Annotated in this window: 52 protein-coding genes (2 of these 52 cut by a window edge); 10 read left to right on the top strand and 42 right to left on the bottom strand. The window is 46.4% G+C overall.

Annotation, left to right across the window (positions count from 1 at the left end; genetic code table 11):
* The 15 genes from UJ203_RS14470 to UJ203_RS14400 all read right to left on the bottom strand — a co-directional run.
* Positions 1-1,116 carry the 5' portion of a nicotinate phosphoribosyltransferase gene (locus UJ203_RS14470; protein ID WP_024122686.1) on the bottom strand. It extends 354 nt beyond the left edge of the window, so the window shows 1,116 of its 1,470 coding nt (coding positions 1-1,116); the start codon lies at positions 1,114-1,116; its stop codon lies off the left edge, out of view.
* 15 nt (positions 1,117-1,131) lie between these two features.
* Positions 1,132-1,683 (bottom strand): isochorismatase family cysteine hydrolase, encoded by a 552-nt coding sequence (locus UJ203_RS14465; protein ID WP_322011789.1) that lies wholly within the window; start codon positions 1,681-1,683, stop codon positions 1,132-1,134.
* A gap of 96 nt (positions 1,684-1,779) precedes the next feature.
* A complete protein-coding gene (locus UJ203_RS14460) occupies positions 1,780-2,178 on the bottom strand; it encodes a YueI family protein (protein WP_105955479.1) in 399 nt (132 codons plus the stop codon).
* A 70-nt stretch (positions 2,179-2,248) separates the two neighbouring features.
* The gene (locus tag UJ203_RS14455; protein WP_024122689.1) at positions 2,249-2,497 is read right to left on the bottom strand and encodes a YueH family protein; all 249 of its coding nucleotides are present in this window, start codon (positions 2,495-2,497) and stop codon (positions 2,249-2,251) included.
* Between the two features lie 73 nt (positions 2,498-2,570).
* Positions 2,571-2,792, bottom strand: coding sequence for a spore germination protein (locus tag UJ203_RS14450; RefSeq protein ID WP_044158952.1), 222 nt, complete (start codon positions 2,790-2,792; stop codon positions 2,571-2,573).
* Positions 2,793-2,851: 59 nt separating this feature from the next.
* Positions 2,852-3,961 carry an AI-2E family transporter gene (locus tag UJ203_RS14445; RefSeq protein ID WP_024122690.1) on the bottom strand — a complete coding sequence of 370 codons (1,110 nt, stop codon included), beginning with the start codon at positions 3,959-3,961 and terminating at the stop codon, positions 2,852-2,854.
* Between the two features lie 414 nt (positions 3,962-4,375).
* Entirely contained in the window at positions 4,376-4,612 is a 237-nt protein-coding gene (locus UJ203_RS14440; RefSeq protein WP_010331703.1) for a YuzF family protein, read from the bottom strand.
* Positions 4,613-4,797: 185 nt separating this feature from the next.
* Positions 4,798-5,328 (bottom strand): HD domain-containing protein, encoded by a 531-nt coding sequence (locus tag UJ203_RS14435; RefSeq protein WP_105991645.1) that lies wholly within the window; start codon positions 5,326-5,328, stop codon positions 4,798-4,800.
* A gap of 198 nt (positions 5,329-5,526) precedes the next feature.
* Entirely contained in the window at positions 5,527-6,258 is a 732-nt protein-coding gene (locus UJ203_RS14430) for a (S)-benzoin forming benzil reductase (RefSeq protein ID WP_322011784.1), read from the bottom strand.
* Between the two features lie 63 nt (positions 6,259-6,321).
* A complete protein-coding gene (essA, locus tag UJ203_RS14425) occupies positions 6,322-6,774 on the bottom strand; it encodes a type VII secretion protein EssA (protein WP_082687825.1) in 453 nt (150 codons plus the stop codon).
* Between the two features lie 31 nt (positions 6,775-6,805).
* On the bottom strand, positions 6,806-9,994 hold the full coding sequence (gene esaA / locus UJ203_RS14420; protein ID WP_322011782.1) for a type VII secretion protein EsaA: 3,189 nt from the start codon (positions 9,992-9,994) through the stop codon (positions 6,806-6,808).
* On the bottom strand, positions 9,991-14,478 hold the full coding sequence (gene essC / locus UJ203_RS14415) for a type VII secretion protein EssC (RefSeq protein WP_322011779.1): 4,488 nt from the start codon (positions 14,476-14,478) through the stop codon (positions 9,991-9,993). Before essC ends, esaA begins: the two co-directional genes overlap by 4 nt.
* Before the next feature lie 60 nt (positions 14,479-14,538).
* Positions 14,539-15,894, bottom strand: a complete 1,356-nt coding sequence (essB, locus tag UJ203_RS14410) for a type VII secretion protein EssB (protein ID WP_322011777.1) — start codon at positions 15,892-15,894, stop codon at positions 14,539-14,541.
* Between the two features lie 14 nt (positions 15,895-15,908).
* On the bottom strand, positions 15,909-16,148 hold the full coding sequence (gene yukD / locus UJ203_RS14405) for an ESX secretion system protein YukD (protein ID WP_322011774.1): 240 nt from the start codon (positions 16,146-16,148) through the stop codon (positions 15,909-15,911).
* A 69-nt stretch (positions 16,149-16,217) separates the two neighbouring features.
* Positions 16,218-16,511 carry a WXG100 family type VII secretion target gene (locus UJ203_RS14400; RefSeq protein ID WP_003220661.1) on the bottom strand — a complete coding sequence of 98 codons (294 nt, stop codon included), beginning with the start codon at positions 16,509-16,511 and terminating at the stop codon, positions 16,218-16,220.
* Positions 16,512-17,027: 516 nt separating this feature from the next.
* On the opposite strand from UJ203_RS14400, the gene UJ203_RS14395 reads away from it, so the two are divergent.
* From UJ203_RS14395 to UJ203_RS14385, 3 genes are all read left to right on the top strand, one after another.
* Positions 17,028-18,251: a PucR family transcriptional regulator gene (locus UJ203_RS14395; RefSeq protein WP_322011900.1), complete on the top strand. Its 1,224-nt coding sequence runs from the start codon at positions 17,028-17,030 to the stop codon at positions 18,249-18,251.
* A 101-nt stretch (positions 18,252-18,352) separates the two neighbouring features.
* Positions 18,353-19,486 (top strand): alanine dehydrogenase, encoded by a 1,134-nt coding sequence (gene ald / locus UJ203_RS14390; protein ID WP_322011768.1) that lies wholly within the window; start codon positions 18,353-18,355, stop codon positions 19,484-19,486.
* 113 nt (positions 19,487-19,599) lie between these two features.
* The gene (locus UJ203_RS14385; RefSeq protein ID WP_202852992.1) at positions 19,600-20,277 is read left to right on the top strand and encodes a YukJ family protein; all 678 of its coding nucleotides are present in this window, start codon (positions 19,600-19,602) and stop codon (positions 20,275-20,277) included.
* Positions 20,278-20,328: 51 nt separating this feature from the next.
* On the opposite strand, the gene UJ203_RS14380 is transcribed toward UJ203_RS14385, so the two are convergent.
* The 8 genes from UJ203_RS14380 to UJ203_RS14345 all read right to left on the bottom strand — a co-directional run bounded on the left by UJ203_RS14380 (position 20,329) and on the right by UJ203_RS14345 (position 34,192).
* Positions 20,329-20,538, bottom strand: a complete 210-nt coding sequence (locus tag UJ203_RS14380; RefSeq protein WP_044158967.1) for an MbtH family protein — start codon at positions 20,536-20,538, stop codon at positions 20,329-20,331.
* A gap of 13 nt (positions 20,539-20,551) precedes the next feature.
* On the bottom strand, positions 20,552-27,691 hold the full coding sequence (locus UJ203_RS14375) for a non-ribosomal peptide synthetase (protein ID WP_322011765.1): 7,140 nt from the start codon (positions 27,689-27,691) through the stop codon (positions 20,552-20,554).
* Positions 27,692-27,709: 18 nt separating this feature from the next.
* Positions 27,710-28,645 (bottom strand): isochorismatase, encoded by a 936-nt coding sequence (locus UJ203_RS14370; RefSeq protein ID WP_322011763.1) that lies wholly within the window; start codon positions 28,643-28,645, stop codon positions 27,710-27,712.
* Between the two features lie 25 nt (positions 28,646-28,670).
* Entirely contained in the window at positions 28,671-30,290 is a 1,620-nt protein-coding gene (locus tag UJ203_RS14365) for a (2,3-dihydroxybenzoyl)adenylate synthase (RefSeq protein WP_322011761.1), read from the bottom strand.
* A gap of 28 nt (positions 30,291-30,318) precedes the next feature.
* On the bottom strand, positions 30,319-31,515 hold the full coding sequence (dhbC, locus tag UJ203_RS14360) for an isochorismate synthase DhbC (protein ID WP_322011759.1): 1,197 nt from the start codon (positions 31,513-31,515) through the stop codon (positions 30,319-30,321).
* A gap of 25 nt (positions 31,516-31,540) precedes the next feature.
* Positions 31,541-32,326: a 2,3-dihydro-2,3-dihydroxybenzoate dehydrogenase gene (locus tag UJ203_RS14355; RefSeq protein ID WP_322011757.1), complete on the bottom strand. Its 786-nt coding sequence runs from the start codon at positions 32,324-32,326 to the stop codon at positions 31,541-31,543.
* Between the two features lie 187 nt (positions 32,327-32,513).
* Positions 32,514-33,383, bottom strand: coding sequence for a ferri-bacillibactin esterase BesA (gene besA, locus UJ203_RS14350; RefSeq protein ID WP_322011755.1), 870 nt, complete (start codon positions 33,381-33,383; stop codon positions 32,514-32,516).
* Positions 33,384-33,595: 212 nt separating this feature from the next.
* Positions 33,596-34,192, bottom strand: a complete 597-nt coding sequence (locus UJ203_RS14345) for a sulfite oxidase-like oxidoreductase (protein WP_105955493.1) — start codon at positions 34,190-34,192, stop codon at positions 33,596-33,598.
* Between the two features lie 100 nt (positions 34,193-34,292).
* Between UJ203_RS14345 and UJ203_RS14340 the strand changes: the two genes are divergently transcribed.
* A complete protein-coding gene (locus tag UJ203_RS14340; protein ID WP_305934753.1) occupies positions 34,293-34,895 on the top strand; it encodes a biotin transporter BioY in 603 nt (200 codons plus the stop codon).
* Positions 34,896-34,966: 71 nt separating this feature from the next.
* On the opposite strand, the gene UJ203_RS14335 is transcribed toward UJ203_RS14340, so the two are convergent.
* Positions 34,967-36,295, bottom strand: coding sequence for a Na+/H+ antiporter family protein (locus tag UJ203_RS14335; protein WP_105955495.1), 1,329 nt, complete (start codon positions 36,293-36,295; stop codon positions 34,967-34,969).
* 145 nt (positions 36,296-36,440) lie between these two features.
* On the bottom strand, positions 36,441-37,943 hold the full coding sequence (locus UJ203_RS14330; protein ID WP_322011751.1) for a leucyl aminopeptidase: 1,503 nt from the start codon (positions 37,941-37,943) through the stop codon (positions 36,441-36,443).
* 155 nt (positions 37,944-38,098) lie between these two features.
* Here UJ203_RS14330 and UJ203_RS14325 point away from each other — a divergent pair, with 155 nt between their 5' ends.
* Positions 38,099-38,575 carry a divergent PAP2 family protein gene (locus UJ203_RS14325; protein WP_044158979.1) on the top strand — a complete coding sequence of 159 codons (477 nt, stop codon included), beginning with the start codon at positions 38,099-38,101 and terminating at the stop codon, positions 38,573-38,575.
* A gap of 32 nt (positions 38,576-38,607) precedes the next feature.
* Here the strand turns inward: UJ203_RS14325 and UJ203_RS14320 are convergent, their stop codons facing one another.
* The 4 genes from UJ203_RS14320 to UJ203_RS14305 form a co-directional block, all read right to left on the bottom strand.
* Complete coding sequence (locus tag UJ203_RS14320; RefSeq protein WP_322011898.1) at positions 38,608-39,267, bottom strand: 3D domain-containing protein; 660 nt, start codon at positions 39,265-39,267, stop codon at positions 38,608-38,610.
* A 103-nt stretch (positions 39,268-39,370) separates the two neighbouring features.
* Positions 39,371-39,691, bottom strand: a complete 321-nt coding sequence (locus UJ203_RS14315; protein ID WP_010331727.1) for a YuiB family protein — start codon at positions 39,689-39,691, stop codon at positions 39,371-39,373.
* Between the two features lie 50 nt (positions 39,692-39,741).
* Positions 39,742-39,885 (bottom strand): YuiA family protein, encoded by a 144-nt coding sequence (locus tag UJ203_RS14310; protein WP_024122716.1) that lies wholly within the window; start codon positions 39,883-39,885, stop codon positions 39,742-39,744.
* A 175-nt stretch (positions 39,886-40,060) separates the two neighbouring features.
* Entirely contained in the window at positions 40,061-41,281 is a 1,221-nt protein-coding gene (locus tag UJ203_RS14305) for an NAD(P)/FAD-dependent oxidoreductase (protein ID WP_029441137.1), read from the bottom strand.
* Positions 41,282-41,611: 330 nt separating this feature from the next.
* Between UJ203_RS14305 and yumC the strand changes: the two genes are divergently transcribed.
* Positions 41,612-42,610: a ferredoxin--NADP reductase 2 gene (gene yumC / locus UJ203_RS14300; protein WP_024122718.1), complete on the top strand. Its 999-nt coding sequence runs from the start codon at positions 41,612-41,614 to the stop codon at positions 42,608-42,610.
* A gap of 40 nt (positions 42,611-42,650) precedes the next feature.
* Here yumC and UJ203_RS14295 read toward each other — a convergent pair whose 3' ends face one another.
* Entirely contained in the window at positions 42,651-42,791 is a 141-nt protein-coding gene (locus UJ203_RS14295; protein WP_024122719.1) for a hypothetical protein, read from the bottom strand.
* A 279-nt stretch (positions 42,792-43,070) separates the two neighbouring features.
* Between UJ203_RS14295 and guaC the strand changes: the two genes are divergently transcribed.
* The gene (guaC, locus tag UJ203_RS14290) at positions 43,071-44,051 is read left to right on the top strand and encodes a GMP reductase (protein WP_322011746.1); all 981 of its coding nucleotides are present in this window, start codon (positions 43,071-43,073) and stop codon (positions 44,049-44,051) included.
* A gap of 53 nt (positions 44,052-44,104) precedes the next feature.
* On the opposite strand, the gene UJ203_RS14285 is transcribed toward guaC, so the two are convergent.
* The 4 genes from UJ203_RS14285 to UJ203_RS14270 form a co-directional block, all read right to left on the bottom strand.
* Complete coding sequence (locus UJ203_RS14285; RefSeq protein WP_010331733.1) at positions 44,105-44,467, bottom strand: HesB/IscA family protein; 363 nt, start codon at positions 44,465-44,467, stop codon at positions 44,105-44,107.
* Positions 44,468-44,545: 78 nt separating this feature from the next.
* On the bottom strand, positions 44,546-45,400 hold the full coding sequence (dapF, locus tag UJ203_RS14280) for a diaminopimelate epimerase (protein ID WP_322011745.1): 855 nt from the start codon (positions 45,398-45,400) through the stop codon (positions 44,546-44,548).
* A 122-nt stretch (positions 45,401-45,522) separates the two neighbouring features.
* Positions 45,523-46,737, bottom strand: a complete 1,215-nt coding sequence (locus UJ203_RS14275) for a NupC/NupG family nucleoside CNT transporter (protein WP_322011744.1) — start codon at positions 46,735-46,737, stop codon at positions 45,523-45,525.
* Between the two features lie 136 nt (positions 46,738-46,873).
* On the bottom strand, positions 46,874-47,110 hold the full coding sequence (locus UJ203_RS14270) for a YuzB family protein (protein ID WP_010331736.1): 237 nt from the start codon (positions 47,108-47,110) through the stop codon (positions 46,874-46,876).
* A 263-nt stretch (positions 47,111-47,373) separates the two neighbouring features.
* Here UJ203_RS14270 and UJ203_RS14265 point away from each other — a divergent pair, with 263 nt between their 5' ends.
* Entirely contained in the window at positions 47,374-48,441 is a 1,068-nt protein-coding gene (locus UJ203_RS14265; protein ID WP_024122723.1) for an NAD(P)/FAD-dependent oxidoreductase, read from the top strand.
* Positions 48,442-48,461: 20 nt separating this feature from the next.
* On the opposite strand, the gene UJ203_RS14260 is transcribed toward UJ203_RS14265, so the two are convergent.
* The gene (locus UJ203_RS14260) at positions 48,462-48,788 is read right to left on the bottom strand and encodes a YuzD family protein (protein ID WP_322011743.1); all 327 of its coding nucleotides are present in this window, start codon (positions 48,786-48,788) and stop codon (positions 48,462-48,464) included.
* A gap of 102 nt (positions 48,789-48,890) precedes the next feature.
* On the opposite strand from UJ203_RS14260, the gene UJ203_RS14255 reads away from it, so the two are divergent.
* Positions 48,891-49,226 carry a NifU family protein gene (locus UJ203_RS14255; protein ID WP_174754433.1) on the top strand — a complete coding sequence of 112 codons (336 nt, stop codon included), beginning with the start codon at positions 48,891-48,893 and terminating at the stop codon, positions 49,224-49,226.
* Between the two features lie 39 nt (positions 49,227-49,265).
* Here UJ203_RS14255 and UJ203_RS14250 read toward each other — a convergent pair whose 3' ends face one another.
* The 5 genes from UJ203_RS14250 to yutH form a co-directional block, all read right to left on the bottom strand.
* Positions 49,266-51,242, bottom strand: a complete 1,977-nt coding sequence (locus UJ203_RS14250; protein WP_322011741.1) for a S9 family peptidase — start codon at positions 51,240-51,242, stop codon at positions 49,266-49,268.
* Between the two features lie 108 nt (positions 51,243-51,350).
* Positions 51,351-52,280 carry a homoserine kinase gene (gene thrB, locus UJ203_RS14245; RefSeq protein WP_101860004.1) on the bottom strand — a complete coding sequence of 310 codons (930 nt, stop codon included), beginning with the start codon at positions 52,278-52,280 and terminating at the stop codon, positions 51,351-51,353.
* Positions 52,277-53,335 (bottom strand): threonine synthase, encoded by a 1,059-nt coding sequence (thrC, locus tag UJ203_RS14240; RefSeq protein ID WP_322011896.1) that lies wholly within the window; start codon positions 53,333-53,335, stop codon positions 52,277-52,279. The genes thrB and thrC overlap by 4 nt, the downstream gene beginning before the upstream one ends.
* Positions 53,335-54,636: a homoserine dehydrogenase gene (locus UJ203_RS14235; RefSeq protein ID WP_101864117.1), complete on the bottom strand. Its 1,302-nt coding sequence runs from the start codon at positions 54,634-54,636 to the stop codon at positions 53,335-53,337. The genes thrC and UJ203_RS14235 overlap by 1 nt, the downstream gene beginning before the upstream one ends.
* A gap of 204 nt (positions 54,637-54,840) precedes the next feature.
* Positions 54,841-55,854 carry a spore coat putative kinase YutH gene (gene yutH, locus UJ203_RS14230; RefSeq protein WP_059292705.1) on the bottom strand — a complete coding sequence of 338 codons (1,014 nt, stop codon included), beginning with the start codon at positions 55,852-55,854 and terminating at the stop codon, positions 54,841-54,843.
* Between the two features lie 153 nt (positions 55,855-56,007).
* Between yutH and UJ203_RS14225 the strand changes: the two genes are divergently transcribed.
* Positions 56,008-56,508 carry a phosphatidylglycerophosphatase A gene (locus tag UJ203_RS14225; protein ID WP_024122730.1) on the top strand — a complete coding sequence of 167 codons (501 nt, stop codon included), beginning with the start codon at positions 56,008-56,010 and terminating at the stop codon, positions 56,506-56,508.
* 26 nt (positions 56,509-56,534) lie between these two features.
* On the opposite strand, the gene nucF is transcribed toward UJ203_RS14225, so the two are convergent.
* Positions 56,535-57,305 carry a 5' nucleotidase NucF gene (gene nucF, locus UJ203_RS14220; RefSeq protein WP_322011737.1) on the bottom strand — a complete coding sequence of 257 codons (771 nt, stop codon included), beginning with the start codon at positions 57,303-57,305 and terminating at the stop codon, positions 56,535-56,537.
* Positions 57,306-57,333: 28 nt separating this feature from the next.
* Positions 57,334-57,671, bottom strand: the 3' portion of a protein-coding gene (locus UJ203_RS14215; protein ID WP_322011736.1) for a DUF86 domain-containing protein. The gene runs 97 nt beyond the window's last position; 338 of the gene's 435 nt are visible here — the last part of the coding sequence; its start codon lies beyond the right edge, outside the window; it ends in the stop codon at positions 57,334-57,336.

The raw sequence follows: 57,671 nt of genomic DNA, 5'->3' as shown, positions 1-57,671 counted from the left end.
TAACTGATTAATAATCCGGTACACTTTCTTTCTGCCAGGTGTCGTCACTTTGTCAGGGTTGGATGAAATTTTGATCGTGTCGACCATTTCTCCATTTTCTTCGATGGAGACGAGCTTATAAACCGCGCCGAGAGCCGGCTGGTCATAGGCTGTAATCAACTTCGTGCCGACACCCCAGACATCTATGCGCGCTCCCTGAGCCTTTAAATTCATAATTGTATGCTCATCCAGGTCGCTTGACGCAATGACTTTCGCGTCTGTAAAACCTGCTTCATCAAGCATTTTCCGGGCTTTTTTTGACAGGTAAGCCAAATCGCCGCTATCCAGGCGGATGCCAATGAAGTTGATGCGGTCTCCGAATTCCTTGGCAACTTTAATCGCATTCGGCATGCCTGAACGAAGCGTATCATACGTGTCGACTAAGAAGACGCAATCCTTATGCGTTTCCGCGTATTTTTTGAATGCTGTATATTCATCGCGGTAGGCCTGCACAAGCGCATGGGCATGTGTGCCTGATACCGGGATATTAAAGCGCTTTCCGGCTCTTACATTGCTTGTCGCGCTGAAGCCGCCGATTAACGCTGCTCTCGCTCCCCACATAGCCGCATCCATTTCATGCGCCCGTCTTGTTCCGAATTCAAGTGCAATTTCGTCACCAATGACGCCCTTGATGCGCGCTGCTTTTGTCGCGATTAATGTTTGGTAATTCACAATGTTAAGCAAAGCTGTTTCAATAAGCTGCGCTTCTACAAGGGGAGCTTCCACCCTCATAATCGGCTCATTGTTAAAAACCAGCTCTCCTTCTTTCATGGAATAAAGAGAACCTGTAAAAGATAAACCGCTCAAATAATCAATAAAATCTTCATGGTAGCCAAGCTCATCTCGTAAATAAGTCAGGTCACTATCGGTAAACTTGAAGTTCTCCAGATATTCAATGGCTTTTTCCAAGCCCGCAAAAACCGCATAGCCATTCTCAAACGGAAGCTTTCTGAAAAAAAGCTCAAAAATCGCTTTCTTTTCATGAATGCCGTCTCTCCAGTAAGTTTCCGCCATATTGATTTGATAAAGGTCTGTATGTAATGACAGGCTGTCATCTTTAAAACCGTACTCTAACACTGTTTTTCCCCTTCCTTACTCTGCCACTTGCGCTCCGATGCTGTTTGCAAAATGGGAAAGAGCCCACGTATGCCCCTCCTGATTAAAGCTGGCAACAGCCTGTTTATGCACAACAATCCGGAAACCTTTGTTGTATGCATCAACCGCTGTATGCAAGACACAGATATCTGTGCAGACGCCGGCTAAATGCAGCTCGTCAATCTGCCGCTCTCTGAGTTTCAGTTCTAAGTCAGTACCCGCAAAAGCAGAATATCTCGTTTTTTCCATGTAATATACATTATGATCATGTGCATGTTTCTGATATAGAGGCAAAAGCTTTCCGTACAGGTCTTTTCCTTCCGTACCCTTGATATTATGCGGCGGGAACAGACGGGTTTCAGGGTGATACTGATCCCCTTCATTGTGAGAATCTACTGCAAATACGACGTAATCACCGTTTGTAATAAAGTGTTCTGTCAAATTGACGATCGCCTCTTCAATCATTCTGCCGGACTCCCCGCAGGTCAATTTTCCATCACTCGCCACAAAATCATTCGTATAATCAATACAAATAAGTGCTTTTTTCATAGCCGGCCTCCCCGCCATCAGTATGAGAACATTATATCTTATCTCCCGTTGTAAGGGAATTGCCATGAATAAAAAGACAAACGGTCCGTTTGTCTCTTAAGATTTCAGCACCGACCGGTTAAAAATGTCGTCCTGAATATATATAGATTCATGATTTACCGCACTGTCCGCCGCAATGACAAGGCCTAAAGGCGTATGAAACTGAAGATCAGATACGACTTTAAAAGGCACTCCGTTTCGGTTCGCCATTTTTACATAAGGTGAATAAGACTGATACTGAAGCTCTCCATTGATAAGAAGAGATATATTTTTATTGCGTTTAAACGCTTGCTCCGCTTCGTCATACGGTTTGCTTCTGAGCACCTGCCCTTTCGTCAGTGCCAAAAGCACTCTTTCCCGCAATGAGCCTAAAAACAAATGGCGCTCATCTGGTTTTGTTTCCAGCGGCCCGTACATTCCTTGCTGTAAATAGAGATCCAGCGTTTCATCACTCAAAAGCTCGTCCTCCCGTCTTGTTTGTCTTCATTATCGCCTGATCCTGCGGGGGCTAAACTTTCAAGGGCTGTTACATTTCCGTTACCCAGTGAATGATTTTTTTTGCCAGCTCACCAGCAGGCTCGTCCTCTGTATGCCGGCGCAAAGAAGCCTCCAGCCGTTCAGGCAGCGATGATTTTTCTTCCTCGTATGAAATAATCGTGCTCCACTCCAGCTGCGGAACGGCTACTAGCGTATGCAGCTCTTTTCTGTTTTCATGCAGATATACATCAGTGATCATTCCTGTTTGTGTGCTGATATTTGCTTTTCTGATTTTCATAACATGACCTCGCTAACTAAAAGACTATCCATATTATACAATAAAAAAGCAACAGCCTCTCTAGAAAAGGCTGTTACCCGTTAAACGAAACGGTATCATCAATGATATCGGCATCGTTTAAAATTGTTTTACTATATTCGTTATTGATCTTCACAAAATCCCCCAGCTGAAATGTGCCAGACCCAGCACCTGTGTGATCGACGCTTTTCGGCGCAATCGCAAACACATCTCCAAAGCTGGCCGCAGCATCACCTGATATAGACATAATATATATCGGCCCTACAATCGCAGGCATTTCCCCACCTCCGCACTGATTTACAGCATCATATGCGGAAAGGAGCCAATGGTGCCCGCCTATTCAGCGGGACGTTCGTTTTCTTCAAGGCGTGACCGCTGGCGCAGCTTGATCAGCCGCACGATATTCAGGAAAAACGCTTTGACTACCGCATACACCGGCACAGCTAAAATCATGCCGAGAATGCCGCCGAAGCTTCCTGCTCCAATCAACAGCAAAATGATGGTAAGCGGGTGCGTATTCAAACGTTTTCCGATAACGAGCGGAGAAAGCAGATTTCCGTCGAGCTGCTGAACGATCACAACCACAATGATCGCAAAAAGCGCTTTGGCCGGTGAATCCATAAAGCCGATAATAACAGCCGGCGCAGCGCCGAGAAAAGGCCCGACATAAGGAATGATATTTGTAATGGCCATGACAATTCCAAGAATCAGCGCATATGGCAGCCCGGTAATCAAGTATCCGATAAAGCACGCTGTCCCTACAAAAAGACAGATTAACAGCTGTCCCTGAAAATACGCAGCGAGTGTGTCGGATAAATCTTTAAAGATCTTTAGACCTTCTGTCCGGTAAGAAGCCGGAAGAATTTTGACTGCCAGGTGCGGAAAGCGGTGTCCATCCTTCAGCATATAAAAGAGGATAAACGGAACAGTGATAATGACAAGTGTGATATTTGTCACGACACCAAACACCGCCGATAAACTGGATGTAATATTTTGCGGCAGGTTTTGGAGAAAGCTTGTCAGAGACTGCTCAATTTTTGATATGGATACATAATCCTGTGTCATCATCCAGGTAAACCACTGAGAGTGAGATAAATCTTTTGTTAATGCCTGAATCTGTTTTATATATTCAGGAAGATTGTTAAACAGCCCGGTCACCTGCGATGTAATGACAGGCCCGACTGCCGCAGAAACGAAGGCCAGCAAACCGATAAATACTAAATAGATGAGCAGAATCGATAATGTCCGCGGCATTTTTTTCTCAAGCAGTCGGACGACCGGATTAAAAATAAAATACAGAATTCCGGCAATCAGCATCGGGAAAAACAATGTCGAGATAAACACGATGAACGGCTGAAACACAAATGAAACTTTTGTTGCTACGAAAATAATCAGCAAAACAAATAAAATTTGCAATGTCCAAAAATGGACTTTTGATTTCAACAAGCTTGTTCCTCCTAGTTTTTCTTTGTCTATCAGATAAAAGAACTTGCACCCCATCATTGTAACAAAAATGAACTGATATCAGAACTCTTAATCAGTGAATGGACTGTTGATTATGCAGGCTGTGACATACGGCAGGGACGCCGCACTGATTTATGTACTTGTGGACTAGCTTAACGTTTAGATTTTATCCTGCTTGATGTGAATCAAAACGATAGAATGACTGAGAGGCAGCGGCGCTCCGTTTATATGTAAAGGATGCGGGCGGGTATCACTTCGGTTGTTGTTCACGCTTTATTTCAGATAACCGCTCCGGTTTTGATCTTGGCGGCACAATTTATGACGGGGCGTTTTTACAGCGCTTAACTGAAAAATAGGACGTCCCGGTGTACGCCTATTTTTCAAGCGCAAGCACTGTTACACCCGTTCACTGTAATCTGGCGTGACGGAAACCATGTGCTGGATACTGATTAAAAAAACAGAATTTCGGGCTGCTTCAATGATGATATGGTCCGGTTTTACATCAATCAGTCTGCCTCTGACCGTGTCTCGTACTGTCTGGATAATGAATTTTGAGCCGATGAGCTTTTTGATGGTCTGATAGACATAAGGATCGACTAATGAGACCAGTTGCGGACTACCTTGGTTGGCCATACTTCAATCCCCTTTATATGTTTTATCTCAGCTTATGCCACGGTTAAGGATAATGACACAGGCTTACCGGATAACACCAGGGGATGCGGAGACGATTGGGGAGTGTGATTCACGCGGGTGTAAGGAAATGGTGATGAAACGGAGACAGCGAAGAAAGCGGACGCTGTTCCGAATACAGGCGGGACCTATACAGGCTTTTTTATAGAAGACTGGGCTTGGTCGATTAATCGGTCCAGCTTTTCTATTTTTTTCAGTGCGGTTGCTTCGTCAATTTGTCGGTAATGATGGTGGCCGCCAGGTTCTTCATCAAGTTCGTCCGCTTTTTTGACAATCTGCTGCAGCGTATTTTTATCGAGTTCACCTTCAGGCAGATAGGAATCGGTATGAAGCAATATGGCAAGGGCAATCTCTTTTGCCGCTTTCGGTTCTTCACCAAGACGAATCAAGAGCTTATGCGCCCGTTCCGCCCCTTTAATGGCATGGATGTCATTTCTTCTGTATTTCTCATAATCCCATTTTCCGTCTGTATACCATTCATAATGGCCGATGTCATGCAGCAATGCCGCTTTTGCGGCTAAATCAGGGCTGATATCAGCCTTTACAGACAGCCTGTATGCATGATAGGCGCAGGCAATCGCATGAGCCACGCCGGAACGGTGTAAATATTTTTGTGCAATTGGATGGGTGAAGACATCCATTAATGTAACCTTTCTCATGGAAACCCCTCCTTTAGATATTTTTAGAATCCTAACATAATTTGCAGAGAAACTCAATTCTTATGTCATATCATTTTTGTTTACTTTTCATGTTTGTTATACCCTAAAAGCAGAGTTTCAGTCAGTATATGCAGCCGAACTCCGGAATGCTTAAGCTATCGCCTTTTTATATAAAAAAAAGAGCAGATTCACTCTGCTCTACAAAAACTCTTTAATATCATATATGCGCCCGTTTTCCGCGCCTTTCTCTAATAAAGAAAGCAGCGTGCCGGCAATAAAGGCCGGACTGCGAAGGCTTCCTGTTTCATTCAATTTCCGGAACCGCTCGATATCGTGGAAATCCTTTTTCGATGATGAACGGATGACGGCCTGCATGTCAGTGTCCATGACACCCGGTGAGAAAGAAATCATGTTCACCGGCCGTTCTTCGTCTTCCTGTTCAAATCCGAACGTTCTCGTAAACATATCAAGTCCGGCTTTTGAGCTGCAATACGCGCTCCACCCCTTGTATGGGTTTTTGGCCGCGCCAGAGGTAATATTTACGATTGTTTTTCTTCCGCTGAAAGCAGCAAACTGTTTTGTAAACAGCTGGCTCAAGAGCACGGGCGCTGTCAGATTAAGCTGATAATGGCGCTGCAGCTCTTCAAGAGACGCTTCTCCGGCGCGTTTGATCGGCGTTACCATTCCAGCATTATTGATCAGTGTGATGGCTGAATAATCAGCCGGATTGATGGATGAAAGCAATGTTTTGAATTGCTGCTCAGCCTCTGTGAGATTGATCAGGTCGATCTGGTGCTGTGTCAGTTTCTCATGAGAAACATCTGTTGTTGTTCTGGACAGGGCATGGACTTCATGGCCTTTTTCCAGAGCCTGTAATGCAATGGCTTTCCCCAGTCCTTTTGACGCTCCGGTGATGATATAAAGTTCCATTGGAAACCTCCTCCTTCCGTTCTTATTGTACGGACCGCTTTTATGCAAAACAAGCGCGGGCGCTTATGCCTTTTTATTTTCCTGCACGATAACCTTTGGTATGAGAAAAACAATGCCTGCGATCCCGAGCAGAATCAGCACGATATAGATGATCGGAAGCAGGAGTGAAGATGAACCTTTTTCTTTCATTTCTGTTGATGACGCTTTTGTGATCGGTTTCTCGGCAAATGTAATCCCCAGCTGTTTAGATTGAGCCGCGATGGTGTTGGAGCCCTCGGCATCTGTTGATGTAAACAAATCCTTTATCAGCTCGGCGTCCCGGTCCTTCGGCTTATCAAAGGTAATATCCTTTTGCTCCTCAGGCAGTTCTGTTTTCTCCTCATAGGAAGAATCTTCATGCAAATAATTCGTATCGATTTCAATATCTTTCTTTTCATATTGGTTTGGCGCGACATCCGTATTTTCTTCGGTTTCGGCAGCAGCGGCAGAGGGTATGAAAAGGGAAAAGGAGAGCATACACATCATGATCCCCTTTTCCAAGCTGCGATTACGCTTCATACGTTTCATCGCTTTCCGCTGTTTTTTCTGCTATCAAGCGAATGACAAGCGGCAGAGCCGCTGCAATCAACGTAATGATCAGCAGAACCGATATTCCCATTGTAAACAAATGCCCTGTTCCGTACTGGATGTCGATATATACCTTCGACACCGGATCTTCAAATATGAAGTTCGGCATAATCAAATCAATAAGCGGCGCAACATAGAATAAAATCATTGCCGCTGAAGCAACCCATCCAGGAATTGATCCGAACCGGAATGCCGCCCGGATAAAGGCAGAGCTTGCGACCAGCAATAAAATCGTAAATACAGACCACTTAATCGTCTGATCGTCCGGCAGTGAATAAATATTCAAACCGAACAAGCTGATCATCAAGCCGACAAGGATATTCAGAATTCCGAAAAGCGCTCCTTTGACGAGCAGCGGCGCATTTTGATAATACGAGCTGAAATATCCGATTAACAGACTGCTGATCAAAATAATAACCAGGATGACAACCGGCGGCACCGTCTGAATTTTTTCTTCCGGAACCTGACCGCTAATTTTAAGCGGATTTGCCAAGTAATCATATACATAGCCGTTGTTTTGGCCATCTACTAATGTGTTGCCCAGAATGCCATATACGTCGCTGCGTACAAGCTTCGTGGAGGCAACATTTTTACCCCAGTTGTTGTTTAATGTGTCAGCTTTCGTCTGCACATCATTTACGCTTTGCTGCATGTTGGTTGTGTAATCAATAATGCCTGACTGGCGTTCAGATAATGAGCCCATCACGTCTGACATTTGCAGCACTTCCTGGCCGACCGTATCTTGCACGCTCAGTGCCATTGTGCCTGACAGGCCATCATTATTGAACGTAGCAGATTCCTGCGCTGCGCCGGTTACAAGCTGTTCTGACGCTTTTGACGCACTCTCAGAGATTTTCGTCAGTTCGTCGAGAACACCGGCTTGAGAATCACGGATAAAGCTGCCGTAGTTGTCTGCAAACTCGGTCATGCCATTGATGAAATTGTCGATGTCTTCATCGGTTTGCATCGTGTTGTTTTTGAGATCTTCCCAGCTTGCTGATTCTTCCGGTTTGATGGCTAGGACTGATTTGACGTTGCCCTGCTGGCCGTTAATCGCATCAGTTTTTGCAGTGCTATCTATGGTTCCGGATAATACTGAATCATATACTGATAGAAATTTATAGTATCTCATTGCTGTATCTATATTTTCTTTATTTATATAGATTGCATTTGTAAATGTGAGCTGATCTTTATTTTCAAGTTCTTGAATGGCATTATGCATATCTCTATAAATACCTTCAAGTTCTCGCTTCCGTTTCGCTTCAAGATTTTCAAGTTTACCTTCTAGCTCTTTCACTTTGCCTTTCAGGTCTTCAATTTCATCATTAAGACCATCCATTTGCTCTTCTAGTTCTTCTAATTTCTTTTTCAACTCTTCATTATGGGCAGTTTCTTTTTCTTTGAGCTCTTCTTCGATTTGCTTAATTCGTTCTGACGCTTTGCTGAGCTGTTCTTTCGCTTTTGCGATATCAGAAATGTCGTCGTTTCCTGGTTGATCTTCATTTCCAGGCTGAGTCGTGCCTTCGTCTTCGTTTGCCAGCTGGATAAATTGAAGGGCTGAGTCAGATGAAGCAGTCTGTTTGGCAGATGTGCCCGTTTCGGTTTGTCCGCTGTCTGACTCACCATTGGAGGCATCTCCGTTCTGCTCCTGACCGTCTGTTCCCTGCTGCTGGTCTTGATCCTGATTATTGCCGTCCGTTTGTCCGTCAGTCCCGGTGTCTCCCTTTGTATCATTGGGATTTGTGTTACTTCCGTCATCGGGGTTGTTTGGGTTTTCAGTCGATGGTTTGTCTGTTCCCGGGTCCTCTGGCTTCGCGTCCTCTTTTTCAGGCTCCTTCAGATTGTTTGAAATATCCTGAATGTCAGCAGCGATGATTTTCAATTCTTCACGCTGTTTTTCCAGATCAATTTTCAGTTCTTCAGGCTCTTCTTTTGGGTCTTTATCGTTTGAGTTATCTTGGTTATCCCCATTAGATGAATTATCTGGGGGTGGCTCATCAGTGAGATATTCACGTGTTTCAATTAAAAGTTTATAAACCTGGTTTAATGCTGTCTGTCTTGATGCGACCTGGTATTGATTAATTAAATCGCTTTGTATCTTCGCCATACCAAATTCCTGCTGAGGCACTTGGCCTTCCCTGATTTGCTGGGCGCCTGCCAGAACTGTGCTGGTTTGTCCAAGCTGAGTTTTCACTTGGCTGATCCCAGTTGCCAGTCCGCTCATGCGTTCGCTGAACTGATTGGCCTTTTGCTGTGCGGAAATGGCATCCAATCCTGTCTGGATTTGCTGCTGAGTTGAATCCTGAGCTGCCAATAGCAGCTTTTTTTGATTTTCTTGATATTCTTTGTATCGTTCAACTGTATCAACGAAGTCTTTCAGCGTGTTTTTTGCTTCCTCCGCTGTCGAAGCTTTTTCTTTTGTCGTGCCTTGGGCTTCATTCATTGATTTCTTCAGCTCATCGATTAGGTCTTTCTGGCGTTTGATTTCACCTGCCAAATCGTTAGAGCTTGGTTTGTAGAAATTGTACATGACATTTTGGAATTCAGATTCTTTATTGACGATCTTGTCAAACTCTCCTCTGATATTGTCCACTTTTTGTGAGACAAAGTTCCAATATAAGGCCGACATTTTTTTGTTCATTGTTTTCTGGGCATCTTCAAGCTCACGCTGCACTTTTTCTTTGTTGACCGCATTCAGGTTATCTTGAATGCTGAACTCAAGCGTGGCTTTTTGAGGACGCTCTTTGTCATAGCTCAAAATATTTTTTGAGAAATCTGAGGGAATGTAGACAATCGCATCGTATTTTTTCGATTTCAGGCCTGTTTCGGCTGCACTTCGGTTCACGACCGTCCAAGAATAATCAGGACGTTCCCCCAGAACGGCAGCTACTTCCTTACCGAACTGGGCGGATTGATCATCTTCATCGTCCGCTTTCACCTCATCACTCAATACGCCTGTGTCTTCATTCACCACTGCGATTTGCCGCGTGGAATTGGCTGCTTTTTTCGCCGGATCTTCCCCGATGAACCGGAAAAACAAAACCGGCAGCAGCAAAATAATGATGACGGCGGATATTAACTTGATCAAGTTTTTTCGTTGTTCTGTCATCTAGCACTCTCCCTTTCAGCAGAACATAAAGGAATTTGAACTTTTTGCTCCTTCCCGTTTTCCACAACATATCCGAAGCCCGGCTGAATCTCCGGCTCCTGTCTTTGGTACGGAAGAGGAATGACATTTTGTTCAGATTTTTTCATCAGCAGGATTGCGTGTCTGATTTGCTTCATCTCAGTCGTCAGGGAATCATAGCCTTTGGAGAACTCACTGTGATTGCCTGCCGGAATAAAGCTGAAGCCAAGATGCGCGTAAGATTTCATAAAGTTCGCCAAGCGGTCTTGAATTCTCGTATCGATCGTCTGCTGGAATCTCGTAATTCCGTCAATCATCAGAACCACTTGAGAGAATCGCAGGCTTTGTGCGTCTCCCTGGCGAACAGCTTCTACATACATTGCTTCTCTTGTTTTAAAAATGTCTTCTGCTGTTTCAATCCACTGCTCAATATCATCTTTTGTTTCCATATATGCGACATCTGTTTCTTTTGCATATTTGGATAAACCGCGGTCGATCGAGTCAAACAAACCAATCATTTCCGTTTCATCATCAAGCAGATGCTCAAGCATCACTTTTAAGACGTTTGTTTTTCCTCGCTGTGTCTGCCCTAATATCAGACAATGCTTGTGCTTAGCCAAGTCAAAGTACACCGGGCTGACGGTTTCTTCATGAAGCCCGATCGGCACAGATAAAGGCTTGCGTTCCAGCTTGAAGCGGAGAGAAAACTCTCTCGTCGACAGGCTTTCCGGCAGCATCGGAATCGGAGCCGGCTGCTGAAGTGAAGCATAGCGATCCTGAAGAACCTGCACTTCAGCTTTCAGCTCGTTGAACATGCCGATATCATCCTCTGCTTCAACAGGCAGGAACATTTGGGCGAAATAAAGCTCTTCTTTTTGAATGATCACGCGCCCCGGGATCGGCTCAAGGCTGAACTTCGGCCGTCCGTAAATCGAATATCCCTCAGATTGATCCATCAGATAATGGACAACCTTTGTTTTCAGGTTGTTCAAGAGCGACTGGCGGACAGCATTTACGCGCGTTGCCGTCAGCATAAAGTAAATCCCCAAGCTTTGTCCGTCTCTGGAAAGCTGGACAAATTCCGATTCAAGCTCATGCATCTCATCCTTGACGATATCAAAGTTGTCGATTGTGATGAAAATGAATGGAAGCTCTTCTTCGCTCAGCGCATTGTACATTTTGATATGGCTGATTTCTTTTTCACGGAACAGACGTTTTCGGCGGTCGATTTCCTCTTTGATCCGGATCATGAACTTTTCAATTTTTCTCGACTGATCCATCAGGAAGTAATCCGCCGTGTGCGGCAGCTTCGCTAATGGCAGGAGCGTTCCGTTCCCGAAATCAAAGATATAGACATGAAGCTCTTCAGGCGTGTAGACGTCTGCAAAACTCATCAGGAATGTTGCCGCTGCTATCGATTTTCCATAGCCTGAGGAGCCGAAAATGCCGATATTTCCGTCTTCCATCATTTTATAAGCAATCGGCGCCTGTCTTTGCAGATCAGGTTCATCAACATAGGCAAAGTGGAAATGGTCCTTTTCTTCTGATGGGAAAAGGGTGCGCGGGATACGTTCCGCAAGCGGCGGCAGCCAAGGGCTCGGCAGCTTCTCGATTCCCATTTCCTCTTGAATGCGTTCGATTTCGTCAACCACTGCTTCGATTTCTGACTGAACCTCTTTTTTCGCCATTTCTTCCGTGTCGACCTCAGAAAGCGGTATCAGGCCGGTATCCGTGACAATCGCGATTTCATCCTCTGTTCCGTAAACTTCCTCTAAGTAAGGGGCCCCGCTCCAGGCGGATTGGAACAGCTCGTACACTTCATTGTTTCCGACCTGCAAATAACCGCGTCCGGTAACCGTGATGTTCGCGGCATCGCTGTTTTTCAAAATCTCTTTACTATCGGTGGCATCCTGAACTTTAAGCGCTACTTTAAATCGTGAGTTACTCCAGATTTGGTCGTCGATGATACCGCCCGGCTTCTGTGTCGCCAAAATCAAATGTACGCCAAGGCTTCGGCCGATACGTGCGGCACTGACAAGCTCTCTGATAAAATCGGGCTCTTCGCTTTTCAGCTCTGCAAATTCATCTGAAATTAAGAATAAGTGCGGCATTGCTACTTCTGCTTTCCCCTGCTTGTACAGCTTTGTATAGTCATTGATGTGATTGACTTGATATTGATCAAACAGACGCTGCCTTTTTTTCAGCTCGCTTTTAATCGAAGCGAGCGCACGCATACTGAAGTTTTGGCTGCCTTCAATATTGGTGATCGTGCCGAGCAGGTGGGGAATATTGCGGAACGGCTGCGCCATTCCTCCGCCTTTATAGTCAATTAATAAGAAAGCCGCCTCATGCGGGTGAAAATGCACCGCAAGTGACAAGATGTAGGTCTGGAGAAATTCACTTTTCCCCGAACCTGTTGTCCCCGCTAGCAAACCGTGCGGCCCGTGGGCTTTTTCGTGAAGGTTCAGATGCACAATGTCATCCTTCCCTTTATAGCCGATCGGCACCGACAGCGACTTCGACGATTCACTCGTCAGCCACCTTTGCTGGATTCCGATTTCTTTTACTTCCTTCGCATGGAAAAGCTCCAGGAACGAGACCATTTCCGGAATGGAGTTCGTAATGCCCACCTGGTGATTCAGCGTGCGAAGCGTGCGTGAAAACCGTTCGTTGTCCTCGCGCTGATGATGATCGAGCCGGAACGGAATTCTTACTGCTTTTTTCTTTTGTATTAAAATGTCGCCTTCAGTTTCGTTGATATAGCGGACAAGGGTCGTAATGTTTTCTGATAAACTTTCCTTTGTTTCCGCGGCGACAATTGTAGAGATGCCCAGCTGCTCATGCTGCCCTTCTAAATATTCGAGAATGACGTGCTCTGAAATCAGCTGCTGATTCGTTATGACAAATACAAAATGCGGTTTAAACTGCAGTTTTTCTTTGTCATCTTCGAGATCGCGCTCTCTGATCAATTCATAAAGTGAGGACAGGAGCTGGTCACGCGTTTGTTCATTATAAATAAAGCCTTTCGCATAAATATGGGGCATTTGAAATTGCGGAAGCCACTTCATCCACTCCCATTCTTTATACTCCTCTTCATGAAAAATAAAGACGAAGCGCAAATCGTGATAGCTGTTGAAAAACGAAAGCTGGCCGATCAGCTGGTGAATCTCATTCTTAACAATCTGCGATTTCCCGACAAGGCCCATCGGCCCCTCCGCCAAATCGACCGTAACCGGCGCATTGCGAATGTCCTTATAGACACGCTGCATGTGCTGCGATTTCTCCATGAGGTCATCAATATCACGGTTCGCCAAGTCTCCGCCGCTCATATTGATTTCATAGCTTGCAGGAACTGTTCCGGTCCCGAGCCGAACCTGGAGATAATCCTTGCTTTCGAGCGATTTTTCCCAAATTCGGTCACTGATTTCACTTGTTAAGTATTTCATTTGTTCAAAAGAAGGAAAATGAAAGTCAAGAACCTGCTTTTGCTTTTCAGCAAGCGCCTGAAGCTCTTTTCTCTTATTATCTAGGTAAAGCTTATACACGCGCTCCCGCTTTTCCTCGCGTTTTTTCCGCTGGTTTTTATCCCGGAAATATTGAACGGTCGAGGTAATAAGGGTCATCATAAACATCGCCAGAGAAACGAGTATAAATATGCCTCGCGGCTGGATGATGGCGACAACGCCCATCACGATCAGCATCACAAGCGGAGGCAGGATGACGAGCCACAGCCCTCTATTGGTTTGATCGCTCTCCTGAGAGGGAAAACTGAAGGACACACGGTCATCTGGCAAATCGTACACCATCCGCGGCGTTCTTCTGTACTGCGGATATTTCTTCTGCATTTCTGTGCTTGGTTTGACGGTTTTGGTTAACACTGTTTCAAGCGGTGTATAATGAACGATTTCTAAGAGGTCTTGTTCAGTTACTCTCATTTGCGTAAAGTTCCAGAATATTTCATCCCCCGGCTTGAGCGGTGCAGCACCTATTACCTTCTCTCCGTTCAAGAACACATTCCCGCTTTTTGGGAGAATCGACCATTTCTCGCCGATATGCAGTAATGAAAATGTGCTTTGCTCCGCAAAAGCAAAATCATTCGGGTTCAGATAGATATCTGCACCTGTCTTTTCTGAGGAACATGTCATTTCGTCTCTGTTTCCTGTAAAATAAACGGATTTTTCAGGTTTGCCGGCAATTAAAAACAGACGTATATTCTGCTGATCCGTTTGAAGAGAAAATGATGTATCAGTTTCAAGACTGCCCAGGCAATCATTTCCCAGGAAAACATCGTACTGGCCGCCGGATTCCTTCCTCTGAAGAGAAATTACCCCGTTCTCAAACGGAATGGTGCCGATCGTAATGGAATCCTTCACATCAGGCCCTATGGTCACCGGCTGGGACGCCGGGAGATCAGACAGTTTTAGTTTTTGGACGTTTTGCTGATAGAAAACCCATAATAGACTCAAATGGCGAACCCCCTAACGGCCGAGATACGGCGTGCGATGACCTGAACTTCATGTTTCACTTTATTTGTCATCTTTTTTCTCATCTTTCTTTTCTTTCTCTTTTTTCTCTTGTTCTTCTTTTTTCGCTTTTTCCTCGGCTGCGGCCTTTTCTTCTGCCGCTTTCTCTTCAGCTTGCTGCTTTTCTTTATCTGATTGTTCTTCAGCGGCTTGGCTGGCTGTATCAGTTTCTGCCGTGTCTGTTATCGCTTCTTCTTTTTGTTCTTTCATTTGTTTGGTAATTTGGTCGATCTCGCTTTGTACCGTATCCAATTCTTTTTGCTTTTCATCATCTTTCATACTGTCATCTGCTAATATCTCAGCCTTATATCGGATCAGCCCCAGCCCTATATACGGGTTATACTCCAGCTTTCTTCCGATACTAATGGCTTCTTTATTCTCGCCTCTCCCTATATTAATCCAATAAAGAAAGTGCTGTGGATCTGATTGCAGCGTGACCAGATTATTTTCAATTTGTTTCTTTTGAGTGTCGCCTAATTTTTCAACCTCAACATAAGACATTGCAAGCTGATACTGCACTGATTCAGGCAGGCTTTCCGCATCATATTTAGCCAGCGTGTTGATGACCCCGCTGTACTGCTTGTTCAAGAAAGCGCGGTTGCTTTCCACAATCGCCTGATGCTTCGGCTGCGCGAAAAATAAGGCATACATTGAATAAATCAGAGCCGGCACAAGCAACACAATGAGTCCCACGCCGATATATCTTTGGATGTTCCATTTCTTTTTCGGGATATGTATGTATGTTTTTGCTTTGGCTTCGAGCTCATCGATATGTGTCTGAATCAGCTCGAGCAGTTCATCATAGGACTTCGCGTCCAATATCGCTTTTGCCTCCGGAGAGAATGTCAGCGTTTCATTGAATTTCAAATAGTCCTCAAATGCAAAAGCGCCGTCGACTGCCAAAGCCGCTGCGGCTTTCAGCTCCTGCCAGACTCTTTCCTCATCATGCTCGTAAGGCGGAATGCTTTCTTTTACGCCGTAATGAAGAAAATACGGGGTCAGTCCTTTATCGAATACAATATTTTCCGGAGCCACAATCAAATGCAGCCTTGATAACTTGTGCTGCTGTACAGCCTGAACAAGCTGATAGGCAAACTGCCATTTGCTTTTTTTATCTTTAGCTTTTATCAAGCGAAATTCTTTATAGGAGGGAGGAGGTTGGATTGTGATGATCACTTCGTCTTCCGTCACATCGATCTCTTTATGAAAAGATGGATTTACATCCTTGATCACGTTCGCTTCGAGACCGTCCAGAAGCTTTATTTTTTCCCGTTGAAAGGTAAATGTATAGCCGTCTTCCGTTTTCTGAGAAGCAGCTTCTAATTGGTTTTCTAAATATGATGTTTGTTCACCTGACATTCAACCAGATCCTTTCATAATATTTCAAGCCGGTCTCCGCTTGTAATGCCGCAATCAGATAGCTTGCATTCTCCGGAAAACACCGTATCCTTATTGACCACTCTGATCCAGTGCCCTTCGCGCGGAGGTTTGGAAACGCTTTGGGCCTGCCAAGCGATGTCAATGACTTTTTTCACCGGGTGGTAATCTGACAATCTGAGATCGAAGACACTTCCGTTATAATGTTTCAAATCTATCGTAATATCAATATACATGTTCATTCACCCTTACATAGAAAGAGCGCCGTCTTCTGGTGAATCAGGCGCTCCTTCCCTTTCATACTGTTATCCGCGGATTTGATTTGCGATGTCTTGGTCAGTAGACTCAAGAGTATTTGCTGTTTGATCAAGCTGCTGGTTTACATCTTGAAGCAAATCTGACATTTTGATAAATGAAGGTTTGAGCTGCTCGTATTGATCTGCGAACGCTTCGCTAGAAGCACCTTCCCACATGCTTTTTAAATCAGAGATCATACGGTTTAAACGATCAACCTGATTTAATACTTCTTGGCTTTCAACGCCATATTGCTTCGCCATCGCTCTTAGCTCTTCGGGTGTGACACGAATTAATCCTGCCATATTCCTCATTACCTCCTGTGCCATCAGCCTAAATATGGGCTAATTCACTTATTTTTAGAACGTAATTATTATAAAAACAGTTTTTCGGTACAGTCAAACAAATATGTTTTAATTTTACAAAATGAGTCCAATGGTTTACCTCTCGTCTCTTAAAAATTACATATTTTGTTAAACAAGTAGGTTTATTTTCTCAATCCACTCCGCCTTCTTCAAATAATCCAAAAGACCCAAATGATTCTCTAACTCCCAAAAAAAACCTTTCAGAAAATTTGATGCTACAGCACCATCTTTGAAAGGTTCAGTTTTTCAGAAATATTCATCAGTCAGTTCCTGGCCCAAGCAGAACATGTACCTCATTATATTTAAAAAGTGTTTTTTGACTTTGTTCACTTCTATTATACTGTCATTCTTTGTTGTTGATTTTCACAAACAAGAACAATCATAATAAAAGCAAGACGATTTGATGTCAAAGAGAGCAAAGAATAAAAGGATGGAAAAGTAGGGATAATGATGACCATGCCAAAGGATCCGTTTAAATACAGTTTTGACAGACTGGAAGATGTGGCTGATCATATCAGTGAAGTGCTGCAATGTCCGATCACCATTGAAGATGTGAACCACAAACTGCTAGCCTACAGCACCCACAGCGATTGTACTGATCCTGCACGGACGTCTACGATCATTGGCAGAAGAGTGCCGGAGAAGGTTATTAATAAATTGTGGAAAGACGGGACGATTCCCGCACTGCTAAAAACGGACCAGCCGATCAGAGTGAAGGAAATTGACGAAGTCGGCTTAAGCAACCGCGTCGCGATTTCGATTTGGAAGAACAACCAGGTGCTGGGGTTTATTTGGGCGCTTGAAATTCAAAAAACACTGTCGGATGATGATCTGCTGACATTAAAAATGGCGGCTAATGCAGTCAGAAACAAGCTGCTTAAGCTTCAGATCCGAAAAACGAAAAATGAGGAGCGCAGCCAAGAATTTTTCTGGAAAATGCTGACCGGACACATCTATCAAGAACAGGACATGACGGATGGGTTTAACAAGCTTGGAATGGTCGTTCCCTCTGAATTTTCCGTGATGATCATCCGGGTAAACGGCGAGCTGACCGAAAAAACAGAACAGCAGCTTCATTATCTGCAGGAAACGACCCAGCAGGTTCATGCTCTGCTGACGACCGTTGATTCCAATGAACTTATCATTTTAACCGCGCCAAAAACGGATCGTCCTTTTCAAGATTTAAAACAGTTCGCTTTCAGCACGCAAAGGCAGCTGAGGGAACGTTATAAAATAGAGGATGCTTCTATTGCAATTGGCGGAATATACAACTCCATTTCGTTTGTCTGCCGTTCATATCAGGAAGCATTGTCCGTATTAAAAGCAAAGGAACGGTTTGCTGAAGAAACCAAGCATCTTTTCAGTTTTTCAGAATTAGGCATTTATCAATACTTAGACGTGTTAGATGAGAAACGGAAGCAAACGGGATATTTCAACTACTCCCTTTCAAAACTCGAGCAGTACGACCGGGATCACCAGTCCAATATGGTCGAAACGCTCGAACGTTTTATTGAAGCCGACAGCAATGTGAATACCGCCTCTAAGATCTTGAATATTCACGTTAATACATTGAATTACCGGCTGAAGCGAATCAGCCAGATCGCTGAGATCGATTTAAAAAATGTGAATCAAAAGTTTACTATATATTTGGATATCAAACTTCGAAACAAGGGTTTGTGAAATTTCACAAACCCTTGTTTTTTTATTTTCTTTTTCAAACAAAGAATTTTCCAAAAAATCAAGCTACACTAAACATATCACATATACGGGAGGAAATAGATATGATCATTGGGGTTCCTAAAGAGATAAAAAACAATGAAAACCGTGTCGCATTGACGCCTGGGGGCGTTTCACAGCTCGTTTCAAACGGTCACCGCGTGCTGGTTGAATCAGGCGCAGGCCTTGGAAGCGGCTTTGAAAATGAAGCTTATGAGTCAGCAGGAGCGGAAATCATTGCTGATCCGAAACAGGTCTGGGACGCTGAAATGGTCATGAAGGTCAAAGAACCGCTTCCGGAAGAGTATGCATACTTCCGTAAAGGGCTTGTACTGTTTACTTACCTCCACTTAGCGGCTGAACCGGAGCTTGCACAGGCACTGAAGGATAATGGCGTCACAGCGATCGCGTATGAAACGGTAAGTGAGGGACGGACATTGCCTCTGCTTACACCGATGTCCGAGGTGGCAGGCAGAATGGCAGCGCAAATCGGAGCGCAGTTCCTGGAAAAACCTAAAGGCGGAAAAGGAATCCTCCTTGCCGGAGTGCCTGGCGTTGCCCGCGGAAAGGTAACCATTATCGGAGGAGGCGCGGTCGGAACCAACGCGGCGAAAATGGCTGTCGGCCTGGGTGCGGATGTGACAATCATCGACTTAAACGCGGATCGCCTGCGTCAGCTTGATGATATATTCGGCCATCAAATTAAAACGTTAATTTCTAACCCGGTCAATATCGCCGACTCGGTAGCCGAAGCGGACCTTCTTATTTGCGCCGTGTTAATCCCTGGTGCTAAAGCTCCGACGCTCGTCACAGAGGAAATGGTGAAACAAATGAAGCCTGGTTCAGTGATTGTGGACGTTGCAATTGACCAAGGCGGGATCGTCGAAACTGTCGATCACATTACGACACATGATCAGCCGACATATGAAAAACACGGCGTCGTTCACTATGCTGTTGCGAACATGCCGGGCGCTGTGCCTCGCACATCAACAATTGCTTTAACGAACGTCACGGTTCCATACGCGCTGCAAATCGCAAACAAAGGGGCAGCAAAAGCTCTCGCGGACAATGCGGCACTAAGAGCGGGATTAAACACAGCAAACGGCCACGTAACCTATGAGGCGGTTGCCAAAGATTTAGGATACGAATATGTCCCTGCCGAGAAAGCCTTACAGGATGAATCAGTGGCGGGCGCTTAATTCATATGGAGCTTGCAGAAAAATTTCTGCAGGCTTTTTTTATCTTTTAAAAAGGAAAATGGAAATGATTTCTCGAATTAAAACGAAGAACTTGATCATAAAGGAGGATTCATATGGCTGTTCAGCAATATGGCGTGTTAAAAGGCGTTGTCTTAGATATGAAGCGGGAAACAGATGATGACAGTCCTCATTTCCAAGTGAAGATGCTCGGTGAAGAGAATACGTATTACAGGTGCGCCATCAATGTCATGTCCAGTTCCGAGGAATCAGAAGTATTGTATTTAGCTGATGATCAGTTTGATTCGAGCTCAATTACCGTTCTTCCGAACATGCCGTATGGATATACGAAGATCAATGACGAAAATCGTGAAGTAGCCCTGGATTACGTGCGGGGCAATCTTTTTGATTCACGGGAAATGAAGCCTTTGCCTCATGAAATCACGGGGCCTGATAATGATTTAAATGACTTTATTGAAACGTATATGAAGAAAGCGAAAGAAGAGAAAGCGCCGGTTTATATATTTGGATCAAAATTTGGACCTGAACAGGCGGCAGATAAAATATTCGGCTTTACCCCGACAAACGGTATGCACAATATCCACATGAATCAAGGCAATGCGCTGGATACCCGCTGGAAAAAAGACAACGGCTCTTGGCATGACGGAGGTATTCTGATTCAATTTGCCGATCAGTGGGCGGCTGTGTTTTTGGCGTTCTTATCCCAGTCATGGTGTACGGATGAAAACGGGAACCCCGTCAGAGATTGCGATCATACCCAAACGTCTGCGTAAGATAGAAAAAGAGACTGCCTGCTGCAGTCTCTTTTTTTACCCTCAATGCATTTAGACATTTTCGACAGGCTTTAGGCTGTTCGGCCTCATATCGCTCCAATGCGATTGGATGTAGTCCAGACAAGCCTCACGCCCTTTTTGTTCATGAACGACTGTCCAGCCGCTCGGCACATCGATAAAGCCGGGCCACAAGGAATATTGGCCCTCTTCATTGATGAGAACAAGGTATATGCCATCCGCATTTTCAAAAGGATTTGCCATTGCTTTTCCTCCTTTATTGATTCATTTCTTCCAATTTAGCCGCCAGAACCCGGCCGATGACTGCGAGCGGTTCCGGCTGACAGAGATCTTTATGGCGGCAGTCAATGTCGATTTGTTCAATTTGTCCGTCAATATAAGGCTTCCACGAATCAGGTTCAATCGGGTCAAACCAATCAGGAATGATAGTTGATCTGAAAAACAGAACATCTCCACGGAAGGTTTTCGGTGCATATGAACCTAAAATGCCGACAGAATTAACGTACGTATTCTTTAGATTCAAAATGACCGATTCGTCCAGACTGGCAAGTGCGCTTCCGTCTCGCCGCAGAATCTCAATGGCTGTTTCAAAATCAAGCGGTTTGTCTCCTAAGCTGTCTGGGTCGTACCCGCCTAACGCGAGGAGGGCAATAAGCGCTTCCTCATCATCCGGTGCCTCTTTTATAGGAAGGAAGTGGTTTGGGTAGGCGTCCAGCATCACCAATAGAGAAACGTCTTCCCCTTGCTTTTGCAGCTGTGTTGCCATTGCTTGAACGACATTTCCGCCTAGGGACCAGCCAAGCAAATGGTACGGCCCTTTCGGCTGGATCGTCCGAATCTGTTCTATATAGTCGGCAGCCATGTCATCGAGTGTTTTCGGAAGCGCCTCCTGCTGTCCAATTCCCCGCGCTTGCAGTCCATAGATGGGATAATCCGTTCCTAAAGATGTCATCAGTCCGGCATAACACCAGCTAAGTCCGCCCGCCGGATGTACGCAAAACAACGGAAGCCGGTCTCCGCTTGTTCGGAGCGGCAGCAAAACATCAAGTGCGCTTTGGCTTGATCCCATCTCCAGTCTTTCGGCAAGCCCTGCCACAGTCGGCGCTTCAAATAGATTGCCAATGCTGAGTTCAACCCCGAGCGCTTCACGTATGCGGCTCATCAGCTGAACTGCGAGCAGGGAATGTCCGCCCAAATCGAAGAAACGGTCATCAATACCGACACGCGGCAAATGAAGCACTTCCATAAACAAGTCACAAAGGATTTCTTCTTGCGGGGTTCTCGGCCCGCGACCTGTCACCGCAGCAGCAAAATCTGGAGCAGGCAACGCTTTACGGTCAAGCTTTCCATTCGGCGTCAGCGGCAATTCTTTCATCGTCACAAAGGCTGAAGGCACCATGTAATCTGGCAGTCTTTCAGCAGCATACCTGCGCAGTTCCGCCGTATCAAACGTTTCTTCCGAGGAAGGTATGACATAAGCTGCCAAACGTTTATCTCCCGGCTGGTCCTCACGAACGATCACTGCCGCATCTTCCAGCTGTGAATGCTGAACAAGCGCAGCTTCAATTTCTCCCAGTTCAATCCGGAAGCCCCGGATTTTCACTTGATGATCGGCACGGCCGACATAATCCAGAGAACCGTCAGCACGCCTGCGGGCTACATCTCCCGTGCGGTACATCCGTGTGCCCGGAGGCCCGAACGGGTCAGCGATGAAGCGTTCCGCCGTTAAACCGGGCCGTCCTAAATAGCCTCGGGCCAATCCGGCGCCTGACACATACAGTTCTCCAGCCACACCCGGCGGAACCGGCTGTAAACGCTCATCCAGCACATACACCCCAAGATCGGGAATTCCGCAGCCGATCAGGCTGTTTGCTCGTAAAGCTGCAATATTCCGGTCTAATTCGATATAGCTGACGTGCACTGTTGTTTCAGTAATACCATACATATTGATCAGTTTCGGCGCCTGTTCAGGGTGGCGATGATACCAATCCTCTAAACGGCTGAGTTCAAGCGCTTCTCCGCCAAAAACAACATATCGAAGGCTGAGCGCCTGTCCGAGATCAGGCTGCTCCCTTTCCGCCTGCATAAACTGATAGAACGCTGATGGTGTCTGGTTCAAAACAGTCACACCCTCTTTTACCAGCAGACGCAGAAACGCTTCCGGAGATCTGCTGATGTCATGAGGCACGATAACAAGGCGGCCGCCGTGCAGCAAAGGTCCCCAAATCTCCCAAACAGAAAAGTCAAACGCGTAGGAATGGAACATTGTCCACACGTCGTCTGAACCGAAATGGAACCAGTGATCGGTCGCTCCAAATAACCTCGTCACATTTTGGTGAGGAATCATGACGCCTTTTGGAACGCCTGTTGAACCGGATGTATAAATAACATAAGCCGTGCTGAAAGGTGACAGCGGGCGAATCCTGTCCGTATTATCCGGATTCAAAGGGCTGTATGTTTTTAGTTTTTCGCGTAATTCCGGATCATCCAGCACAATGTTCTGCACATTTTCTGCATGCGGGATTTGATTTTCCGCCTGTGAGCTCGTGATGATAAATGCAGGCCGCGCATCGCTCAGCATAAAAGCGATGCGGTCAGCCGGATAGTCCGGATCAAGCGGCAGGTATGCAGCTCCCGCTTTTAGTACCGCTAACAGGCTAACAGTCATATCCAATGAGCGAGACAAAGCTAATGCCACAAATTGCTCCGGTCCGACGCCTTTACTGATCAGCAGCCTGGCAAGCCGGTTCGCCCTTTCATTCAGCTCCATATAGCTCATCGCCTGATCTTCATAAACGACAGCAATGGAATCAGGGCTCAGCGCAGCTTGTTTCTCAAACAGCTCCGGAAGACACGCTTGCGGAATCTTTTCAGAAACACTTTGCCAATCCGTTACCGTGATGCTGCGTTCCTCTTGTGCAAGAATATCCAGTCTTCCGATTTCCTGATCAGGATCAGCCTCGGCAGCCTTCAGCAGCCGCAGAAGGCGATCAGCAAGGGCTTGAACAGTTTCCCGTTTAAATAGATCGGTGCTGTACTCAAGCAGGCCTTCCAGTCCATTTGGCGTCCCGTCATCAAGACGGCTTTCACTGATTTCTATTGTTAAATCAAATTTGGCAGATCCTACGCTGTGAATGCGCAGGCTGCTTTCTGTACCAGGCAGGCTCAGCTCTGCGTCAGGTGTGTTCTGGAACGCGAGCATGACTTGGAATAATGGATGCGTCGCCCGGGAGCGAGCAGGATTGAGCACCTCTACAAGTCTCTCAAACGGCAGATCCTGATTTTCATAGGCTGCCAGATTCACTTCCCGCACTCTGTCAAGAAGCTCACGGAAACTCGGATCACCAGAGGTGTCTGTTCTGAGCACCAATGTATTGATAAACAGTCCCACAAGATCACTAAGCGCATCGTCATTCCGCCCCGCAATCGGACTTCCAATCGGAATATCAGTTCCAGCTCCGAGCCTTGTCAGCAAGGCGGCAAGTCCTGATTGTAGCACCATAAACAGACTTACTCTATTGGCACGGGCCAGCTCCAGCAATCGGCTGTGAAGCTCTGAGTCTATATGGAAATGGATTGTATCTCCTTGATGACTCGGCTCAGCAGGCCGTGAATAATCGGTTGGCAGCTCGAGCTGATCGGGCAGATCTTTCAGTCTTTCTTTCCAGAAAGCAAGCTGACCGGCAATCAAACTGTCTGGATCATGCTCGCTTCCGAGCAGACTTTGCTGCCAGAGCGCATAATCCGCATACTGCACCGCAAGCGGTGTCCATTCGGGAGCTCTCCCGTGACAGCGGGCGGTATAAGCAGCAGCCAGATCACGAGTCAGAGGAGTCAATGACCATCCGTCTCCGACAATATGGTGCATGAGCAGCAGCAGCACGTACTCGTCGGGACCGATAACAAAAAGCTCGGCCCGGAAAGCAGGCTCAGCTGCAAGGTCAAAGCTGTAGCGAGCAGCATCGGCAAGCCTCTCAGAAAGCTCCTCTTTCTTCATTTCTGTAACATATAAATCAGGACGGGCTTGATCGGCGTCCAAAATGCGCTGATAAGATGTCCCCTGTGATTCAGGGAAAATGGTCCGAAGGCTTTCATGGCGGCTGATGAGATCATATAGGGCCGCTTGCAGCGCTTCTTGGTTCAGTTCACCTGAAAGACGGACGGCAACCGGGATATTATATGTAGGACTTGGCCTTTCCAGACAATGGAGGAACCATAGCCGGCGCTGTGCAAAAGAAAGCGGAATGTTCTCAGGACGTTCAGCTCTTTGCAAAGCGGGACGGACACTCTGCGCCTGATCAAGATGTGCAGCAAGTCCGGCAACTGTCGGTTCGTCAAAGAGCTTCGCGATGCCCAGCTCAGCTCCCATCGTCTCACGAATACGGCTCATCAAACGGGCAGCAAGGAGAGAATGGCCGCCCAGCTCGAAGAAACTGTCATCGATGCCTACGCGTGCAAGACCTAGAACCTCCGCAAACAGATCACACAGTATCTCTTCTTGAGGCGTTCGCGGTCCCCGATCAGTGACAGACGCCCCAAAATCAGGTGCCGGCAATGCTTTCCGGTCAAGCTTGCCGTTAGGTGTTAATGGCAGTTCATCGATCTCCACAAATGCCGCAGGCACCATATAATCAGGCAGGCTGGCACCGACATAATGGCGAAGCTCAGCAATATCTAGAGCTGAAGAAACGACCAGATACGCCACCAATCGTTTATCTCCCGGCTGGTCCTCTCGAACGACAACCGCAGCCTGTTTCATTTGAGGATGTTTAGCAAGCACGGCATCAATTTCTCCAAGCTCAATGCGGAAACCGCGAATCTTGATTTGATGATCGGCCCGCCCGATGTAATCCAGAGACCCATCCGCACGCCAGCGGGCCTGATCTCCGGTCCGGTACATCCGTGTGCCCGGCGGTCCGTACGGATCAGCAACAAAGCGCTCCGCCGTTAAATCAGGGCGCCCTAAATATCCGCGGGCCAATCCGGTTCCCGCAATATAGAGCTCTCCAACAATGCCTGGCGGAACGGGCTGCAAACTATTATCGAGCACATATACCTGCGTATTCCAAATCGGCTTTCCGATCGGAGGCACACCCTGTACTCCTTTTTCGAGAAAAGCTGCCGCAGACCAAATGGTTGTTTCAGTAGGACCGTATAAATTAGTCACTGGACAATCAAGCACGTGCAAGGCCTCCAAAAGCCCGCTCGGAAGCGCCTCTCCCCCGACAAGCACCCTGAGCTCCCGAAGTTTCTCAGGTTCGTTTGTGACCAACGCATGCCACAGGGTCGGCGTTGCCTGCATAATCGTTATATCAAAATATTCAATCATTTCAGCTAATGCCTGCGGCTCACGGATTGTATCTTTTTGAGCAACAACAATACTCGCTCCGCTGATAAGCGGGAGGAATAATTCTAAAGCAGAAATATCAAAAGCGACAGTCGTCACAGCCAGCAGCCTGTCTTGTTCATTGAGAGAAAATGTCTCCTGCATAGACAGCAGAAAATTACTTAAACTTTTCAGCGTGACAACAACACCCTTTGGCCTTCCTGTTGATCCTGATGTATAGATGATATACGCCGGATGGGCAAGAGATACATGTACATTTGGGTTGTCGGCAGAATAACGCTTCACAATCTCTTTTGTCACAGGCAGATCCAGCACAAGCTGCGGTGCCGTTAGATCGTCAGGCAGACTGTCTGCAATTTCCTCAGTCGTTATAATGCATGATGGCTTTGCATCCTTCAGCATGTATGAAATTCTGTCGGCAGGAAATTCCGGATCAAGCGGAAGATAAGCAGCACCAGTCTTTAGTACGGCGAGCATTGCAGCTACCATCTCGGAAGACCGCGGCAGGGCCAAGGCGACAAACTGCTCCGGCCCAAGCCCTTTTTCTATCAAAAGATGCGCGAGGCGGTTTGCTTGTTCATTCAGCTCTTGATAGCTTAATTGAATGTGATCGCAAATCAGGGCGATACGTTCAGGGGAACGGTCAGCCTGCTCCTGAAACATATCCGGAAGGCTGAGAAGCCGCTCGGATTTTGCTGTCTCATTCCATTCGCTTATGACCCGTGCTTTTTCCGCAGGCAAAAGAAATTCCATTTGTCCAATCAGCATGTCCTCACCGGCTGACGCCGTTTGTAAAAGCTGTAAGATCCGCTGCTGATGGACCTTTATTTCTGACTCGCTGTATACTTCAGGATTGGCATCCATATCAATTCGCAGCCCGCTTCCGTCTGTTCTGTCATAGACATTTATCGACAAATCATCAACAGGACCGGCTGACAGATTGTGCGTCGTCCCCCGGGCTCCGGCAAAGTCGAGACCGTAATCAAAAGGCATAAGATTAATTTGCGGGCCAAATAATCTATGATTTTCTCCTATTAGTTTCAGATCCCGCCGCATTTCCTCATGGCGGTATTTATGATGCTGCCGGATACTGCGGATTTCCCGGGAAATTTGCAGCACAAGCTCAGAAAAGCTCATCGAAGGACTCACAGACAGCCTCAGCGGGAGAAGATTCATCACCATAGCCGGAACATTCAGGGATGCCGATCCCATCCGTCCCATCATAGGCAGTCCGAGCACAACATCCTCAGAGCCGGTCATACGGTGCACATAAGCAGCTGATACCGCAATCACGACTTCATGCCAGCTTCCGGCGTAATAGCGCGCCGCCTCTTTCAGCGCGTTTACATCTGATGGCGGCAAATAAGCAGTCTGGCGCAGAAAGCGTTTTGAGGTTCGCGGCGCCCGTTCTGCTAAACTGACAACTTCAGGCCTGTCCGCAAAACGATTCAGCCAGAATTGCCGATCCTCTTCATATGTTTCAGATGCGCGGTACGCTGCGTCCTCCTCCAAAATATCCTGCAAAGAGCCGAAGGAACGATCATCAGCGGACCGCCCTCCTGCAAGTGCAGTATAAGCATGTGCAACCCGCTGGGCGATCAGAGAAAACCCAAAGCCGTCGATCGCTATATGGTGAATGCGCTGATACCAAAAGAAACGCTGTGGCCCGGCTTTAAACAAAGCTTCGCGGAACAATGGGTCTTGCTGTAAATCGACCGGCTTTGCCAAATCAGCTTTCATCCAGTGTAAAGCTGTCTTTTCCGGATCAGGCTCAGAGCTGACGTCAATGACTTGGAGCTGTACATCCGGTGATGGATTCATCATCTGCCAAGGCCCGTCCATATCTTCACCAAAGCGGACATGAAGTGATTCCGCTTCTTTTATCACGTGCCGTAAAGCTTCTTCAAAAAGAGAAATGTCGATTGGGCCGTTGATTTCTATATATTCGGCTGTATTGTAGATTGGATTGTCCGGATCAAGCTGCTGAGCAAACCAAATACCGGTTTGCGCTCCGGTTAAAGAATATTGAAGATCTTTTGTATCAGGCATCCGTTTTTTTACCTCCTTTTATAAATAGTCCGCGTTTGGCAGCACTCTTTCAATGCGGATTGAAAGCAATTTCTGCCATTCTTCTATTGTCGGCCGTTCAGCCAGTTCGACGAATGTCACCTCGGCTCCTTCACGGCGCCATTGTTCAACTAATGTCATGATCCTTACAGAATCAAGTCCCCTATTCAGTAAGTCTTCATTATCTGCAATATCATCAGGCGATTCTTGAAGAAGCTCAGCAATTTGTGTTCGGATACTCTCGCAGGTAAATACATGTTTTTCAGCTTTTTCTGATGACTTTTGAGCCGCAGAAGGCGTATGTTTCAGCTGATCAAGCAAGCTGTCGGTCATCAGCGTAAACGCACAGCGCCCAGCCGCATAATCAAGCGCCATTTTATGCTTGTCCCGAGAAAAGTCCGCAACTGCATCAGCAACAAAAAATGCTTCGATATCCTCCATAAACGCTTCACATGCTGTAACGAGACAGCCAATATGAGCATAAATCCCGGAGATGATCAGCTGATCGCGCCCCTGTTCACGCATGATCTCAAGCAGATTCGTTCTCTTAAATGCGCTGTATCTCCATTTTGTCAATACGAGATCATTGTCTTCCGGTGCAAGCTCGGCCACAATTTTTTCCTCGTAAGGACCGCTGCTTAATCCAGGTCCCCAAAAATCAGTCAGCAATGCCCGGTCCTCCGGATTTTGACTGCCTGGCTGCGCTGTATAGACAACAGGTATTCCGAGCTGAACACATTGATCCTTCAGTTTGCGTATATTTGCTGAAAGCTCTGTTACCGGAGACGCTCCTGCTGTAAACGCGTCGACAAAATAGTTCTGCATATCGTGTATTAAGAAGACTGCCCGATTTGGATCAGGCACCCATGATACTTTGTTTGTTGGCATATCAGACGCTGTCGGCATTTGATACGGCTGAATGGCAGGAATAGCCATTTGAACACTCCCTTTCAAATCGTTTCTATTTTTTCGAACCTGCAAGAAGTTTTTCGGCGATCGCTTCGCGAAGCGCCTTTTTGCTTACCTTTCCTACCCCTGTCTGCGGGAAGGACTCAACAAATTCGATCCGGTCTGGAATTTTATATGCTGCAAGCCCGCGTTCTCTTAGAAAAGCTTTGAGCTCTGCGGCTTTCGGCGCTTGATCCCGGGGAATAATGAAAACACATGATCTTTCACCAAGAAATTGGTCAGGCATTGAGACCATTGCCGCATCATGCACAGCCGGATGCGCCAGAAGATGATTTTCAACCTCTTCAGCCGCCACTTTTTCTCCGCCGCGGTTGATTTGATCCTTTGCCCGTCCTTCCACGACAACATAACCGTCGGGTGTCAGTCTCACTAGATCGCCAGTGCGGTAAAAGCCGTCCTCGGTAAACGAAGCCGCATTGTGCTCATCAGCCTTATAGTATCCCCGGATCGTATACGGTCCCCGTGTCAGCAGGTGCCCCGTTTCACCAGGTTTCACGTCACGGTCCTGGTCATCCCACACACGTATTTCATCATAAGAAGACATCGGCTTACCTTGGGTATTAACAATAACTTCCTCCGGGTCATCAAGCCTTGTATAATTAACGAGTCCTTCTGCCATTCCGAAGACCTGCTGCAAGGTGCAGCCGAATACAGATTTCACTTTGCGCGCGGCTTCAGCGCTGAATTTCGCGCCGCCTACCTGCAGCACTTGAAGGCTTGATAAATCGTCATCTCGTGAGACAGCAGCGTCCATCCATACCATTGCAAGCGGCGGGACAAGAGCTGTTATTGTCACCTGTTCCCGTTCAATCAAAGGGAACGAGTCGTCCGGACTCGGAGAAGGAGATAAAACCACTTTTCCTCCAGCGTATAATACGCCTAGCACCCCGGGTGAGCTCAGCGGGTAATTGTGCGCCATCGGCAATGCGGCCAAGTACACAGTGCTGTGATCAAGCCAGCAAACCTCCGCACTCATCCGCAGGCTGTATATATAGTCATCATGGGTTCGCGGTATCAGCTTCGATAAGCCGGTGCTTCCGCCAGAAAGCTGGAGAAACGCCACATCCGAAGATTTTACTTCAGGCAGCTCGCCAGGTTCTGTATGCAATGCCTCAAGCGGCTGGAATTCCTCCGCCTCACCTGCGACAATGATGTGTTTCAAGGACGGCAGCTTGCTTTGAACCTGTCTGGCAAGTGTGCGGTAGTCATATCCCGAATAAGAATCGGGGATGATATAAGCCTCCGCTTCTGCAAACTCGCAAAAATATGTAATCTCACTGCTTCGATGAGAGGGCAGTGCAAAGACCGGGAGCGCTCCCAGCCGAAAAAGCGCAAAGATGACTTCGAAAAACTCCGCGATATTCGGCAGCTGCACCACTACACGATCCATTTGTTTAATACCGAGCTTCTGCAATCCGACTGCCAGAGAGTCAGCCCTTGTGTCAAGCTCTTGATAGCTCCAATGGGTGTCCCCGCATGTAATCGCGATACGATCGCCATGTTTGGCAGCCCTGTCTCTTAACATGTCTCCAAAAGTCTCACCGGCCCAGCACCCGTTCTCCCGGTACTTTTCCGCAAACTCCTTGGGCCAAGGCGTAAATCCATTCAGCATGCTGTTTCCCTCCTGCATTTATTTCTGATCATATGTGATTGACACCCATTGCCCGAAGCATTGTTCGAAACTTTGCGGATGTCTCCTGGAGCTCGTCCTCTGCTTTTGATCCGGCTACAACACCGGCACCTGCAAAAAGACGAAGTGAACGTTCTTCAGCCTCTGCACAGCGAATCGTAACGATCCATTCGCCATCGCCTGCATCGTCACACCATCCTACCATGCCGGTGAAGAAACCGCGGTCAAAAGGTTCAATTTCCCGGATGGCTTCTCTTGCAAGGTCAGTCGGTGTTCCGCAGACTGCCGGCGTAGGATGAAGCGCGGCGGCTAGTTCCAGCGCGGTTACAGTCGGATCAGAAAGCTCTCCTTTAATGACACTGGACAAATGCCACATCGTCTCAGTTTGGATCAGCGAAGGCTTTTCCGGAACGTCCAGCGTCCGGCAAAAAGGCCGCAGCCCGGCGGCAACCGCATCAGCCACAACAGCATGCTCATGAAGATCCTTTGCGGAGGAAAGCAATTCATCGGCCCGGCGCTGGTCCTCAACAGGATCATCACTGCGAGGTCTAGAGCCCGCTAACGGATTGGATACCACCTGAGTTCCCATTCTCGAAACGAGAAGCTCCGGACTTGCTCCGAGTAATGTCCGATGGGAAGATGAATCATCTTGGCCGGATACATCGGCTGCAAAAGTATAACCGTGTGTATTGTGCCGCGCCAGATGGTGAAGCAGTTCACCCGTTTGTATCGCTTCAGATGATGTCAGATGCAGCGATCTGGACAGGACAATTTTGCTGAGTGTGCCGTCAGCAATGCTTGCCAATCCTTGTTCTACACCTTTTTTATAGTCCTCCGGTGCAGGTACAGGCTGTATTTGATATGTATGTTCCCGCTGCTGTTCGATGTTGGCATGATCGAATTGAAGCGGTCCCGACCACCGTACCTCGCCCGGAACGACGAGCCGGGGCGATTTCAAATGATCAAATGGAACAGCTCCCACAACAACCGGACGGCTTTGCCCCGATTGCTTTGCTTTGTTAAGCGCCTCAGCAATGCGGCTGGGTAAGGTTTCTAATTGGTTTTGGCCGTCTGCATCCGGCACGGTTTCACTTATTCCTTTTCCAAGCAGCACACGGTGAGGGGAAGCCAGGAAAAAAGTGCCCGGCTGATAATCACGAAGCAAATGCTCCGCCTTTGTTTCAGATATAACGTTTTGTTCCAACATCTTCATAAACCTCCTTTGAGTTACGTTATACGCCTAAGGTCGCGCCGCCATCTACACATAAATTATGCATCGTAATATGGCCTGCCTGCTCAGAAACCAAAAAGAGCACGGCATCAGCAATATCCGAAGGCTGGGCCAGTTTTTTGAGCGGAATTCCCGTTTTAAATGTATCAAGCGATCCTTTGATGACTTGTTCTGCTCCATTTTCATCAGCCCATAAGGACCACTGCATGTCTGTTTCCGTAGATCCGGGAGAAACAATATTGCAGCGAATGTTGTATTCTGCAAGCTCAAGGCCAAGGCACTTTGTAAACATCACGGCCGCTGCCTTTGATGAGGCGTATGCCGCCATAGACGTCCTTGGCACACCGGCTGCATTTGATCCTACTGTTACAATCGAACCGGATCTGCGGTTCATCATATATTTGCTGACTGAGCGCGACGCGTTAAAAACACCAGTCGAATTCACTGAGAAAGTGGCCTCCCATTCCTCATCACTGAGAGAATGAATCAGCCCTAGCCGAAGCACACCCGCTACGTTCACCAATATGTCAATCGGGCCCATGTCACGTTCGATTCTAGCCGTGATATCGTCAATCGCCGCACTGTCTCTCACATCCGCCGGAAAGGCTTCGGCATGACCCCCCTCAGCTTTGAGGCTGTTCACGACTTTTTCAAGCTTTTCTGGATTGTAATCAACCGCAGCAATGTGCGCCCCCTGACCGGCAAGCGTCCGCGCAACAGCTTCACCTATTCCTTGGGCAGCCCCTGTAATCAGTGCGATCTTGCCTTCTATACCTCTTACATTCATTTCATCATTTCCTTTCTTCGCTTGTAACGCCAAAAATGACATTTTGCGAAAAAGACTGCTTCACCTTACCATTAATCGTAATCTATTGATAATGATTATCATTATCAATTATAAAAATAATCATATCCTTATGTCATCCGACAGTCAAATATAATTTTTGTGACAAATATGGGAGCTGAGACAATTCTCAGCTCATTGAAATGTGCGGGCCGTCAGGGTGAAGCGCGAAACGCAATGCCCTGCTGACCAAAACAGGAAGAACCGAAATATGTCCTTCTCCTGAAAACTCGCAAAATTCTGTCCGTACGCCTTGGTCAGTCAAAGTAGACAGCCGCTCGTAAAGCTCCTTCGCGTTATCGTTCATTCGGCATTTATGATGCTTTTCCAATTCTCCTGCCGCAAGCAGAAGATTGACAGGCTGACCGTTTTTCTTTAAACAGGAAGCGAAACGCTCAGTTTCCTTTTCAATAAATGGTTTATTCCAATGAATGGACGGACTGCCCGCGATATACGTTTGGAATGCATCCGGTTTCGTTAAGAGCACCTGCAAAACGAAGAGCCCGCCAAGAGAGTGGCCAAAGATCGTTTGTCTGTTTCTGTCAATCTCATAATCTTGTTCAATCTCCGGTTTGAGATCCTCTTCAATAAATCTTAAAAAGTCCCCCGCTCCGCCATGCTCCGGCCATTCTTTGCCGTCAGGCCTTACCGGCAGCTCCGAGTAAGACGTAGGCATTGTAAAATCCCGGTGGCGCGCAGAAGAAAACGGTTCTGTTGTGTCATAGCCAATACCGACAATCACAGCGGGAATCACCCCTGTTTTCTCAGGACGGCGCCCCTGCACTCGAACAGCTTCCGACATTGTACCGAAAATAGAATTGGCATCGAGCAGATAAATAACCGGATAACCAGAAGGCGGCGGCTCTGTGCTCGGTTTTGAGATAAAGATCTGATAGCCGCGGCTGCCATTGCGTGAAGACATTTTACGCACTTCCGTTCCCGGAATGGTAAATGCGTTATAGGTCCCGCCTTTAGCCCCATCTGTTTTTTTCTCAATCATGCAGTACGACATTCCTCTCCTTAAAACTGGCTGCATTTATGATAATGATTTTCACTATCAACTAGACAACTCAAATAATAGGTTTTCTGGCAAACAAAGTCAACTTTTTCCTTAATAAAAAAGGCACCTTATCTAAATAAGGTACCTGATGACTAGCAATATGGAAATAAAACCCTGAAAAAGATGCTGATTATCCTATGTTTACTAGAACCTTAATCCCATGTAAATCTCTGATTCTGCCAAGGGTCACCTCTCATATGATAGCCGTTCTGCTCCCAAAAACCCGGATGATTTTCTTTCGTAAATTGGATGCCGCGCAGCCACTTAGCGCTTTTCCAAAAATACAAATGAGGAAACACCCCTCGCAACGGGAAGCCGTGTTCAGGCGTTAAAGGTTCGCCGTTATGCGCATAAGCGAGCAGTGATGTTTCAGCCAAAAAGTCATCGAGCGGCAGATTTGTCGTCCAGCCCTCTTCCGCGTGTAAAATGACATAGCCCGCCTCTTCTCTTACACCGGCTTTCTCCGCAATATCCCTTGTCCGCACCCCCTGCCAAACATTATCAAGCCGCGACCAGCCTGTCACACAATGAATGTCATTTTCTGATTCGCACTGAGGAAAGGCTTTTATATCTTCAAAGCTTAAAAGCATAGGGTGATCAACCAATCCGTATACTTGCAGATTCCACTTCGTCATATCCTCATAATACGGAACGTTCCCCGTATGAAGCACAGGAAACGAAGTCGTCACATTTTGATTGGGCGGCACTCTTCCTGACTGATCTGCCTGTTTTATTTTTCCGAAATACATGCAAATCCTCCTTTTGTTAACCTAAATTTTATTTATGTTGACAATCATTCAGATCTTTATTACTCTATGATTGTGTATGTAAACCTAAGGGGGAACAACGATGAAACAACCTAAACTTCGTGCGGGTGATATGGCGCTGATCGGCATGTTCGCCGCACTTATGGCTGTCGGCGCCAACATTACATCAGTCGCGCCCTTTTTGCAAGTTGCCGGCATTCCGCTGTCGATGCAGCCGTTTTTCTGCCTCTTGGCGGCTTTGCTTCTCGGCAGCAAACGCGCTGCGATCGCTATGCTTGTATATGCGCTTGTCGGATTGGCCGGGGCACCAGTGTTCGCTCAGTTTTCCGCGGGCTTCGCACCATTTGCAGGTAAAAGCGGCGGCTTCATTATCTCATACATTCCTGCAGCATTCGCAGCTGGATGGTTATTAGAACGCAAAATTCAGCCAAGTAAAACCCGTTTTCTGATTGCTTCTCTTATCGGAACGGCCATTATGTATATCATCGGCACCACCTATATGTATCTTGCGCTGAATCTGTGGATTCATACACCGGTGAGCTACGGCACGGCTTGGGGCTTTATGACTTGGTTTATGGTAAAAGACACGGCGCTGGCTGTGCTGCTGACGTTTATCGCACCTGCGATCTACCGCTCTATTCATAAAGCAACCGGCTTTAACAGACATCAAATATCGTCCACTTAAAAACCGTTCCGATGGACGGTTTTTTGAAATGATAATCAAAAAAGGCTCTCCCGTTAAGGAGAGCCTTTTTTCTATAAGACAAGCGCCGCAATCCAGCCAAAAATAACAAGCGGAATGTTATAAAAGATAAATGTCGGCACACAAGTGTCCCAAATGTGGTGATGCTGTCCGTCCGCACTCAGACCCGAAGTCGGCCCAAGTGTACTGTCGCTGGCAGGTGAACCGGCGTCGCCAAGCGCGGCAGCCGCTCCGATAATCGCAATCGTTGCCATCGGGCTGAATCCGAGCTGCATACATAGAGGCACAAAGATCGTTGTGATCACCGGAATCGTTGCAAAAGATGAGCCGATTCCCATTGTAATCAGCAAGCCGACAATCAGCATCAGCAATGCACCCAGTGACTGACTGTGCCCGATAATACCAGCTGATGTTTTGACCAATGACTCGACATCTCCGGTTTTTGTCAATACATTTGAGAAACCGGCTGCAACAAGCATAACAAATCCGATAAAGGCCATTAATACCATACCGTCAGTAATCAATGAATCCGCTTCGTCACGTTTCATTACACCGCTGACAAACAGGATAATCAGGCCGGCCAGCGCCCCCATAATCATCCCTTCTACTCCCAAGGTCTGCGATAAATAAAGCTGGACGCCGAGTGACACTACAATGGCGAGAACCGCGATTCCCAGACTTTTTTTCGTATATGGAGATGCTTTTACACCTGAGATTTCTTTTGTTTCATACACTTTTGGTTTGCGAAAAACGATTACTGATAAAATCAAACCGACAACCATGCCTGCAACCGGTATGATCAGCGCGTACGGGATATCGCCAAGCGGAACGTTTAAGCCCGCATCGGCCATGTTGTCCTTCAGCATGCCTTGGAATATCTGGCCGAAGCCAACAGGCAGTACAATATAAGGAGCCGTTAAGCCGAACGTAATCACACACGCAATCAGCCTGCGGTCCATTTCAAGCTCATTAAAGATTTTTAAAAGCGGCGGTATCAGCACAGGAATAAATGCGATGTGAACCGGTACCACGTTTTGTGAAAAACAAGCTACGATTAAAATAATCAGTACGATAAGCACTTTAGACAGTGCCTTTTTTCGAGTATCTTCTTTGTTTCCAATTAATTTCACAGAAGCTTCCACCATAGCATCCGGAAGACCTGTTTTCGTTAAAGCCGCAGCAAACGCACCAAGCATAGCGTAGCTGACTGCAACGGTGGCATTTCCGCCGAGCCCTTCTGTAAAGGCTTTAACCGTTTCACCCAGGCCGAGTCCTCCTGTTAAGCCGCCGGCCAAAGCACCTATGATTAAAGCAATAACTATATTGACACGCAGAAGGCTTAAGACAAGCATAAGCAGCACTGCGATTACGACTGCATTCATGATACCCCTCCAAAAATCCTTTAGTTTGCTAATGTAGTAGATAAATAAAGTACGAACGTATCGTATCATATTCACGATACTTTAGTCAACTAAAGATTTTGGAGAAAAAAAACCCTGCCGCGAAATCGCTGCAGGGCTATATTTATTATGCTTTTGCGTCTTCTTCCGCTGTGAATCTTTCTGCCAGCGTAGCCAGTGTTCTTGCCATGACGCCGGTTGCACCGGACGGACCGAAGCAGGTTGCTTTACTTGAAGTTGCTGTGCCTGCAATATCAAGATGGACCCAAGGAGTCGTTTCAGCAAACTCACCAAGAAACGTTCCTGCCATAATGGCATGGCCTTCCCGTCCCGGTGAATTGTTTAAATCCGCCATTTGGCTGTTTTTCACACGTTTTTTATCCTTTTCTGTAATCGGCAGCTGCCAGATGGCCTCACCGCACTCTTCCGCAGCTTCAGCTACCCGCTGATAAAAGCTCTCGTTATTTGTCATGGCGCCGGTTGTTTCTGTGCCCAATGCCACAACAACGCCGCCAGTGAGTGTTGCCACATCAACAAGAACAGACGCGCCATGCTGTTTCGCATATGTAAGGCCGTCTGCAAGCACAAGCCTTCCTTCTGCATCCGTATTAAGGATTTCAATCGTTTTTCCGCTTAATGACACGATGACATCGTCAGGCTTCATCGCCCCGCCTGAAATCATGTTGTCAGTTGACGGAATGACAGCCAGCACATTTTGCTCCGGACGAAGCTCGCCGATCGTTTCCATAGCACCAAGGACCGCTGCCGCTCCTCCCATATCGGATTTCATGCCGACAATTCCTGTTTTGGTTTTAATAGAGTAACCGCCTGTGTCAAAGGTAATTCCTTTTCCGACAAGTCCAATAACATTTTCCCATTCCTTTTTGCCCTGATACTTCAAGACAATCATTTTGGGCGGTTCGGCAGAGCCTTGGTTTACCGCAAGGATTCCGCCCATACCGAGCTCCTCCATATCCGATTTCTCCAATATTTCACACTCAAAATCATATTTCGCCGCAAGCTCGGACGCATATGAAGCCAGGTCAGTTGCTGTCAGCATATTTCCCGGCATATTCACAAGCGTTCTTGCCGAATTTGTGCCCTGCCCGTATGCCTGGCCGACAAGAAGCCCGGCCTGCACTTCTTGTGTATCTTCATCTGTGACGGCATAGATGGATTCAAGCTGTTTATCCGGCTCATTTGATTTGTGCTTATAATCCTGCACCTCATAAGAAGCAAGCAGGCAGCTCTCAGCTAATGCGTGAGCGGCATCCGCTGCGGGCACTTCTTCACAAATAAATGTGTCAAGCAGTACGGCAGCCTCTTGTTTTCTGTCTTTATGAATGGCTTGAAAAACATGGGCAAAGCTTTCCTTCGCCTCTTCAAATGAATAATTCGCCTCTCTTCCCAAACCGACGAAATAAATACGTTTCATACCAGCGGAGGACGGAGGGAATACTTTTGATACTTGATTCCGTTTGGCAGAGACATCACCGTCTTTCAGAAGCTGAGTCAGATGGCCTTCCAGTTTTTCATCAATTTCCTTTGCTTTGCCTGTCAGCTGGCTTTTTTGAAAAAGTCCGACCACTAGGGTTTCAGTATGCTCTAATTGTTGAACCGCATAAAACATAAGGCTTACACTCCTAACGTAATGGGTATTTGTAATGAACAATGGTATAATAGGAAAAACATTCTTTCCTTACATTTATTTTATCAAACAACAGACGAAGACCTGCTTTTTTCTTTTGTAACACGAAAGATTTTCATATAGAAAGGATGTCGCCTATGGAACTTTTTATGAATTTTCCTTTATTATCAAGCCTTGCTGCCATCATCTTTGCACAAGTCATTAAAGTGCCGATACAATTTATCGTATCCAGAAAACTGGACTGGTCGCTGGTGACAAGTACAGGCGGCATGCCGAGTTCCCATTCCGCGGCTGTGACGGCGCTTTCTACAGGCGTAGCCTTAGAGCATGGATTAGGTTCCTCTCTCTTTGCGGTTTCAGCCATTTTCGCCGTCATTACCATGTTTGACGCAACCGGCGTCAGACGTCATGCCGGCGAGCAGGCAACAGTCATTAATAAACTTGTGATTGATTTTAACCGTTTTGTGAATGAAGCAAAAGATTTCCCGAAAGCCGAAGAGAAAGAAAAACAAAAAAAGCTGAAAGAGCTTCTCGGCCATCAGCCAATCGAGGTCTTTTTTGGCGGATTGACAGGAATTTTATTAACATTGGCACTGGCATACTTTTTTCTGTAAAAAAATAACGCTTCAGCCGCAGCTGGAGCGTTTTATTCTTTCACTGTTTTGTATTGATTTCTGAACACCTGCAATGATTTTGTTTCATTAAGCTTTACCAGTTCATCCTCAGTGACTTTTCCGGTCCCCTTCTTAATCACATACACGTCCAGGGTTTTTTTGCCCCATTCATTGTAGACATCATGAACGGTTTCAAAGTACAGATCAATGCGGTTTCCCTTGATGGCAGATCCTGTGTCCGCAACGACGCCCAAACCATAGTTCGGGATGAATAAAATGGTGCCGATCGGAAAAACGGATGGATCTGCGGCAACCGTAGAGTATAAATCTCTTTTCACTTTAACACCTGAATATGTAAGCCCGTATAATGGATCACCAGGTTTTTTACCCGTCGATTCGACTCCCGCTGTATAGCCTGTAGCCGTTACTTTTTTCGCCGGATACTGGTTCCAGTCAAAGGCTTCTTCCAATGGTTTGTCTTTTGCTTTGGCTGCAGCGGACATCGTTTTTTCGTTTTTCTGCTGCAATGCTTTTAATGTCAGTCCAGTATTCTTCGAGTGCTTCTCATTATTTTCTTGCACCCATTTTGATAAGTCCTTCGCCTCTACTCCTGATACGGCTAAATATGTCGTGGCAAACGCGAGCAGAAATAAACAGGTCATCAGCAAACGTCTGATCATTTTCAACATTATTCACCTCTCCTCCGAATCATTGTTCCCACATAGCAGGAACAATATTCAAAATGGTGAATGTGCTGAAGGCACAAAAAAAGCTTTCTTTAGAAAGAAAGCGGCATTAAAACATCTGATATCCTCTTTTTCTGAGCATGTTGATCGCTATACCTGATACAATGGCGCCGGCCAGACCGCTGGCTAAAATCAATACATCTGCAGCAGCTAACGATACGACTCTCTGAAACAGGCCGGCAAAGGATTCGCCTGGCGATTGAATATAGCTGATCAGCTTTTCCTTACTGATAATGAAAAGGCATACAATCGGATAAATCACAGCCATAATCCAGGACATTCTCAGCAGCATGTTTAATAAGAAACCGATTCCAAAAAACAAAACAAAAAATAAAACAATTGAGATGATAACGACTGGCAGACTAATCAAAACCCCACCCCCTGCGTTACTTTTAGTGTACCGCGGGGGCTTTTAAAAAGTCAACGGCTGGAAAATGAATGACTGTCTTTACCTGTCCCCTGACATGACGGACAAGTTTCTGAACCGCCAAGGATTAATTGAAAATACCCTTTCCCTGAGCAAAACGGGCATGCCTGTGAAGCGGTTGTCGTTGCGGTTTTCATCTTAGCATCACCTTTTTTCTTAATTTTCAGATAATAATATCATACCAAGCTGTCAATGATAAAGTCAGATCATGTGACAAATCTTTTGATGTAAGCGGAAACATTTTTATTTTCCTCTTGTTCTCTTTTTATTTTGGCGTTTTTTAATAAAACAAAACCCGCGGAGAGCGGGTTTTTAGAAAAACTTAAACTTGCCTTTTTTCAGTGTGAGTCCGAGTCCGCCGATTAAAAACAGCGAACGGTTATCGATGACTTTTTTCATAAAAGAAGCCGGCGTGCCTTTCAGTTTTCTTCCGTACACCACTCCGACCGCATTATGCTCGCCAAGAGAAGCCACCGTTCCTTTTATATCAGGTTTGAATTCTTCAAGCTCGCCGCCCTTAATGAGTTTTGCAATGTTTTTAGCGACCGTAGTCCCTTGCTGCATCGCGATTTGGGCTGTCGGCGGATAAGGACGGTCAGTGTCTTCATTGATAAACAGCGAGCTGTCGCCGAGAATAAAGACGTTGTCATGTCCGGGCGCGCGAAGATCAGGATTGACTTTCACCCGGCCACGCATATTTTCAAAGCCGGCTTCTTCCACAATCGGATGTCCGCGAACACCTGCCGCCCACACCACCGTTTGCGATTTGATTTGCTCGGGCTCTTCATCTTTTTTGCCGACTGTAACTCCTTCTGCGGTACACTCTTGAACCGCCGTGCCGATTTTAAACTCAACGCCATTCTCCTCAAGATAGTGAACAGCATAATCGACAAGCTCGGGATCAAAGCCCGGCAATACGGTCGGCGCTGCTTCTACGCAGATAATGCGTACAAGGCTTCTGTCAACGTCATACTCCTTGCAGAGCTCCGGCACGCGGGCAGCCAGTTCGCCAAGAAATTCAATACCCGTAAACCCGGCTCCCCCGACAACGATTGTTAACCTGTCCGGCCTTTTTTCAGCTTCGATGTTGTAAGTCGCAAATTGCAGCTCAATATGTTCCCGAAGCACGCGAGATGTATTGATATTGGCGATCGGAAACGCAAATTCTTTTAAGCCTTTAATGCCGAACGTTTCAGGTACCGCTCCGAGGCCGATAACTAAATAATCGTACTGCAGCTCTCCATTGGCAAGCACAACTTTCTTCTCGTCTATTTTGATTGCCTTCACGGTATCCTGTACAAAATTGACACGTGACTGGTTGATTACATCTTTTATCTGATAACGGCAGCGGTCATGATGGAGCGTACCGGCGCTCGCTTCGTGCATCCATGTCGTTTCGTAATGATAATTGTGTTTATTCACAAGCGTAATATCAGCATCATTCGGACCGACATGCTTCGTCAGCCTTGTCACTGTCATCAATCCGCCATAACCTGCACCTAAAATCACGATTTTGGGCTTATTCAATGCCATCACATCCACCTTCTCTTTTTTTTGCTGTTAGACGCATATAAAAATCATCATTTGTGTTATCTTCAGCTTATTGGCAGGATTTTATGAAATATATTGAAAAGTTTTTTGTGAAGTCCACACCCATAGCACTACTATCATGTGTATCCGGCTGGTTCATGAAACATTCAGAAAAAAGATGAATTCATGTTTTTCTTATCGTATCGGCCCGCGGGCATATGATCAAGAATGAATGCGCATACAATGCACACGCAAATTTTTCTGCTGACTCGTCAATTTTAAGAGCAATATGGTATAATTAATAACAATTTTCATTTAGGAGGCAATTTTCGTATGCGAGAGGATACAAAGGTTTATGATATTACAATTATAGGCGGGGGACCGGTCGGCTTATTCACTGCTTTTTACGGAGGCATGAGACAGGCAAGCGTCAAAATTATCGAAAGCCTGCCTCAGCTTGGCGGACAGCTTAGTGCCCTGTACCCTGAGAAATATATATATGACGTAGCAGGATTCCCGAAAATCCGCGCCCAAGAGCTAGTGAACAACTTAAAAGAGCAAATGGCGAAATTCGACCAAACGATTTGTTTAGAGCAAGCGGTTGAATCTGTTGAAAAACAAGCAGACGGCGTGTTTAAGCTTGTGACAAACGAAGAAACCCATTACTCTAAAACGGTCATCATCACTGCAGGAAACGGCGCATTCAAACCAAGAAAGCTCGAGCTTGAAACAGCCGAACAATACGAAGGCAAAAACCTTCACTACTTCGTTGATGATTTACAAAAATTCGCCGGCAGACGCGTTGCGATTCTGGGCGGAGGAGATTCAGCGGTTGACTGGGCGCTTATGCTTGAGCCGATCGCAAAAGAAGTTTCCATCGTTCACCGCCGCGATAAATTCCGCGCGCATGAGCACAGTGTGGAAAACCTTCACGCATCTAAAGTGAATGTCCTGACTCCATTTGTTCCGACAGAGCTCATCGGAGAAGACAAAATCGAGCAGCTTGTGCTTGAGGAAGTGAAAGGCGAGCGCAAAGAGATTTTAGAAATCGATGACTTAATTGTCAACTACGGCTTCGTCTCATCTCTTGGACCGATTAAAAACTGGGGACTTGAAATTGAGAAAAATTCCATTGTCGTCAAATCGACGATGGAAACAAATATCGAAGGCTTCTTCGCAGCAGGGGACATTTGCACATACGAAGGAAAAGTCAACCTGATCGCAAGCGGCTTCGGCGAAGCACCGACAGCTGTTAACAACGCGAAAGCTTACATGGATCCGAAAGCTCGCGTACAGCCTCTGCACTCTACAAGTCTTTTTGAAAATAAATAATAAAAAAAGGAGTTTGTGTCAAGGTGACACAGCTCCTTTTTTATTTGAAGATATTTATATAATTCATCGCAGTTCCGATAACCAGCGCAATCACAAGGGCTGCTACAACCCAGATCGTGGCCATGATGATGCGGTCTTGGATCTTTTGGGACTTCGGTGTTTGTTCTTCGTTTTGAGTCATCTCCACTCGCTCCTTTCACATGTCCATGTCATAAAGAAAGCCTGGTGCTGTAGGACCAAGCTGTGCTGAACTTATATATTAGCGTCTTATCATCCGCTCTATGAGACCATTCGTTAAGACTATGATACCCAAACTCATCCTGAATGACAAGCTTCCGCACCTGAATCACATCCATCATCAGATAAATCGTTTGACATCCTCCCTAAAACAGAGTACATTATACAAGGCGAACATTTGGTATATATTCATTATAAATATTCGTATTTAGGAGTTGATTCTATGGAAAACGTGTTTGATTACGAAGATATTCAACTAATTCCTGCAAAATGCATTGTGAACAGCCGTTCTGAATGCGATACCTCCGTGCGTTTAGGCGGACGTACATTTAAATTGCCCGTCGTTCCTGCCAATATGCAGACGATTATAGATGAGAAACTTGCAGTTTCATTAGCCGAAAACGGCTACTTTTATGTGATGCACCGCTTTGAACCTGAAAAACGGATTGACTTTATAAAGGACATGAACGCACGCGGCCTATTCTCTTCTATCAGCGTTGGGGTCAAAGATGAGGAGTATGCATTTGTCCGTCACCTGGCAGAAGAAAATCTGGTCCCTGAATACGTAACCATCGACATCGCTCACGGACATTCCAATGCAGTCATTGAGATGATTCAGCACCTCAAAAAGCATCTTCCGGACAGCTTTGTCATCGCGGGAAATGTCGGAACACCGGAAGCTGTAAGAGAGCTCGAAAATGCCGGAGCGGATGCCACAAAAGTCGGCATCGGACCGGGAAAAGTATGTATAACGAAAATTAAAACCGGTTTCGGCACAGGCGGATGGCAATTAGCCGCGCTGCGCTGGTGCGCAAAAGCCGCCAGCAAACCGATTATCGCGGATGGCGGAATCCGCACCCATGGCGACATCGCAAAATCAATCCGATTCGGCGCCACCATGGTCATGATCGGTTCACTATTTGCCGGACACGAGGAATCACCGGGACAAACCATTGAAAAAAACGGAAAGCTCTATAAAGAATACTTTGGCTCAGCCTCTGAATATCAAAAAGGCGAAAAGAAAAATGTCGAAGGCAAAAAAATGCACGTAGAGCATAAAGGCGCAATCATGGATACGCTGATTGAAATGGAACAGGATCTTCAATCTTCTATTTCTTATGCTGGCGGAACTAAGCTGGAGGCTATCCGCAATGTGGATTATGTCATCGTGAAGAATTCGATTTTTAACGGAGATAAGTGCTAATAATAGAAAAAGCCAAGTCAGCGGCTCGCCGCTTGACTTGGCTTTTTCTATTATTAGCACTCTTCAGGTTTACCTGCATTCGTCGCTGTCCTGAAAGAAGAACCGCAGCCGCATGAGGCGATGGCGTTTGGATTATCGATGGTAAAACCGCCGCCAAGCATGGATTGCTTAAAGTCTATAATAGTGCCGTTCATGATATCAAGGCTTTCTTTGTCAACGAGAACAGTAATGCCGTGCTCCTCAAACATACTGTCTGCTTCGCTTTTTTCATGCTCAAAGCCCATTCCGTATGAAAGGCCGCTGCAGCCGCCGCCTTTAACGCCGACACGCAGAAACGCGTTTTCTTCTTCATGCTCTTTCATCATATCTTTTATATGCAAAGCTGCTGCTTCTGTAATTGTTACAGGGTTGCTCATTAATGTGAACCTCCTTTTAAAAACCGGATGCTGTCTTTTATTATAAACTTGATCGGCTCATTTCTCAAACTAGCTGTTTTATAAAAAATATACGCCCTCACAAACAGTCTCTGCCGGGCCTGTCATCATCACATGGCCGTTCTCTTTCCAATTAATGACCAAATCTCCGCCCGCTAAATGAACCGTAATGTCTTCATTTCGTCTTGATACGCCGTTTAAAACAGATGCGACAGCCGCTGCACAAGCGCCTGTTCCGCAAGCCTGTGTGATGCCTGATCCCCGTTCCCACACGCGGAAGTGCAGTTCATGTTCATTCACGGTTTCCACAAACTCGACATTCACACCTTCCGGAAATCTTGGATCTTTTTCAATCACCGGCCCCAGTGTCGTCAGCGGTGCCTGTTCAATATCGGCAATCGGAAAAACGATATGCGGATTGCCCATGGAAACCGCGGTGCCTTTTAGCTCAGCTTCGCCAAATGTCATTGTTTCATTAATGGTTTGATCCTCACCGCCGTCAAGCATCGGAAGTTCGGCTTTTGTCAGACGCGGTTCACCCATATCGACAGTGACAACATTCACTTTTCCGTTTTCAGTTTGAACCTCCGCTTTCACAAGCCCGGAGAGGGTTTCAATCAGAAAAGATGTTTCCTCAACCAGCTTATGCTCATACGCGTATTTTGCAACGCAGCGCAGGCCGTTGCCGCAGTTTTTTCCTTCAGACCCGTCATTATTAAAAATCCGCATTTTGACAGGCGCTTGATCTGAAGGACATATAAGGATCATTCCGTCGGAGCCGATCCCTGTATAAACGGAAGACACTTGAACCGCTATTTCAGACAGTTGTTCTTCCGGCAGTTGTTCTTCAAATTGATTCACGTATATATAGCTGTTTCCAAGTCCGTGCATTTTGGTAAATCGAAATGAGTTCATAGATGCCTCCAACTTTTTCTCTTTTTCTTAGTATAAAAGCTATTATAAACGGACACAATACAATTATCCCCCGTTTTTCATACATAAAAGCTCCTTGCAATTACGCAAGGAGCTTTTATCTTTTATATGAACATGCCGGCAATAGCCGCGCTCAGCAGATTGGCTAATGTTCCCGCCAGAACAGCCTTTAACCCGAGGCGTGCGATATCTGAGCGGCGGCTTGGCGCTAAACCGCCAAGCGTACCGAGCATAATCGCAATCGAAGAGAAATTTGCGAATCCGCATAACGCAAAACTGATAATCGTAGCGGTTTTTTTAGAAAACTCGCCGATGTGCGGACCGAAATTAGAATAAGCGACAAACTCATTCAGCACCAGTTTCTGGCCGATAAAGCTTCCGGCATGCAAGGCTTCATGCCATGGCACACCAATCATAAAGGCGATTGGAGAAAACACATAGCCGAGGATAGATTCTAATGTGACATCTTTTAAACCGAACAAGCCGAAAATACCGCCGAGAATGCCGTTGACCACGGCGATTAATGCGACGAATGCAAGCAGCATCGCACCAACGTTCAGCGCAATTTGCAGACCTGTTGACGCACCCTTTGCAGCCGCGTCAATCACATTGGCCGCTCCTTCGCCTTCATCCATTTTGAAATCACCTTTTACTGTTTGCGGCGTTTCCGTTTCAGGAATGATTAATTTTCCGAATACCAGACCCGCAGGAGCAGCCATGAAGCTCGCCGCGAGCAAGTATTCAATCGGAATACCGAGAAGGGCGTAGCCAAACAAAGTTGAACCCGCAACAGCCGATAGACCGCTCGTCATAATTGTAAACAGTTCAGAGCGCGTCAGCCCTGCAATGAGGGGCCTGATCACTAACGGAGATTCCGATTGCCCTACAAAAATATTAGCAGCAGCCGCAAGAGATTCCGTTTTGCTTGTCCCAAGAAGCTTCGACAATCCGCCGCCGATCACACGGAAAATGAGCTGCATGATTTTCAAATGATATAAAACTGCGATCAGTGCTGAGAAGAAAATGATAACAGGCAGTACACTTAATGCAAACGCCGGGCTGTCGCCGACTTTTAAAAGCGGCCCAAATATAAAACTGATGCCTTCATTCGCATAATCAATCAGAAGCTGTACACGGCTTGAAAACCATAAAAAAACAGCGCGTCCCGCTTCCCATTTCAACACGATGTATCCAAACGCCACCTGTATACATAAACCAACGATGACGGTTCTTATTCTAATATTGCTTTTCTTTTCTGAAAATAAAAACGCGATGGCGATTATCCCAACTGCGCCGAGCAGTCCCCAAAGAACATTCATGAATACACCTACACCTCTTAAAATTTATTTAAAACAAATCTTTTATACGATAACAATAATATTTTTTGATGTCTACACATTTTTTCAGTACTTTTGTACCGCAAAATAAAAAAGGGCCTGAGACAGGCCCTTTTCTTCAAAACATTGGGTTTTCTTCAATAAATGTATATATATTCTCAACAAGCTCAGCAGGTGTTTCACCCGTAACGACTTCTCCGTTTACTAGAGCGAATAGTGATTCCATACATTTCCCGCAATAGCTTAAACAGCCGTATTCAAGAACATCCAGATTCGGATCTTTCTCTAAAATCGCTCGGGCTTCCTGAGAGCCGTGAGCCAGATTGCTGACACAAAATTCAATCATTGGATTCATGCGGTTTCACCTCACATATGAACATTATCGCGGATTTTTCACTATTCGTCAAAGACAACGAACGCATTAAAATTTATTATCGTAACATATCATTCCTGCAATAACGTTTTACTAATTTGCGTTTTAAGGCTAATTTGTAGGTTATTTTGAAACTAATATTGTGATTTTAGATCAAATTCGATATAATTCTAGATGTTATTTTACAAAGTTCGTATTTTTCATCAATGTGTCTATCATACTCTTCGGGTTAAAGGGGAATTCAAATGAAAAAATTGGTCTTGATCGGCGGAGGTTACGGAAACATGCGTGTTCTTCATCGCTTATTGCCCAACCAGCTGCCTCATGATGTTTCAATCACGTTAATTGACAGAAATCCTTATCACTGCTTAAAAACAGAATATTATGCCCTTGCCGCAGGCACAATTTCTGACCACCATATCAGAGTGACGTTCCCAGAGCACCCTCGCCTGGATGTCGAGTACGGCGATATTTCATCAATTGATATTGCACAAAAACAAGTGCTGTTCCATGACCGCGAACCGATTTCTTACGATGACGCAGTGATCGGGCTCGGCTGCGAGGATAAATATCATAACGTGCCGGGAGCGCCCGAATTCACCTACAGCATTCAAACCATCGATCAGTCCCGCGAAACCTATCAAAAGCTAAACAACTTATGCGCCGAAGCGACTGTTGCCATTGTCGGAGCAGGTCTTAGCGGCGTTGAACTTGCAAGTGAATTAAGAGAAAGCCGTGACGATCTGAACATTATTTTGTTTGACCGCGGAGATCTCATTTTATCAAGCTTTCCCGAGCGTTTGAGCAAATATGTGCAAAAATGGTTCGAAGAGCACGGTGTCCGCATTATTAACAGGGCAAATATCACAAGAGTAGAAGAAGGCGTTGTGTATAACCACGATGACGCCATTTCCGCAGACGCCATCGTATGGACAGCCGGCATACAGCCGAATAAAGTCGTCAGAGACTTGGATGTGGAAAAGGACGCACAAGGCCGTGTCGTGTTAACCCCTCATCACAATGTCCCGGGTGATGAACATCTGTACGTTGTCGGAGATTGTGCCAGCCTTCCTCACGCACCGAGTGCCCAGCTGGCAGAAGCTCAAGCTGAACAGATTGTCCAAATATTGCAAAAACGCTGGAATGGTGAAGCCCTTCCTGAATCAATGCCTCAGTTTAAGCTGAAAGGCGTTTTAGGTTCACTCGGAAAAAAAGCCGGCTTCGGACTTGTTGCTGACCGGCCGCTGATCGGCCGTGTTCCGCGTTTGCTGAAATCCGGCTTGCTGTGGATGTACAAACACCATAACGGATAATAGCAGAACCGCTGATGAAGTCAGCGGTTTTCTGTATAACCGTATCTCTCCATTTCCTCATATACATCCTTCAATTTCGGATTGCCTTCTCCGACAATTTTATTTTCTACGAGGACGAGCGGATAAAAATATTCGTCATTTCTGATTTTTTCCGCAAGCTGTTTTACGTTTTCGACGTCAGGCGGCTCGTAAATGTCGATGTATTGGATTTCAAAAGGCTGATCCGGATATTTTCTTTTCAGCGCAGCCTCAAGCCATTCATATGTATCTTTAGCCGTCGGCATATTGACACAGCTTGCACAAACGGTTTCTGCCCCATATACGCTGAGCATGACTGTTTTGGTCATTGATAAGTGCCCCCCATTTCTCTGCATTACATTCTTTCTATTAAGTATACAGAGACAAAAGACGTTTTTATAGAAAAAAACCGTTTTTGTGTTCAAGTCTGAATGTGCTATAATAATGGGAGCAATTCTGCAAACCAAACAATAGATTTTTATTGTTACACTGAATATAATGGTTTTATGACGACGAAAGGAGCGAATGTCATGACTGAAGTTGAAATGAAAGAACAGGTGCAGGAAGTACTGGACAAACTTCGTCCGTTTTTACTTCGTGACGGCGGTGACTGTGAGCTTGTAGACGTTGATGAAGGTATTGTTAAGCTTCGTCTTCTAGGCGCATGCGGCAGCTGCCCAAGTTCAACAATTACGCTGAAAGCCGGAATTGAACGCGCTCTTCTTGAAGAAGTGCCGGGTGTAATTGAAGTAGAACAAGTCTTTTAATAAAGCAACCAGGCTGATATTTGATCAGCCTGGCTTTTTTTATGAGAGATATTGGTCAAACCATGAGCTTATATAGGTCAGGCGCTTGATCCGCTGTCCCGGGTGTCCGCTGCGTGACAAATTGTGCGACGCTTTCGGAAAACGGACCAGCACGGTTTCCTTGTCCATTTTTTTCAAGGCGATAAAAAGCTGTTCAGCCTGTTCAATCGGGCACCGGTCATCACGTTCGCCATGAAGAATTAAAAGGGGCGTCTCCACGTTTGCCGCATATTTTAAAGGGGAACGGTCCCACAGTTTTTCTGTATCGGTAAACATGTCATGCTCAAGCTGCCAGTCCGTGAAAAAATACCCGATATCACTAACGCCGTGAAAGCTGAGCCAGTTTGAAATCGAACGCTGAGTGACAGCTGCTTTAAAACGGTTTGTCTGCCCCACGATCCAGTTGGTCATAAAGCCTCCGTAGCTTCCGCCTGTGACCCCTATCCGCTCGGCATCAATCTGCGGGTCTCTTTTGATCGCCTCATCCACTGCCTGCATCACGTCCTGATAGTCTTTTCCGCCGTAATCCCCTCTGACTGCGTTCACAAATTCCTGTCCGTAGCCATGACTTCCTCTTGGATTTACATAAACCACTGCATATCCTTTCGCCGCCAGCACCTGAAATTCGTGAAAATATGTATGCCCGTACATCATATGCGGACCGCCGTGTATATTGAGAATAAGCGGATAGTTTTTGCCCTCTGCAGCCTGAGCAGGTTTCATCAGCCAGCCGTTCACCGTCATCCCGTCTTCTGTCACATATTGAATGTCTTCAGGTAACGAAATGAGGTGTTCGTCAACAAACTTGTCATTCGCATCAGTCAGCCGTTTTTCTTCCTGTCCAAGCGGAATGCTGTATAGCTCACTAGGTCTGCCAGGCTTTGTCACACTGGCAATAAAGCTTTGTTCATCAGGATGAATGGAAAAGCTGTTGATATATTCTTTTTCTAACCGAATCGGATATACGAGTCCTTCTATAGACACATAATAGATTCCCGTGCTGCCTTGTTCTGTGCCGATGACATAAAACCCTTGACTGTCTTTTGTCCAAACCGGGCGCTGTTCAGCTCCTCCTATCAGTGAGTCTCCAATCAACGCATCTGCTAAGTGAACGTCCAGCATATCAGTGAGACACGTAAGGCGGTCTTGCTCTATATCATAAAGCCACGCTTTTTCTAGCGTTGCATTCCGATATTCCTGTTCATGCCCAAGCAAAGCAAGGTACCTTCCGTCCGGTGAAAAAGAGCTGGGTCCGAATGAGCCGCGATGAGAGGTAATCAGCTTGAGATCTTCAGTCTCCAGCGACACCATACAGACATCGTGCGGCTTGCTGGCATCATCCGTTTCAGTCAAATTAGCCGAAAAAACGAGAGATTTGCCGTCAGGAGAAAAAGCCGGATCGAAGTGGTCAGCTTTTTCATTAGTCAGCTGTTTTACCTCACCAGACTTCACGCTGACAAGCACAAGCTGTGCATACGCGCCTCTCGTCAGCCCTTTTCCGTCCCGTTTATAGGCTAAACCATGCACTTCAACCGGTTCAAAGCTGTCGGGTTCCGTTTTCTCTTGATCATAAACACTTTCTTCATCTCCCAGGCTGACCGTGACAAGCACTGACTCTCCATCCGGAGACCATACCGGCTGAGACACACCATACGGAATATCAGTCAGTTTTTTTGCCTCACCGCCTTCAGCGCTCATTATATAAAGCTGAGACACATCGCCATCACGGTCAGAAACAAACGCAATCTGGCGTCCGTCAGGAGACCATCTAGGATCAGTGTTCCGCTTTTCTCCGTATGTCCAAGGAATGGACGCGCCGCTATCTGCATCATATACCCATATATTTGAAGTATATGAATCTTTCTCTTTGTTTGCTTGTGACTTCACATAAGCCGCACGCTTGCCGTCCGGGGCGTATTGAGGGTCTGTCACCGAGACAATGGCTGTCATATCTTCCGCGGTCATCAGCTTTTTCATATCAATCTCCTCCTTTTTACATGTATTTCGTTTTTCTAAATAAAAATCCCTTTATATCAGGAAGAAAAAAAGCGTCCTCCGCTGACGCTGAGGAACGCTTTGAATGAACTATACGCTTTTCACTTGATAGAAAGGATTTCGCTCTATTATACTTCCCTCTTTCGGAACGGTCAAAGCGTCGACTTCACAATGCGGGAAATGAAGTGCGAGTTGCTCTTTCAGCGCTTCTCCTTTTCCTTTTTCAGTCATGACAAGAATCGTCGGGCCCGCTCCGCTGAGGGCAGTTCCATAAGCGCCTTTCATCTCGGCAACATGCTCCACTTTAGACAATTCCGGGACAAGCATCGCCCGATACGGCTGATGGAACATATCCTTTTTCATGATTTTTCCGACAAGCGGCCAATCCTTTGACATGATCGCCGCGATGAGAATGTTGCTGACGGCGCTGGCTTTTACAGCGTCCGCATATGGAAACTCTGCCGGGAGCACGTCCCGCGCGTCTCTTGTCAGCACCTCGTAAAAAGGAATGACAACCACGACATCAATGTCGGCATCCGGCACGCGGATCATTTGCGTCTCGTCGTCTTCATGCAGTCCGATCACAAGCCCGCCGACGAGAGAAGCGCCTGCATTGTCCGGATGTCCTTCTTCAAGGCTGGCTAAATGCAGCTTGTCCGCTTCGGAGAGCTGTAAACCGCATAATTCGTCTGCCAGTTCTATAGCCGCCACTATGGCCGCAGCACTGCTGCCAAGGCCGCGTGCAAGCGGGATATCGCTCCACACTTTCACATGTGCAGGAGGCATTGCTTTTCCGTACATATCTGCCGTCCGTTTCGCCACTTGATAGATCATATTATCTGTACCCGCCGGAATTCCGGCGACTGTTTCTGTTTCAGCTTCAAAAGACCATTGATCGCTTTCAAAGACGGTCAGCTTCAAATATCTGCTGAGCGCCATTCCGACTGAATCAAAGCCGGGGCCTAGGTTAGCGGTGCTTCCTGGAACAGTGACAGAGAACAGCATGTCGGCATCGTTCATACACGGGCCGCTCCTTTTAAGTATTCGAGGATGCTGTCTTCATCAGTCGGCAGGGTGACCGGCTTCATTTCAGAAATGTCGACCGCTGTGTTCGGGTCTTTCAGCCCGTTCCCTGTTAACACAGCCACAACCTTGCTGCCTTTCGGAATTTCTCCTGATTTTACTTGTTTCAGCACACCTGCAATAGATGCGCAGGAGCCCGGTTCTGCAAACACGCCTTCTTCACGGGCAATCAGCTGATACGCATGAAGAATTTCATCGTCAGTGACTTCGTCAATTTTCCCATTGGACTCCTCAGCCGCTTTTACAGCTTTATCCCAGCTTGCCGGGTTTCCGATACGAATCGCTGTTGCCACTGTTTCCGGGTTTTCAATGACTTCGTTGCGGACGATCGCAGCTGCACCTTCCGCTTCAAAACCGCGCATTTTCGGAAGGCCAGTGCCGTTTTTCTCATGATATTCTTTGAAGCCCTTCCAGTACGCTGTGATGTTTCCCGCGTTTCCGACCGGGATCGCCAAAACGTCCGGTGCTTCGCCCAGCTGTTCGCATACTTCAAAGGCAGCTGTTTTTTGGCCTTCGATGCGGTAAGGGTTGACCGAGTTGACAAGTGCGATCGGTGATTTTTCACAAATTGAACGGACAATCTTAAGGGCATCATCAAAGTTGCCGTCGATCGCAATGATTTCAGCTCCGTACATGACTGCTTGAGCGAGCTTGCCAAACGCGATTTTCCCGTTCGGGATGATGACAAAACATTTCATATCGGCGCGGGCTGCATAAGCAGCCGCAGCCGCTGATGTATTTCCGGTTGACGCGCACATAATCGTGTCGTTGCCTTCCTCTTTCGCCTTTGCCACCGCCATGACCATCCCGCGGTCTTTAAAAGATCCAGTAGGGTTTACGCCTTCTGTTTTGACATGGAGCTCAATCCCGAGCTGTTCAGACAGCTTCGGCAAATGAATGAGCGGCGTATTGCCTTCATGTAACGTAAGCGCCGGTGTTTGATCCGTTACGGGTAAAAACTCTTTATATTGATGGATAAGTCCTTTCCACATTAGCTCCAACCGTTCCCTTCTACACGATATGTGCTTTTGACTTCTTGAACGACTTCCAAATCATTTAAGTTTTGCAGGATATCACTGAAATCAGCTTCTGATGTGTGGTGTGTGACGATGACGATTTCTGCTAACTCATCATGCCCCTTAATCGGCAGCTGAAGAATTTTTTCAAAGCTGACGCCCCGTTCTGAGAACACAGACGTGATTTTCGAGAATGAGCCTACCTCATCCTTCACGTGAATTCTCAAAAATTGCTGTGCATAAATATCGGACGGCGACTTCATGTTTTTCTCATATTGCGGCGCAACAAAGCTGTTGCCGGTTACGCCGAGACGCATGTTTTTCATGACAGCAACCAGGTCAGACACAACTGATGTGGCTGTCGGCATGCTTCCCGCTCCCGGGCCATAGAACATCGTCTCTCCGACAGCTTCGCCATACACGTAGACGGCGTTATATTCATTATGCACGGCAGAAAGCGGATGGTGATCTGGAAGCAGCGTCGGCTGAACGCTGACTTCAATTTTGCTGCCGTCACGCTGGGCAATTCCGATCAGCTTCATTGTGTAGCCGAGACGTTTGCTGAAGCTGATATCCTCGTCTGTAATCTGGGAGATCCCCTTCACTTTGACATCTTCCAGATCGACGTTCATTGAGAAGCCGAGACGCGCCAATATTGCCATTTTCCGTGCGGCGTCGAGCCCTTCCACATCTGAAGTCGGGTCAGCTTCGGCAAACCCCAGATCCTGCGCTTCCTTAAGCACTTCCTCGTAAGGGCTTTTCTCTTTAATCATTTTGGTTAAGATAAAGTTCGTTGTTCCGTTCACGATTCCCATCATTTTAGTAATCCTGTCTGATGAGAGGCCTTCTTCTAATGTGCGAAGAATTGGAATCCCGCCGGCAACGCTGGCTTCGAAGTAAATATCACAGCCATTTTCCTTTGCTTCAGCTAGCAGTTCAGAACCGTATACGGCCATTAAATCTTTGTTTGCCGTGACAACGTGTTTTTTCGTTCTCAAAGCGTCAAGCAAATATTGTTTTGTCTGCTCAACACCGCCGATTACCTCGATGATGACATCAACATCTGGATCGTCGATCACATCATATACTTCTGTCGTGAGCACTTCCTTCGGCAAATCTACTTCTCTTTTTTTCTCTACATCTTTCACAAGCACTTTTTTTATCGTAATTGGACAGCCAACCTGATGCATCAGCTTATCCTGATGGTCTTGAATAATTTTAACGACACCGCTTCCGACGGTACCTAAGCCTAAAAGCCCTACACGAATTGCTTTCAAAAAAACTCCACCCTTCTTCGGATTGTCCTCTCAAGAGAGACAATTGTTAACTCAACACAGACATATAAGTTACAAATATTATATAAGCCCATTTCTGTTTTGACAAGACAACAATCTGCTGAATTTTGTGAATGTAAACGCTTAACCAATTGATATGACAAGATTCTTTATTTTCTAATTATTTTTGTCAGATTTTCTCCTTCCTTACAAGCCGCCCTTTCCGAGCCAGCTGACAGGGGGAACAAAAATGTTCTGCGCCCTCATGTTCATAAACTCCTGGGCGGCATTCAGAAATTGTTCATAGCCCGAATCGCTGAGAATGTAGTCGAGCTGCTCTTCATAATAGTGCTTTTCCGATTCTGAAGAAATATAGTAGCCTTCCACGATTTCATAATAATGAAGCGGAAAAAGGAGACGGCTGTACAAAAGACGTTTCGAAAATGAAGACAGCGGTGTGATTTGCTCGTATTCCTGCAAAAAGCGAAAGCCCTGCCGGTTAAAATCATCACGATGGTGCAAAAATGTGTGTCTCATATATTCGGCTAAATCGCGTGCAGCGTGGTCAAAGACCCAGTCAGCCGGAATCCTGATAAGGGATTCAGAAGACCACGTATTTCTTTCCATCCTCTGATGGCATATTGTTCCTGAATCAGCTGCTTGCGGTTTGTCATCGAGCTCAGTATCGACTAAATATTGAATTGCATTTTCTGACAGTCCTAAATAATATGGAAACGATTCAATCATTTTTTTATCAAAGGGCTCGTGCGGAGGGGTATGAACCTTTCGCTGCCAAAACGCTTCAAGCTGATCAATGCGTTTTCCCCACAGGTCTTTCCACTGCCCGATTCTTCCGGCCTCCTTCACTTCGTACGGGTATCCTCTGCCCTTTCGATGAAACTCCGCCAGTTCTGTCCCTATGGAAAATGCCCGGTTTGAAAAAGGAGGAGCCGCCTTCAGCAGGGCGTACGTTTTTCCTTCATGTTCAAAGGTCAGCTCGCCTTCTTTTGTAAAGATAAAAACGGAAACGTATGGGTCACTTTGTTCTTGTAAATACTGACTCATGTAATAAAGCTCCGCCAGCTCCTCATCTGAGAAATGGGAAACGGGAACAATCAAAAAGAAGGAATTCGGTGTTTGAAAGCATTGATACGTATGCTGATACATGGAAAGCTGCCTGATATGAATGCCGTATTTTTCTTTTATTGTGCCTTTCACAATGATCACCTGCCTGTTGAATTAGGGCTCATCACATCGTAGTCATACACAGGCGGAATTATGAATACATATTTTAATCCGACGAAGGAGCAAGAAAAAGTCGTAAACATCTCGTACGTTTTGTATAAACTAGTAAAAAAAGATTGGGTGAAGTTGATGTCAGATAAAGAACAAATCAGTCAGATGGAAGCCAAAGCAAGAGAACGGATGAAGGAGCGCGGTGTTGAGGTATCCGATATTGCCGAGCTTGTCTTTTTTCTGCAGAAAAAATATCATCCGGATTTAACCATGGATGAATGCACGTTGAATGTGAATCGGGTTCTCGCAAAGCGTGAGGTGCAAAACGCAATTTTAACGGGCATTGAATTGGACGTTCTTGCTGAGCAGAAAAAACTGTCTGAACCGCTGCAAACGATGCTGGAGATAGATGAAAGCCTATATGGAGTAGATGAAGTTCTGGCATTTTCCATCGTGAATATTTACGGGTCCATCGGGTTTACAAACTATGGCTACATCGACAAAGAAAAACCCGGTATCCTCGGCCGTTTAAATGATAAATCAACCGGCGAATGCCATACATTTCTTGATGACATTGTCGGCGCTATTTCCGCTGCGGCCTCCAGCAGGCTTGCACACCGCGCGCGGCATACAGAATAAAGGGCACCCCTTTGGGGCGCCCTTTTTTATATATGCTGAATCCACTCAGTCAGAGAATCAATAGCGTGAGTCGGTTTTTCCATATCGTCTGTCATATGCTCTCTTTTCGTTACGCCTGTGTGGACAAGCAGCGTATCCATCCCTGCATTAATGCCTGCCATAATGTCAGTCGCGTAGTTGTCGCCAACCATAAGTGTTTCGGATACGTCAGTGCCGAGAACACGCATCGCCTGCTCCATGATGATGGATTCCGGCTTGCCGATAAATACCGGCTGCACGCCTGTGGATACGGTTAACACGGAGGTCAGTGAACCGTTGCCCGGCAGGAGGCCTCTTTCAGTCGGTATGGCAATGTCACCGTTTGTGGAAATAAAGCGGGCGCCATTTCTGATTGCGAGGCAGCCGACGGCAAGTTTTTCGTATGTAATCCCGCGGTCAATTCCGACAACAACAAAGTCCGCATCTTCCTCTGCAAAGGTCAGGCCGTTTTCTTCAATCGCCTGGCGAATTCCTTCTTCCCCGATCACATACACAGACGCGTCTTTTTTCTGCTGGGCGATATGCTGGGCAGTCGCCATGCTTGTCGTAAAAACCTGCTCCTCTGTTGCCGGAATGTCAAAAGAGACCAGCTTGTCCGCCACCTGCTTCGGTGTGCGGGAAGAGTTGTTTGTCACAAAAAGATAAGGAATGCCGCGGTCTTTCAGCGCTCTGACAAATTCACAAGCTTCCTCGATTTTTTCTGTGCCGTTGTACATCGTTCCGTCTAAATCAATTAGATATCCTTTATATGTTTTCATTTTTAACACTCCTGTGGCTTTCCTGTCGTTATTTAAACGCGGAAACAGGGCCCAGCTCTGTTTCCAAGTAGCTTCTGATTCGTTTCGGAAAGACTTGAAGGACCGCTAGATGCGCGGTGATCAGATTGTAAAGCTCTGTACTGTCAGCGAGCTGGTATTGCTGAACCAATGTTTTTCGGTACGCAATCAATTGCTTCAGCTCCGCTCCCTCTTCTTCCGTTACGACTTTTTCATCAACCAGTATGTCCATGATATCATCATAGCTGCCCGGGTCCCGCATAATAAAACCGTCAATCATGTCATTTCCTGTATCGAGAATGCATTCGATTAACAGGTGACCGATGCGTTCAAGCGCGAGCCCTTCGA

Source organism: Bacillus sp. V26 (assembly GCF_034296245.1).
GTDB lineage: Bacteria > Bacillota > Bacilli > Bacillales > Bacillaceae > Bacillus > Bacillus halotolerans.
The sequence above is the reverse complement of the archived record's forward strand: the minus strand, read 5'-3'. Positions and strand labels throughout refer to the sequence as shown.

Coding starts and splice junctions, on each gene's coding strand:
- UJ203_RS14465 (WP_322011789.1), bottom strand. CDS start 1,683: ATGAAAAAAGCACTTATTTGTATTGATTATACGAATGATTTTGTGGCG.
- UJ203_RS14455 (WP_024122689.1), bottom strand. CDS start 2,497: ATGAAAATCAGAAAAGCAAATATCAGCACACAAACAGGAATGATCACT.
- UJ203_RS14450 (WP_044158952.1), bottom strand. CDS start 2,792: ATGCCTGCGATTGTAGGGCCGATATATATTATGTCTATATCAGGTGAT.
- UJ203_RS14440 (WP_010331703.1), bottom strand. CDS start 4,612: ATGGCCAACCAAGGTAGTCCGCAACTGGTCTCATTAGTCGATCCTTAT.
- UJ203_RS14435 (WP_105991645.1), bottom strand. CDS start 5,328: ATGAGAAAGGTTACATTAATGGATGTCTTCACCCATCCAATTGCACAA.
- UJ203_RS14430 (WP_322011784.1), bottom strand. CDS start 6,258: ATGGAACTTTATATCATCACCGGAGCGTCAAAAGGACTGGGGAAAGCC.
- essA (WP_082687825.1), bottom strand. CDS start 6,774: ATGCTCTCCTTTTCCCTTTTCATACCCTCTGCCGCTGCTGCCGAAACC.
- esaA (WP_322011782.1), bottom strand. CDS start 9,994: ATGACAGAACAACGAAAAAACTTGATCAAGTTAATATCCGCCGTCATC.
- essB (WP_322011777.1), bottom strand. CDS start 15,894: ATGTCAGGTGAACAAACATCATATTTAGAAAACCAATTAGAAGCTGCT.
- yukD (WP_322011774.1), bottom strand. CDS start 16,148: ATGTATATTGATATTACGATAGATTTGAAACATTATAACGGAAGTGTC.
- UJ203_RS14400 (WP_003220661.1), bottom strand. CDS start 16,511: ATGGCAGGATTAATTCGTGTCACACCCGAAGAGCTAAGAGCGATGGCG.
- UJ203_RS14395 (WP_322011900.1), top strand. CDS start 17,028: ATGCCAAAGGATCCGTTTAAATACAGTTTTGACAGACTGGAAGATGTG.
- ald (WP_322011768.1), top strand. CDS start 18,353: ATGATCATTGGGGTTCCTAAAGAGATAAAAAACAATGAAAACCGTGTC.
- UJ203_RS14385 (WP_202852992.1), top strand. CDS start 19,600: ATGGCTGTTCAGCAATATGGCGTGTTAAAAGGCGTTGTCTTAGATATG.
- UJ203_RS14380 (WP_044158967.1), bottom strand. CDS start 20,538: ATGGCAAATCCTTTTGAAAATGCGGATGGCATATACCTTGTTCTCATC.
- UJ203_RS14375 (WP_322011765.1), bottom strand. CDS start 27,691: ATGCCTGATACAAAAGATCTTCAATATTCTTTAACCGGAGCGCAAACC.
- UJ203_RS14370 (WP_322011763.1), bottom strand. CDS start 28,645: ATGGCTATTCCTGCCATTCAGCCGTATCAAATGCCGACAGCGTCTGAT.
- UJ203_RS14365 (WP_322011761.1), bottom strand. CDS start 30,290: ATGCTGAATGGATTTACGCCTTGGCCCAAGGAGTTTGCGGAAAAGTAC.
- dhbC (WP_322011759.1), bottom strand. CDS start 31,515: ATGTTGGAACAAAACGTTATATCTGAAACAAAGGCGGAGCATTTGCTT.
- UJ203_RS14355 (WP_322011757.1), bottom strand. CDS start 32,326: ATGAATGTAAGAGGTATAGAAGGCAAGATCGCACTGATTACAGGGGCT.
- besA (WP_322011755.1), bottom strand. CDS start 33,383: ATGATTGAGAAAAAAACAGATGGGGCTAAAGGCGGGACCTATAACGCA.
- UJ203_RS14345 (WP_105955493.1), bottom strand. CDS start 34,192: ATGTATTTCGGAAAAATAAAACAGGCAGATCAGTCAGGAAGAGTGCCG.
- UJ203_RS14340 (WP_305934753.1), top strand. CDS start 34,293: ATGAAACAACCTAAACTTCGTGCGGGTGATATGGCGCTGATCGGCATG.
- UJ203_RS14335 (WP_105955495.1), bottom strand. CDS start 36,295: ATGAATGCAGTCGTAATCGCAGTGCTGCTTATGCTTGTCTTAAGCCTT.
- UJ203_RS14330 (WP_322011751.1), bottom strand. CDS start 37,943: ATGTTTTATGCGGTTCAACAATTAGAGCATACTGAAACCCTAGTGGTC.
- UJ203_RS14325 (WP_044158979.1), top strand. CDS start 38,099: ATGGAACTTTTTATGAATTTTCCTTTATTATCAAGCCTTGCTGCCATC.
- UJ203_RS14310 (WP_024122716.1), bottom strand. CDS start 39,885: ATGAAAACCGCAACGACAACCGCTTCACAGGCATGCCCGTTTTGCTCA.
- UJ203_RS14305 (WP_029441137.1), bottom strand. CDS start 41,281: ATGGCATTGAATAAGCCCAAAATCGTGATTTTAGGTGCAGGTTATGGC.
- yumC (WP_024122718.1), top strand. CDS start 41,612: ATGCGAGAGGATACAAAGGTTTATGATATTACAATTATAGGCGGGGGA.
- UJ203_RS14295 (WP_024122719.1), bottom strand. CDS start 42,791: ATGACTCAAAACGAAGAACAAACACCGAAGTCCCAAAAGATCCAAGAC.
- guaC (WP_322011746.1), top strand. CDS start 43,071: ATGGAAAACGTGTTTGATTACGAAGATATTCAACTAATTCCTGCAAAA.
- UJ203_RS14285 (WP_010331733.1), bottom strand. CDS start 44,467: ATGAGCAACCCTGTAACAATTACAGAAGCAGCAGCTTTGCATATAAAA.
- dapF (WP_322011745.1), bottom strand. CDS start 45,400: ATGAACTCATTTCGATTTACCAAAATGCACGGACTTGGAAACAGCTAT.
- UJ203_RS14275 (WP_322011744.1), bottom strand. CDS start 46,737: ATGAATGTTCTTTGGGGACTGCTCGGCGCAGTTGGGATAATCGCCATC.
- UJ203_RS14270 (WP_010331736.1), bottom strand. CDS start 47,110: ATGAATCCAATGATTGAATTTTGTGTCAGCAATCTGGCTCACGGCTCT.
- UJ203_RS14265 (WP_024122723.1), top strand. CDS start 47,374: ATGAAAAAATTGGTCTTGATCGGCGGAGGTTACGGAAACATGCGTGTT.
- UJ203_RS14260 (WP_322011743.1), bottom strand. CDS start 48,788: ATGACCAAAACAGTCATGCTCAGCGTATATGGGGCAGAAACCGTTTGT.
- UJ203_RS14255 (WP_174754433.1), top strand. CDS start 48,891: ATGTGCTATAATAATGGGAGCAATTCTGCAAACCAAACAATAGATTTT.
- UJ203_RS14250 (WP_322011741.1), bottom strand. CDS start 51,242: ATGAAAAAGCTGATGACCGCGGAAGATATGACAGCCATTGTCTCGGTG.
- thrB (WP_101860004.1), bottom strand. CDS start 52,280: ATGAACGATGCCGACATGCTGTTCTCTGTCACTGTTCCAGGAAGCACC.
- thrC (WP_322011896.1), bottom strand. CDS start 53,335: ATGTGGAAAGGACTTATCCATCAATATAAAGAGTTTTTACCCGTAACG.
- UJ203_RS14225 (WP_024122730.1), top strand. CDS start 56,008: ATGTCAGATAAAGAACAAATCAGTCAGATGGAAGCCAAAGCAAGAGAA.
- nucF (WP_322011737.1), bottom strand. CDS start 57,305: ATGAAAACATATAAAGGATATCTAATTGATTTAGACGGAACGATGTAC.